The sequence below is a fragment of the [Enterobacter] lignolyticus SCF1 genome (genome assembly GCF_000164865.1).
GTDB classification, from domain to species: domain Bacteria; phylum Pseudomonadota; class Gammaproteobacteria; order Enterobacterales; family Enterobacteriaceae; genus Enterobacter_B; species Enterobacter_B lignolyticus.
In genome coordinates this window covers 4,173,507-4,229,962 of the sequence record NC_014618.1, presented here as the reverse complement: position 1 = coordinate 4,229,962, position 56,456 = coordinate 4,173,507, and the positions used below count along the sequence as shown (strand labels likewise).

General features: G+C 58.9%; 56 protein-coding genes and 1 pseudogene (2 of these 57 cut by a window edge). 27 read left to right on the top strand and 30 right to left on the bottom strand.

Features of this window, described 5'->3' with window-relative positions; translation table 11 throughout:
• Positions 1-972 carry the 5' portion of a class 1 fructose-bisphosphatase gene (gene fbp, locus ENTCL_RS19625; RefSeq protein WP_013367892.1) on the bottom strand. It extends 27 nt beyond the left edge of the window, so only the first 972 of its 999 coding nucleotides appear in the window; the start codon lies at positions 970-972; the stop codon falls past the left edge of the window.
• Positions 973-1,148: 176 nt separating this feature from the next.
• On the opposite strand from fbp, the gene mpl reads away from it, so the two are divergent.
• Positions 1,149-2,522 carry a UDP-N-acetylmuramate:L-alanyl-gamma-D-glutamyl-meso-diaminopimelate ligase gene (mpl, locus tag ENTCL_RS19620; RefSeq protein ID WP_013367891.1) on the top strand — a complete coding sequence of 458 codons (1,374 nt, stop codon included), beginning with the start codon at positions 1,149-1,151 and terminating at the stop codon, positions 2,520-2,522.
• 95 nt (positions 2,523-2,617) lie between these two features.
• Here the strand turns inward: mpl and yjgA are convergent, their stop codons facing one another.
• Positions 2,618-3,169, bottom strand: a complete 552-nt coding sequence (gene yjgA, locus ENTCL_RS19615; RefSeq protein ID WP_013367890.1) for a ribosome biogenesis factor YjgA — start codon at positions 3,167-3,169, stop codon at positions 2,618-2,620.
• Between the two features lie 94 nt (positions 3,170-3,263).
• On the opposite strand from yjgA, the gene pmbA reads away from it, so the two are divergent.
• The 12 genes from pmbA (at position 3,264) to ENTCL_RS19555 (ending at position 14,041) form a co-directional block, all read left to right on the top strand.
• On the top strand, positions 3,264-4,616 hold the full coding sequence (pmbA, locus tag ENTCL_RS19610) for a metalloprotease PmbA (protein ID WP_013367889.1): 1,353 nt from the start codon (positions 3,264-3,266) through the stop codon (positions 4,614-4,616).
• Positions 4,617-4,670: 54 nt separating this feature from the next.
• Positions 4,671-5,060: a cytochrome b562 gene (gene cybC / locus ENTCL_RS19605; RefSeq protein WP_013367888.1), complete on the top strand. Its 390-nt coding sequence runs from the start codon at positions 4,671-4,673 to the stop codon at positions 5,058-5,060.
• Between the two features lie 305 nt (positions 5,061-5,365).
• Positions 5,366-5,695: a glycine dehydrogenase gene (locus tag ENTCL_RS19600; protein WP_013367887.1), complete on the top strand. Its 330-nt coding sequence runs from the start codon at positions 5,366-5,368 to the stop codon at positions 5,693-5,695.
• A gap of 10 nt (positions 5,696-5,705) precedes the next feature.
• The gene (locus ENTCL_RS19595; protein ID WP_008786042.1) at positions 5,706-6,068 is read left to right on the top strand and encodes an SFCGS family glycine-rich protein; all 363 of its coding nucleotides are present in this window, start codon (positions 5,706-5,708) and stop codon (positions 6,066-6,068) included.
• Positions 6,069-6,070: 2 nt separating this feature from the next.
• The gene (locus ENTCL_RS19590; RefSeq protein WP_013367886.1) at positions 6,071-6,370 is read left to right on the top strand and encodes a DUF4312 family protein; all 300 of its coding nucleotides are present in this window, start codon (positions 6,071-6,073) and stop codon (positions 6,368-6,370) included.
• Positions 6,371-6,431: 61 nt separating this feature from the next.
• The gene (locus ENTCL_RS19585; protein WP_013367885.1) at positions 6,432-7,208 is read left to right on the top strand and encodes a DUF4311 domain-containing protein; all 777 of its coding nucleotides are present in this window, start codon (positions 6,432-6,434) and stop codon (positions 7,206-7,208) included.
• Positions 7,209-7,219: 11 nt separating this feature from the next.
• Positions 7,220-7,864 carry a DUF4310 family protein gene (locus ENTCL_RS19580; protein ID WP_013367884.1) on the top strand — a complete coding sequence of 215 codons (645 nt, stop codon included), beginning with the start codon at positions 7,220-7,222 and terminating at the stop codon, positions 7,862-7,864.
• 19 nt (positions 7,865-7,883) lie between these two features.
• Complete coding sequence (locus ENTCL_RS19575) at positions 7,884-9,017, top strand: amidohydrolase/deacetylase family metallohydrolase (RefSeq protein ID WP_013367883.1); 1,134 nt, start codon at positions 7,884-7,886, stop codon at positions 9,015-9,017.
• Positions 9,001-10,119 (top strand): DgaE family pyridoxal phosphate-dependent ammonia lyase, encoded by a 1,119-nt coding sequence (locus ENTCL_RS19570; RefSeq protein WP_013367882.1) that lies wholly within the window; start codon positions 9,001-9,003, stop codon positions 10,117-10,119. Before ENTCL_RS19575 ends, ENTCL_RS19570 begins: the two co-directional genes overlap by 17 nt.
• Entirely contained in the window at positions 10,116-10,856 is a 741-nt protein-coding gene (gene dagF / locus ENTCL_RS19565; RefSeq protein ID WP_013367881.1) for a 2-dehydro-3-deoxy-phosphogluconate aldolase, read from the top strand. The genes ENTCL_RS19570 and dagF overlap by 4 nt, the downstream gene beginning before the upstream one ends.
• A 72-nt stretch (positions 10,857-10,928) precedes the next feature.
• Positions 10,929-12,080, top strand: a complete 1,152-nt coding sequence (locus ENTCL_RS19560) for a lactonase family protein (RefSeq protein ID WP_013367880.1) — start codon at positions 10,929-10,931, stop codon at positions 12,078-12,080.
• A gap of 50 nt (positions 12,081-12,130) precedes the next feature.
• Complete coding sequence (locus tag ENTCL_RS19555) at positions 12,131-14,041, top strand: BglG family transcription antiterminator (protein ID WP_013367879.1); 1,911 nt, start codon at positions 12,131-12,133, stop codon at positions 14,039-14,041.
• 1 nt (position 14,042) lies between these two features.
• Here ENTCL_RS19555 and nrdG read toward each other — a convergent pair whose 3' ends face one another.
• Positions 14,043-14,507, bottom strand: a complete 465-nt coding sequence (nrdG, locus tag ENTCL_RS19550; protein ID WP_013367878.1) for an anaerobic ribonucleoside-triphosphate reductase-activating protein — start codon at positions 14,505-14,507, stop codon at positions 14,043-14,045.
• Positions 14,508-14,613: 106 nt separating this feature from the next.
• Complete coding sequence (gene nrdD / locus ENTCL_RS19545) at positions 14,614-16,749, bottom strand: anaerobic ribonucleoside-triphosphate reductase (protein WP_013367877.1); 2,136 nt, start codon at positions 16,747-16,749, stop codon at positions 14,614-14,616.
• Positions 16,750-17,702: 953 nt separating this feature from the next.
• Here nrdD and ENTCL_RS19540 point away from each other — a divergent pair.
• Together ENTCL_RS19540 and ENTCL_RS19535 are read left to right on the top strand one after the other, a co-directional pair.
• On the top strand, positions 17,703-18,251 hold the full coding sequence (locus ENTCL_RS19540; protein ID WP_013367876.1) for a carbapenem self-resistance protein CarG family protein: 549 nt from the start codon (positions 17,703-17,705) through the stop codon (positions 18,249-18,251).
• Positions 18,248-18,790, top strand: a complete 543-nt coding sequence (locus tag ENTCL_RS19535) for a hypothetical protein (RefSeq protein WP_013367875.1) — start codon at positions 18,248-18,250, stop codon at positions 18,788-18,790. The genes ENTCL_RS19540 and ENTCL_RS19535 overlap by 4 nt, the downstream gene beginning before the upstream one ends.
• 50 nt (positions 18,791-18,840) lie before the next feature.
• Here ENTCL_RS19535 and treC read toward each other — a convergent pair whose 3' ends face one another.
• From treC to treR, 3 genes are all read right to left on the bottom strand, one after another.
• Positions 18,841-20,481, bottom strand: a complete 1,641-nt coding sequence (gene treC, locus ENTCL_RS19530; RefSeq protein ID WP_013367874.1) for an alpha,alpha-phosphotrehalase — start codon at positions 20,479-20,481, stop codon at positions 18,841-18,843.
• 50 nt (positions 20,482-20,531) lie between these two features.
• Entirely contained in the window at positions 20,532-21,950 is a 1,419-nt protein-coding gene (gene treB / locus ENTCL_RS19525; protein ID WP_013367873.1) for a PTS trehalose transporter subunit IIBC, read from the bottom strand.
• A 130-nt stretch (positions 21,951-22,080) separates the two neighbouring features.
• Complete coding sequence (treR, locus tag ENTCL_RS19520; RefSeq protein ID WP_013367872.1) at positions 22,081-23,028, bottom strand: trehalose operon repressor TreR; 948 nt, start codon at positions 23,026-23,028, stop codon at positions 22,081-22,083.
• A gap of 40 nt (positions 23,029-23,068) precedes the next feature.
• Here treR and mgtL point away from each other — a divergent pair, with 40 nt between their 5' ends.
• From mgtL to ENTCL_RS19510, 3 genes are all read left to right on the top strand, one after another.
• Positions 23,069-23,269, top strand: a complete 201-nt coding sequence (mgtL, locus tag ENTCL_RS24195; protein ID WP_013367871.1) for a mgtA regulatory leader peptide MgtL — start codon at positions 23,069-23,071, stop codon at positions 23,267-23,269.
• 150 nt (positions 23,270-23,419) lie between these two features.
• Positions 23,420-26,128 (top strand): magnesium-translocating P-type ATPase, encoded by a 2,709-nt coding sequence (gene mgtA, locus ENTCL_RS19515; protein WP_013367870.1) that lies wholly within the window; start codon positions 23,420-23,422, stop codon positions 26,126-26,128.
• 151 nt (positions 26,129-26,279) lie between these two features.
• Positions 26,280-28,670, top strand: a complete 2,391-nt coding sequence (locus ENTCL_RS19510) for a beta-N-acetylhexosaminidase (protein ID WP_013367869.1) — start codon at positions 26,280-26,282, stop codon at positions 28,668-28,670.
• Positions 28,671-28,720: 50 nt separating this feature from the next.
• Here ENTCL_RS19510 and ridA read toward each other — a convergent pair whose 3' ends face one another.
• The 4 genes from ridA to pyrL all read right to left on the bottom strand — a co-directional run bounded on the left by ridA (position 28,721) and on the right by pyrL (position 30,857).
• Positions 28,721-29,107, bottom strand: a complete 387-nt coding sequence (gene ridA, locus ENTCL_RS19505) for a 2-iminobutanoate/2-iminopropanoate deaminase (protein WP_013367868.1) — start codon at positions 29,105-29,107, stop codon at positions 28,721-28,723.
• A 200-nt stretch (positions 29,108-29,307) separates the two neighbouring features.
• Positions 29,308-29,769, bottom strand: a complete 462-nt coding sequence (gene pyrI / locus ENTCL_RS19500) for an aspartate carbamoyltransferase regulatory subunit (RefSeq protein WP_013367867.1) — start codon at positions 29,767-29,769, stop codon at positions 29,308-29,310.
• Positions 29,770-29,781: 12 nt separating this feature from the next.
• Positions 29,782-30,717: an aspartate carbamoyltransferase gene (pyrB, locus tag ENTCL_RS19495; protein ID WP_013367866.1), complete on the bottom strand. Its 936-nt coding sequence runs from the start codon at positions 30,715-30,717 to the stop codon at positions 29,782-29,784.
• A gap of 2 nt (positions 30,718-30,719) precedes the next feature.
• Entirely contained in the window at positions 30,720-30,857 is a 138-nt protein-coding gene (gene pyrL, locus ENTCL_RS23255) for a pyr operon leader peptide (RefSeq protein ID WP_071841424.1), read from the bottom strand.
• Here pyrL and ENTCL_RS23985 point away from each other — a divergent pair.
• Complete coding sequence (locus tag ENTCL_RS23985) at positions 30,837-30,974, top strand: hypothetical protein (protein ID WP_237325100.1); 138 nt, start codon at positions 30,837-30,839, stop codon at positions 30,972-30,974. The two genes, pyrL and ENTCL_RS23985, sit on opposite strands and share 21 nt — an antisense overlap.
• Here the strand turns inward: ENTCL_RS23985 and ENTCL_RS19490 are convergent.
• The 5 genes from ENTCL_RS19490 to arcA form a co-directional block, all read right to left on the bottom strand.
• Positions 30,957-31,436, bottom strand: a complete 480-nt coding sequence (locus ENTCL_RS19490) for an arginine repressor (protein WP_125452069.1) — start codon at positions 31,434-31,436, stop codon at positions 30,957-30,959. The two genes, ENTCL_RS23985 and ENTCL_RS19490, sit on opposite strands and share 18 nt — an antisense overlap.
• A gap of 114 nt (positions 31,437-31,550) precedes the next feature.
• Positions 31,551-33,020 (bottom strand): arginine-ornithine antiporter, encoded by a 1,470-nt coding sequence (gene arcD / locus ENTCL_RS19485; RefSeq protein WP_013367863.1) that lies wholly within the window; start codon positions 33,018-33,020, stop codon positions 31,551-31,553.
• A 65-nt stretch (positions 33,021-33,085) separates the two neighbouring features.
• Complete coding sequence (gene argF, locus ENTCL_RS19480) at positions 33,086-34,090, bottom strand: ornithine carbamoyltransferase (protein WP_013367862.1); 1,005 nt, start codon at positions 34,088-34,090, stop codon at positions 33,086-33,088.
• Between the two features lie 33 nt (positions 34,091-34,123).
• The gene (arcC, locus tag ENTCL_RS19475; protein ID WP_013367861.1) at positions 34,124-35,032 is read right to left on the bottom strand and encodes a carbamate kinase; all 909 of its coding nucleotides are present in this window, start codon (positions 35,030-35,032) and stop codon (positions 34,124-34,126) included.
• An 11-nt stretch (positions 35,033-35,043) separates the two neighbouring features.
• Positions 35,044-36,264: an arginine deiminase gene (gene arcA / locus ENTCL_RS19470; protein ID WP_013367860.1), complete on the bottom strand. Its 1,221-nt coding sequence runs from the start codon at positions 36,262-36,264 to the stop codon at positions 35,044-35,046.
• A gap of 667 nt (positions 36,265-36,931) precedes the next feature.
• On the opposite strand from arcA, the gene ENTCL_RS19465 reads away from it, so the two are divergent.
• Complete coding sequence (locus ENTCL_RS19465) at positions 36,932-37,384, top strand: YhcH/YjgK/YiaL family protein (protein ID WP_013367859.1); 453 nt, start codon at positions 36,932-36,934, stop codon at positions 37,382-37,384.
• Positions 37,385-37,430: 46 nt separating this feature from the next.
• On the opposite strand, the gene argF (ENTCL_RS19460) is transcribed toward ENTCL_RS19465, so the two are convergent.
• Positions 37,431-38,435: an ornithine carbamoyltransferase gene (gene argF, locus ENTCL_RS19460; protein ID WP_013367858.1), complete on the bottom strand. Its 1,005-nt coding sequence runs from the start codon at positions 38,433-38,435 to the stop codon at positions 37,431-37,433.
• Complete coding sequence (argL, locus tag ENTCL_RS24190; RefSeq protein ID WP_418112714.1) at positions 38,405-38,500, bottom strand: putative translational regulatory protein ArgL; 96 nt, start codon at positions 38,498-38,500, stop codon at positions 38,405-38,407. The genes argF (ENTCL_RS19460) and argL overlap by 31 nt, the downstream gene beginning before the upstream one ends.
• Positions 38,501-38,598: 98 nt before the next feature.
• Here argL and rraB point away from each other — a divergent pair, with 98 nt between their 5' ends.
• The 3 genes from rraB (at position 38,599) to ENTCL_RS19445 (ending at position 40,831) form a co-directional block, all read left to right on the top strand.
• Complete coding sequence (gene rraB, locus ENTCL_RS19455; protein WP_013367857.1) at positions 38,599-39,021, top strand: ribonuclease E inhibitor RraB; 423 nt, start codon at positions 38,599-38,601, stop codon at positions 39,019-39,021.
• Positions 39,022-39,031: 10 nt separating this feature from the next.
• Positions 39,032-39,835 carry a tRNA isopentenyl-2-thiomethyl-A-37 hydroxylase MiaE gene (gene miaE / locus ENTCL_RS19450; RefSeq protein WP_238981770.1) on the top strand — a complete coding sequence of 268 codons (804 nt, stop codon included), beginning with the start codon at positions 39,032-39,034 and terminating at the stop codon, positions 39,833-39,835.
• 165 nt (positions 39,836-40,000) lie between these two features.
• Positions 40,001-40,831, top strand: coding sequence for a hypothetical protein (locus ENTCL_RS19445; protein ID WP_013367855.1), 831 nt, complete (start codon positions 40,001-40,003; stop codon positions 40,829-40,831).
• A 26-nt stretch (positions 40,832-40,857) separates the two neighbouring features.
• Here ENTCL_RS19445 and ENTCL_RS19440 read toward each other — a convergent pair whose 3' ends face one another.
• From ENTCL_RS19440 to pepA, 4 genes are all read right to left on the bottom strand, one after another.
• The gene (locus tag ENTCL_RS19440) at positions 40,858-41,361 is read right to left on the bottom strand and encodes a GNAT family N-acetyltransferase (RefSeq protein ID WP_013367854.1); all 504 of its coding nucleotides are present in this window, start codon (positions 41,359-41,361) and stop codon (positions 40,858-40,860) included.
• Positions 41,362-41,580: 219 nt separating this feature from the next.
• Positions 41,581-44,436, bottom strand: coding sequence for a valine--tRNA ligase (locus ENTCL_RS19435; protein WP_013367853.1), 2,856 nt, complete (start codon positions 44,434-44,436; stop codon positions 41,581-41,583).
• A complete protein-coding gene (holC, locus tag ENTCL_RS19430; RefSeq protein WP_013367852.1) occupies positions 44,436-44,879 on the bottom strand; it encodes a DNA polymerase III subunit chi in 444 nt (147 codons plus the stop codon). The genes ENTCL_RS19435 and holC overlap by 1 nt, the downstream gene beginning before the upstream one ends.
• A gap of 125 nt (positions 44,880-45,004) precedes the next feature.
• Positions 45,005-46,516, bottom strand: coding sequence for a leucyl aminopeptidase (gene pepA, locus ENTCL_RS19425; RefSeq protein ID WP_013367851.1), 1,512 nt, complete (start codon positions 46,514-46,516; stop codon positions 45,005-45,007).
• Positions 46,517-46,669: 153 nt separating this feature from the next.
• On the opposite strand from pepA, the gene ENTCL_RS23980 reads away from it, so the two are divergent.
• From ENTCL_RS23980 to ENTCL_RS19410, 4 genes are all read left to right on the top strand, one after another.
• Positions 46,670-46,720, top strand: coding sequence for a hypothetical protein (locus ENTCL_RS23980; protein ID WP_217448718.1), 51 nt, complete (start codon positions 46,670-46,672; stop codon positions 46,718-46,720).
• Between the two features lie 62 nt (positions 46,721-46,782).
• Positions 46,783-47,883 carry an LPS export ABC transporter permease LptF gene (gene lptF / locus ENTCL_RS19420; protein WP_013367850.1) on the top strand — a complete coding sequence of 367 codons (1,101 nt, stop codon included), beginning with the start codon at positions 46,783-46,785 and terminating at the stop codon, positions 47,881-47,883.
• A complete protein-coding gene (lptG, locus tag ENTCL_RS19415; RefSeq protein WP_013367849.1) occupies positions 47,883-48,965 on the top strand; it encodes an LPS export ABC transporter permease LptG in 1,083 nt (360 codons plus the stop codon). Before lptF ends, lptG begins: the two co-directional genes overlap by 1 nt.
• Before the next feature lie 121 nt (positions 48,966-49,086).
• Positions 49,087-50,421, top strand: a complete 1,335-nt coding sequence (locus ENTCL_RS19410; RefSeq protein ID WP_013364229.1) for an IS4 family transposase — start codon at positions 49,087-49,089, stop codon at positions 50,419-50,421.
• A 43-nt stretch (positions 50,422-50,464) separates the two neighbouring features.
• On the opposite strand, the pseudogene ENTCL_RS23815 reads toward ENTCL_RS19410, so the two are convergent.
• The 8 genes and pseudogenes from ENTCL_RS23815 to ahr form a co-directional block, all read right to left on the bottom strand.
• A pseudogene (locus ENTCL_RS23815) lies at positions 50,465-50,548 on the bottom strand (hypothetical protein); the annotation flags it as partial.
• Between the two features lie 136 nt (positions 50,549-50,684).
• Positions 50,685-50,894 (bottom strand): GDCCVxC domain-containing (seleno)protein, encoded by a 210-nt coding sequence (locus ENTCL_RS24045; RefSeq protein WP_275249009.1) that lies wholly within the window; start codon positions 50,892-50,894, stop codon positions 50,685-50,687.
• A gap of 157 nt (positions 50,895-51,051) precedes the next feature.
• Positions 51,052-52,374, bottom strand: coding sequence for an ABC transporter substrate-binding protein (locus ENTCL_RS19405; protein ID WP_013367847.1), 1,323 nt, complete (start codon positions 52,372-52,374; stop codon positions 51,052-51,054).
• Positions 52,375-52,376: 2 nt separating this feature from the next.
• Positions 52,377-53,444: an ABC transporter ATP-binding protein gene (locus ENTCL_RS19400; protein WP_013367846.1), complete on the bottom strand. Its 1,068-nt coding sequence runs from the start codon at positions 53,442-53,444 to the stop codon at positions 52,377-52,379.
• Positions 53,438-54,274, bottom strand: coding sequence for a phosphodiesterase (locus ENTCL_RS19395; RefSeq protein WP_013367845.1), 837 nt, complete (start codon positions 54,272-54,274; stop codon positions 53,438-53,440). Before ENTCL_RS19395 ends, ENTCL_RS19400 begins: the two co-directional genes overlap by 7 nt.
• Before the next feature lie 11 nt (positions 54,275-54,285).
• Positions 54,286-55,173: a carbohydrate ABC transporter permease gene (locus ENTCL_RS19390; protein ID WP_013367844.1), complete on the bottom strand. Its 888-nt coding sequence runs from the start codon at positions 55,171-55,173 to the stop codon at positions 54,286-54,288.
• Positions 55,163-56,038 (bottom strand): carbohydrate ABC transporter permease, encoded by an 876-nt coding sequence (locus tag ENTCL_RS19385; RefSeq protein ID WP_013367843.1) that lies wholly within the window; start codon positions 56,036-56,038, stop codon positions 55,163-55,165. Before ENTCL_RS19385 ends, ENTCL_RS19390 begins: the two co-directional genes overlap by 11 nt.
• 143 nt (positions 56,039-56,181) lie before the next feature.
• Positions 56,182-56,456, bottom strand: partial view of an NADPH-dependent aldehyde reductase Ahr gene (gene ahr, locus ENTCL_RS19380; RefSeq protein ID WP_013367842.1) — the final stretch only. 745 nt of this gene lie beyond the right edge of the window; the window shows 275 of its 1,020 coding nt (coding positions 746-1,020); the start codon falls outside the window, past its right edge; the stop codon is at positions 56,182-56,184.

The window sequence follows — 56,456 nt, the reverse complement described above, 5'->3', positions numbered from 1 at the left end:
GCGTTCGACGTCGTCGACCATATGCTCAGTGCCGACGAAGAACGGGCGGCGCTGGTGCAGGCTTGACGGCAGGATATCCAGAATGCGTTCTTTACCGTCACTGGCCTTACCGCCCGCCTGTTCGGCGAGGAACGCCATCGGGTTGCATTCGTACAGCAGGCGCAGTTTGCCTTCAGGATGGCTGGCGGTGCTTGGGTAGAGGTAAATCCCGCCTTTCAGCAGGTTACGGTGGAAATCCGCAACCAGGGAACCGATATAGCGCGAGGTGTAAGGACGCTGAGTGGCTTTGTCCTCTTCCTGGCAGAACTTAATGTACTTTTTCACACCCGCCGGGAATTTGATGTAGTTGCCTTCGTTAATGGAGTACATGTTGCCTTTTACCGGGAAGCGCATGCGTTCCTGGCTCAGGCAGAAAACGCCCAGCGACGGGTCGTAGGTAAAGGCATGAACGCCGCAGCCGGTGGTATACACCAGCATGGTGGAGGAGCCATACACCACATAACCGGCCGCCACCTGCTTGTTACCAGGCTGCAGGAAGTCTTCTTCCGTTACCGGCGTACCGACCGGAGTAACGCGGCGATAGATGGAGAAAATGGTGCCGACAGAGACGTTAACGTCGATGTTGGAGGAGCCATCAAGCGGGTCCATCAGCACAACGTATTTGGCGTGTTCACAGCCTTCGAAAACGACGATCTCATCTTCTTCTTCCGACGCGATACCGGCCACGATATCGCGCGCCCGCAGCGCAGCTTTCAGCTTTTCATTGGCGAACAGGTCGAGCTTTTGTTGCACCTCGCCCTGTACGTTTTCAGCACCGCTGGCACCCAGGATATCGACCAGACCGGCCTTATTGATATCGCGGTGGATGATCTTGGCGCCGAGCTTTATCGCCGACAGCAAAGCAGTGAGTTCACCCGTGGCATGCGAAAACTCGTGCTGCTTTTCGACAATAAATTCACCTAACGTTTTCATAACACTTTCCCTGCAATTTATATGGAGTAAAGCGACCGCAACAATCTTAACAAATATTTCATCCGTCGCGCTCAGGTGAATCGCGCCAGCTAAATACGGATTTACCCGAAATGCGTTTCTCAGCCGTCTCACATGTGGGTAAAATGTGCGCCAGCTAAAAGAAAGGATAATGACGTATGCGCATTCATATTTTGGGGATCTGTGGCACCTTCATGGGCGGTCTGGCAATGCTGGCGCGCTCTCTGGGCCACGAAGTAACGGGTTCGGACGCCAATGTGTATCCGCCGATGAGCACGCTGCTGGAGCAGCAGGGTATTGATTTAATTCAGGGTTATGATGCCAGCCAGCTCGATTCGCAGCCGGATCTGGTGATCATCGGCAATGCGATGACCCGCGGTAATCCGTGCGTCGAAGCGGTGCTGGAAAAGAACATTCCGTACATGTCCGGCCCGCAGTGGCTGCACGATTTCGTGCTGCGCGATCGCTGGGTGCTGGCGGTAGCCGGTACCCACGGTAAAACCACCACCGCCGGGATGGCGACCTGGATCCTCGAAGCCTGCGGCTACAAGCCCGGCTTTGTCATCGGCGGCGTACCGGGGAACTTCGACGTCTCCGCGCGGCTGGGCGACAGCCCGTTCTTTGTTATCGAAGCGGACGAATACGACTGCGCCTTCTTCGACAAGCGTTCCAAATTCGTCCACTACTGCCCGCGCACGCTCATCCTCAACAACCTTGAGTTTGACCATGCGGACATTTTTGACGACCTGAAAGCCATTCAGAAACAGTTCCATCACCTGGTGCGCATCGTGCCGGGGCAGGGACGGATTATCTGGCCGGAAAGCGACATCAATCTGAAGCAGACGCTGGCGCTGGGCTGCTGGAGCGAGCAGGAGCTGGTCGGCGAGCAGGGCCACTGGCAGGCGAAAAAAATCAGCACCGACGCGTCCGAATGGGAAGTATGGCTGGACGGTGAAAAGGTCGGCGAGGTGAAGTGGGGCCTCGTCGGCGAGCACAATATGAACAACGGCCTGATGGCGATTGCCGCCGCGCGTCACGTTGGCGTGCAGCCGGGCGATGCGGCCCAGGCGCTGGGTTCGTTCATCAACGCCCGCCGCCGTCTTGAGCTGCGCGGCGAAGCCAACGGCGTTGCGGTGTATGACGATTTCGCCCATCACCCGACGGCGATCCTCGCCACGCTGCAGGCGCTGCGCGGCAAAGTCGGCGGTACGGCGCGGATTATCGCCGTGCTGGAGCCGCGCTCCAACACCATGAAAATGGGCGTGTGCAAAGACGATCTCGCGCCGTCGCTCGGACGCGCCGATGAGGTGTTCCTGCTGCAGCCGCAGCATATTCCGTGGCAGGTAGCGGAAGTGGCGGACGCCTGCGTCCAGCCTGCGCACTGGAGTGCTGACGTGGATACGCTGGCGGACATGATTGTCAAAACCGCGCAGCCGGGCGATCACATTCTGGTGATGAGCAACGGCGGGTTTGGCGGTATCCACCAGAAGCTGCTGGCTGGCCTTGCGAAAAAAGCCGAAGCCGCAGAGTAAAAAAAAGCCCGGTGCTTAACCGGGCCTGTATTTTGCGTGATTCTGTAGGCCGGATAAGGCGTTTACGCCGCCGTCCGGCACAAAATCGCAGCGGCTTACTCGCCGTTTTCCGCCAGTTCGCGCAGATACTGGAAAATCAGGCGCGCGGACTTCGGCGGCTTGTTCCCGTCCCGCTCTTTCTGTGCATTGCGGATAAGCGAACGCAGCTGCTGGCGATCGGCCTCCGGCCACAGGTTCAGCACTTCCGCTACCGCATCATCGCCGTCGACAATCAGGCGATCGCGCAGATGCTCCAGCTTATGGAACAGGGCGACCTGCTGGTTATGGCGGTTTTTCAGCTTATCCAGCGCCTGGCGAATCGGCTCGACGTCGCGTTGACGCAGCATTTTGCCAATCAGCTGCAGCTGGCGGCGGCGGCCCTCTTTCTTGATGCGCTGCGCCAGCTCAATCGCGGCGCGCAGATCGTCATCCAGCGGGATTTTATCCAGCGCGTTTTTACCCAGCTCAACCATTTCTGCGCCGAGCTGTTTTAACTCTTCGGCGTCGCGTTTAATTTCGCTTTTGCTGACCCAGATAATCTCATCATCTTCATCGTCGATGTCGTCACCGGGCACGTCGTCGAGCCAGTCTTTGGGCTGCTTTGTCATCTCAGGCTCCTTAAAAAAGAGGCTCATGTTACCAGTTAAGGTGCGCACTGAAAAACGGTTCTCTGTTAGACTTCACTAAACTTACCTCTACATTATGGCATTAGCGATGAAAGTCATCACTCAGGTAGCAGAACAGCGTAAAGCGCTGGAAAAGGCCGTCTCCACCGCGCTGGAGCTGGCGGCAGGCAAATCTGATGGCGCAGAAGTATCGGTCACCAAATCGACCGGGATCAGCGTCAGCACGCGCTACGGCGAAGTGGAAAACGTTGAATTCAACAGCGACGGGGCGCTTGGCATTACGGTTTACCATCAGAACCGTAAAGGCAGCGCATCGTCGACGGACTTAAGCCCGGACGCCATTGCCCGCACCGTGCAGGCGGCGCTGGATATCGCGCGCTACACCTCGCCGGATCCGTTCGCGGGCGTCGCGGAAAAAGAGCTGCTGGCGTTTGACGCGCCGGATCTCGACCTCTTCCACCCGGCGGAGGTGACCCCGGATCAGGCCATTGAGCTGGCGGCGCGCGCCGAGCAGTCGGCGCTCGACGTCGACAAGCGCATCACCAATACCGAAGGCGGCAGCTTTAACAGCCATTACGGCATCAAGGTGTTCGGCAACAGCCACGGCATGCTGCAAAGCTACTGCTCCACGCGCCATTCGCTTTCAAGCTGCGTGATTGCCGAAGAAAACGGCGAGATGGAGCGTGACTACGCCTATACCATCGGCCGCGCCATGGGAGATCTGCAAAATCCGGAGTGGGTCGGCGCCGAGTGCGCCCGCCGCACGCTGTCTCGTCTGTCGCCGCGCAAGCTTGCCACCATGCAGGCGCCGGTGATTTTCGCCAACGAGGTCGCGACCGGCCTGTTCGGCCATCTGGTGGGCGCGATTGCCGGCGGCGCCGTATACCGTAAATCGACCTTCCTGCTGGACTCCATGGGTAAACAGATCCTGCCGGACTGGCTGACCATCGAAGAGCATCCGCATTTGCGAAAAGGGCTGGCGTCCACGCCGTTTGACAGCGAAGGCGTGCGCACCGAGCGTCGCGACATCATCAAAGACGGCGTGCTGACCCAATGGCTGCTGACCAACTACTCCGCGCGCAAGCTGGGGCTGAAGAGCACTGGGCACGCGGGCGGCATCCATAACTGGCGCATTGCGGGCCGCGGCCTGAGTTTTGCAAAGTTGCTTAAAGAGATGGGAACCGGCCTTGTGGTGACGGAGCTGATGGGCCAGGGTGTAAGCGGCATTACCGGCGACTATTCCCGCGGCGCGTCAGGCTTCTGGGTGGAAAACGGCGAGATCCAGTATCCCGTCAGTGAAATCACCATTGCCGGAAATCTGCAGGATATGTGGCGTAATATCGTCACCATCGCTGATGATATTGAGACTCGTAGCAATATCCAGTGTGGTAGTGTACTGCTGCCGGAGATGAAAATCGCCGGGCAATAAATGCATATACCGGCGCGACCTGCTGCGCCTTTAAAAACAAAAAGGAAGTGAGCAATGCGTAAACAACTTTTGGCTATTCTGGCGGTATCAACGCTTGCGATGGGGGCTGCGGCTCCGGCGTTTGCGGATATCGGCGACGATATGGAAGTCCTGGCGACAAACCTGAAAGTGGTGCAGAAAAGCGACAACGCGGGCGAGCTCAAAACCGCGCTGACCAAAATGCGCACCGCCGCGCAGGACGCCCAGAAGCAGACGCCGTCGAAGCTGGAAGGTAAAGCCGCCGACAGCGCGGAAATGAAAGATTACCGCCACGGCTTTGACACGCTGATCGGGCAGATCGACAGCGCGCTGAAGCTCGTTGATGAAGGCAAGCTGAAGGAAGCCCAGGCGGTGGCGGCCGATATCGCGGCCACCCGCAACACCTACCATCAGAAGTACCGCTAAATCCTTCTCGCCCCGTGCAGCGCAACGGGGCGTTTTCTTCGCGTTTCCTGCTTTTCCTTCATAAGAGACGCTTATTTCCTGCGATCCAGCGCACGCTTTTTCATTTTATTTTCCCGACGCAATTCAGCATCTTCACGTGATGTTCATCACAGTAATTTAGCGAAAAGTACGTATTCAGCCGAATTATGTGGAACAGATCACTCTTGCTGCCCGCCTTTCCACTTCGAAGTGGAAAACAACTCGCTACAAACCGACATCCCCCAGGGCTACGTTGTATATCAGACGCAATTAATGGGGTCAGATGAGTGAACAACGCAGTAGTGAATAACGACGTCGGGAATCGGACAGAAGAGCTTGCCACACGCATGCTGGGCGAGGTGTACAGCCTGCTCAAACGTCACGACATCATCCCGAACGCGGTCCAGGAGCAAATGCTGACATCGCATGTCCGCGCCATGGCGCACCGGTCGATTACCGGTGAGCCGCTGCCGGAAGTCGAAGCCAGCCTGTTCGAAGAAATTTCACCCGATTCAATGACGCTTGCCCGCGAAGTGGTCGCCGCATTCGGCAATCTTCCGGATGAAGAGGCCTGGCTGCTGTCAGTGCACTTCGAAGTGGCGAAAGAAAACCTGTAAGGAGCAAAACATGGAACAAATTACCGTAGTGATTGGCGATCGTCTGGGCAAAGGTCAGAAAGTCGCCGCAGGCGTTGAGAAAGCGGGCGGCCGCGCCGTTGTAGTGCCAGGCGTTGCCGCAGATATGAAGCTTGGCGACGTAATGAAAGCGGAAAACGCGACCTTCGGCATCTCGTTTTGCGGCAGCGGCGGCGCAGGCGCTATCACCGCGCAGACCAAATACGGCTACAAGGCGAAGTACGGCATGCGCTCTGTGGATGAGGGCGTAACGGCGATTAACGAAGGCTGCAACGTGCTGGGCTTCGGCTTCATGGATAAAGAAGAGCTGGGCGAGCGTCTGGTGCAGGCCTGGCAGAAAAAATACGGCGCTTAAGTATGAAAGAACAATTCACCACAACGGTGAGGGTCAAGGGCAAAGGCGAGGCCAAAGCACGCGCCTTTGCGGATGCCCTGAGCCATGTTCAGGCCGCGGTGATGAAAGCATCGCCGCATATCTTACTGCGTATTGAACCCCAGGATGTGGAGGTGATTCATGCGCGGGAAGCGGTGCGAAAAGAGGCGTTCTTGTTCTTCTTTCTGCGCCGGGAACGACGCACGTTCAGCGTCGAACTGGATGTAACCGTCAGCGTGACTGCGCTAAACCTCGACAAGGTGGAGTTCGTCACGTCTCAATAACTCATACCCGACGCGCTGGCGGCTCTGGCGACAGATAGCAGGGTAGGAAAAGGGCAGACACATGTTCTTAATTATATTAATAAAATCGCTCATTATCGGCGGCCTGGTAGGCGTCGGCGTGGGCGCAGGCGCTGCGCGCATGTTTCATGCACCCACCACGCAAGGGATGGGGGCATTTCGTACTTTGGGCGAACTCAACTCCTGCGAGGGCGACCCGGCTTCACACTTCTCTTTTGGTCTCGGCTTCTTCTTTAACGCCTGGGCATCGTCGGTCGCCGCAGGCGCCTTCACCCAGGACGTTGACCACCGCATTATCCCGAACTGGGGCGCGGCGGCGCTGATGATGAAAAACCGCAACGTCGCGCAAACGCTGCACGACCCGAAAAAAATGGCTATCGCCTGCGGCATCATCGGCATGATTGTGGTGGCGTTCCTTAACTCCACCGCCTCCGCCGTTCCGGCGGCGCTGCAGGTCACGGCGGTCAAAGTGCTGGTACCGGCGGCCAACCTGCTGGTCAACACCGTGATGCCGGTTATCTTCTGGCTGGCGGCGATTGACGCGGGTAAAAAATCCGGCTTCTGGGCCACCATTTTCGGCGGCGCCGCGCAGCTCATTATGGGCAACGCCGTCCCGGGCCTGGTGCTGGGCATCCTGATTGGTAAAGGCGTTGAAGAGAGCGGCTGGCATCGCGTCACCAAAGTGATGATGTCCGCGATCGTCGCCCTGTTCGTGCTGAGCGCCTTCTTCCGCGGCTTCGACATGAAGATGATCGAATCCTTCCACCTGACCGTGCCGAACTGGCTGGATCTGATTCACAACGCGCTGAGCGGCAAATAAGGGGATAACGCATGGAACAGAATAAAGGTTTTTGGTACGCCGACTGGTCGTTCCCGATTTTTGTCGGTCTGCTCTCCTCCGGCGTGTTTGCCGGGACGCACATGTACTACCTCTACGGTATCGGCGCGTTTAACGAAGTCGCCTTCGTGGCGATGCTCAAAGCCGGTATCGACACGGGCGCCTACGGCGCGGTCGCGGCGTTCGGCGCGAGCTTCCTCTTCGCGCGCATCATCGAAGGCTCGCTGGTCGGGATCCTCGATATCGGCGGCGCGATCCAGACCGGTGTCGGCCTCGGCGTTCCGGCGCTGCTGCTGGGCGCCGGGATCGTCTTCCCGGTAGCGAACTTCGGCGCGTCGCTGGTCACCGGTCTGGCGATTGGCCTGGCGATCGGCTACGTCATCATCCTGGCGCGTAAGTTCACCATTAACCAGAGCGACTCCACCTACGGCGCGGACGTCATGATGGGCGCGGGCAACGCCTCCGGCCGCTTCCTTGGGCCGTTGATTATCCTCAGCGCCATGACCGCGTCGATTCCTATTGGTATCGGCTCTCTGGCCGGCGCGCTGTTGTTCTATATCTGGCAGAAGCCGATCACCGGCGGCGCCATTCTCGGCGCGATGATCCTCGGTTCCATCTTCCCGGTGGCGATCGGCTAAGGTCTGCAAGGAGTAAGAGATGTTTGATTTAGTGCTTAAACGCGCGCGCCTGGTGGACGATACGGTAACGGATATCGCCATTCAGGGCGGCAAAATTGCGGCAATGGGCGATATCGACGAGGCGGCGACGAAGGTCGTCGACCTCAACGGCGAGCAGTACGTCAGCGCCGGGTGGATCGATCTTCACGTCCACTGCTACCCGCAGTCGCCGATTTATCACGACGAGCCGGACAGCGTGGGGATCGCCACCGGCGTCACCACGGTTATCGATGCGGGCAGCACCGGCGCGGATGATGTGGATACCTTCTACGCGCTGACCCGCCAGGCGGTCACCGACGTTTATGCGTTGCTCAACATCTCCCGGGTGGGGCTGATTGCGCAAAACGAGCTGGCGAATATGGAGAACATTGACGCCGATGCCGCCGCCGCGGCGATTAAGCGCCACCCTGATTTTATCGTCGGCCTGAAGGCGCGGATGAGCAGCAGCGTGGTGGGCGAGAACGGCATTACGCCGCTTGAGCGCGCCAAGGCGATTCAGCAGGCCAACGGCTCTCTGCCGCTGATGGTGCACATCGGCAACAATCCGCCAAACCTGGATGAGATAGCCGCGCTGCTGACCTCCGGCGACATTATCACCCACTGCTATAACGGCAAACCGAACCGTATCCTGACGCCCGCAGGCGAGCTGCGCGCTTCGGTGTCCGGCGCGCTCCGGCGCGGCGTCAGGCTTGACGTCGGCCACGGGACGGCGAGCCTGAGCTTCGAGGTGGCGAGAAAAGCCATCGCGATGGGCATTCTGCCGCACACCATCAGCTCCGATATTTACTGCCGCAACCGCATCAGCGGGCCGGTGCATTCGCTCTCAAGGGTGATGGCGAAATTCCTCGCCCTCGGCATGTCGCTGCCGCAGGTGATTGCCTGCGTCACCACGCACGCCGCCGACGCGGTACGGCTGAAAAACAAAGGGCATCTGGCGCCGGGCTATGACGCCGATCTCACCATTTTCACCTTAAAACGCCAGCCTATCACGCTGGTGGATGCAGAAAACGACGCCCTGCAGGCGGACCAGGATCTGGTGCCGCTGGCCGCGATCCGCGCGGGTAAAGGGTATATGACCGAACAGGGGAGTGCAGAACATGCCTTCGATTTATGAGAAGTACCAGTTAAAACAAGTCATTAATACCTCCGGCCGTATGACGGCGCTGGGCGTTTCAACGCCGCGTCCGGAAGTGGTCGAGGCGGTGATGAACGGCATGAACCACTACTTCGAAATGAAAGATCTGGTCAACAAGACCGGAGAGTACATCGCGCGCCTGCTGGACGTTGAGGGCGCGACCGTGGTGTCCTGCGCCTCCGCCGGGATTGCCCAGTCGGTGGCCGCCGTCCTGGTGAAGGACAGCGACTGGCTGCTGGAGAACCTGCACAGCACGGTGATTGAAAACAACGAAATCGTGCTGCCGCGCGGCCACAACGTCAACTTTGGCGCCCCGGTCGGCACCATGGTGGCGCTGGGCGGCGGTAAGGTGGTCGAAGCCGGTTACGCCAACGAGTGCTCCGCCGATCAGCTGGCGGCGGCCATTTCTCCGCGTACGGCCGCCATTTTGTACATCAAATCGCACCACTGCGTGCAGAAGAGCATGCTCAGCGTCGAGCAGGCGGTGGTCGTAGCGCGTAAGCACAACGTACCGCTGATCGTCGATGCGGCGGCGGAAGAAGATCTGCAGTGCTACTACCGCTCCGGCGCGGATCTGGTTATCTACAGCGGCGCGAAGGCCATTGAAGGGCCGACCAGCGGTCTGGTCGTCGGCAAAACCCAGTACGTCGAGTGGGTAAAACGCCAGACGGCGGGCATCGGCCGCGCGATGAAGGTGGGTAAAGAGGGCATCCTCGGCCTGACCTGCGCCATCGAGCACTATCTGACGGCGGAAAAAGAGAGCGGCGCGCAGATGGTGGAAAAAATGACGCCGTTCATCGCCGCGCTGAACGCCATCGACGGCGTCTCAGCTCGCGTGGTCTGGGACAGCGCCGGGCGCGACATCGCCCGCAGCGAAATCAAATTTAACGAAGCCGTCACCGGCATCGCCACGGGCGAGCTGGTCAACGCGCTCAAGCAGGGCGAATACGCCATTTACTTCCGCGGCTACAAGGCCAACGAAGGCATTATTGAAGCCGATGTACGCAGCGTAAACGCGCAGCAGCTGGACATTGTGGCGCGCCGTATTGCGGACGTGCTGAACAAGGAGAAAAACGCATGAAGCTGACCCCGAATTTTTACCGGGACCGTGTTTGCCTGAACGTGCTGGCGGGGTCTAAAGCCAATGCGAGCGCCATTTACGAAGCCGCCGAAGGCCACGTGCTGGTCGGCGTGCTGTCGAAGAACTACCCGGACGTCGCCACGGCGGTCGCCGACATGCGCGAGTACGCGGCGCTTATCGATAACGCGCTGTCGGTGGGTCTTGGCGCAGGCGATCCGAACCAGTCGCAGATGGTGAGCGACATCGCCCGCGAGGTGCAGCCGCAGCACGTCAACCAGGTGTTCACCGGCGTGGCGACCAGCCGCGCGCTGCTCGGTCAGAACGAGACGGTGGTCAACGGTCTGGTGTCGCCGACCGGCACGCCGGGCATGGTGAAAATTTCCACCGGCCCGCTGAGCAGCAGGGCGCAGGACGGCATTGTCCCCATCGAGACGGCGATCGCGCTGCTGAAAGACATGGGGTGCAGCTCGGTGAAATATTTCCCGATGGGCGGCCTGAAGAGCCGTGACGAATATCAGGCCGTGGCTGAAGCCTGCGCCCGTCACGATTTCTGGCTGGAGCCGACCGGCGGGATCGATCTGGAAAACTACGGCGAGATCCTGAAAATCGCCCTCGACGCGGGCGTCAGCAGGATCATTCCGCATATCTACAGCTCGATCATTGATAAAGACAGCGGCGATACGCGCCCTGAGGACGTGCGCCGTCTGCTGGATATCACCAAAACGCTGGTGAAGTAGCGTCGATTGCCCCTCCCTCCTCTCCTCTGCGGGGGAGAGGGGAAAACACACCGCCACCGTCAAGGAGTCACCATGCTTTCTGCACGTCATCTGCTTGTCGCTTCATTTTCTCTGCTCGCCACCGCCGCCTCGGCGCAAACGCAGTTTGCCTGGGTCGGCACCTATAATCCCAACGGCGAGGGGCTGTACCGTTTTACCGTCGATCCCGGCACCGGCGATTTACGCGATAAAACGCTGGTAAGCCAGCTGCCGAACGCCGCACAGCTCACCGTTTCCCATGACGGTAAGACGCTGTACGCCGCCAGCGAAGTGGAAAAGGGCGTCGTGCAGGCGTGGCGGATTGCGCCCAACGGTGAGCTGACCGCGCTGAACCAGGTTTCGTCGGGCGGCGCCGGGCCGGTCTATCTGTCGCTGACGCCGGGCGGCCGCCACCTGCTGGTGGCGAACTACGTCAGCGGCACCATTGCCGTGCTGCCGGTGAAAGAAGATGGTAGCCTGGGAGAGGCCAGCGACACGCGGCAGGACAGCGGTCCGGCGGGCGCCGGGAAGCCGGAGGCGGCGGTGGAGGGCAGCTTTGCCATCAGCGATCATAACGGACCGCATGCGCATATGATCGCCGCCGATCCGCAGGGGAAATTCGTGTTTTCGACGGATCTGGGGCTGGATCGGATCTATCAGTATCGTCTGGATGAGGCGACCGGCAGGCTGACGCCGAACGATCCGCCGTTTATCGCGGCGTCGTCAAAAGGCGCCGGGCCGCGTCATTTTGTCTTCACCCCGAAGGGCGATGGTCTATGGTTAATCAACGAAGAGGCGTCAACGCTGACCCACTACCGGCTTGATGTCGCGAAGGGTACGCTGACTGAGGGCAAAACCGTCTCTTCGCTGCCCAAAGAGTACAAAGGGACCAGCTTTGCCGCAGGACTGGCGCTGAGCCCGGATGGCAAACAGCTGTATGTCGCCAACCGTTTGCATAACAGCATTGCACACTTTACGGTATCTGCTGACGGGCAGCTGGTGCGTCAGGATGACGTCTGGACCCGCGGCGACTACCCGCGCACCCTGACGCTCGACAGCAAAGGCGGCTGGCTGTACGCCATGAACCAGCGCAGCGACAACATCACCCGTTTTCGGGTGGCGCCGCACACCGGCAAGCTGACCTTTGAGCCGGGCTATACGGCGGTAGGCAGTCCGTCACAAATGGTGATTTCACCGACCCCATAAGCTGTACGGCGGGCGCGCAGGCGCCCGTTCTGAAAGAGAGGAAAACGGTAGTGCGATTCCCGAATCAACGCCTGGCGCAATTGTTTGATATGTTGCAAAACGAAACCCTGCCGCAGGACGAGCTGGCGCAGCGGCTTTCCGTTTCCACGCGTACCGTTCGGGCCGATATTACGGCGCTTAATGCCCTGCTGGCGCAGCACGGCGCGCAGTTTATTCTCAGCCGCGGCAGCGGCTATCAGCTCCATATCGACGACCCTGCGCGCTATCAGTCGCTGCAGGATTCTCGCCCGCGTGCGCTGCGGGTGCCGCGTACCGCCAGCGAGCGGGTGCAGTATCTGATGGTGCGCTTTCTCACCTCCGCATTTTCCCTCAAGCTTGAAGATCTTGCCGACGAGTGGTTCGTCAGCCGCGCGACGCTGCAGGGCGATATGGCCGAAGTGCGCGAATGGCTGGCGCGCTATCAGCTGACGCTGGAAACCCGCCCGCGCCACGGCGTGAAGCTGTTCGGCAGCGAAATGTCGATTCGCGCCTGCCTGACGGATCTGCTCTGGCAGCTGGCGCAGCAGGACAGCCAGCATCCGCTGCTGACGCAGGAGGCGCTGAACGCCGGGGTGCCGGAAGAGCTGGAGCGCGCGCTGCAGGAGACGTTCAGCCGCTGGCATATCCGCCTGACCGACGAGGGCGAGCTGTTTGTCCGGCTGTACTGCGCGGTGGCGGTGCGGCGCATCAGCGAAGGCTATCCGCTGCCGGAATTTTCCGCCGATGACGTCGATGAGAGCGTGCTGCAGGCGGCGCGGGAGATTGCCGGCGTTATCCAGCAGCTGGCCGGGAAAACTCTGGCCGCCTCGGAAGAGAGCTGGCTGCGGGTGCATATTGCCGCCCGCCAGGTGCAGGATATCGCGCCAAGCCAGATCAACGCCGACGATGACGAAGCGCTGGTGAACTACATCCTGCAGTACATCAACAGCCACTATAACTACAACCTGCTTAGCGATGCGCAGCTGCATGCCGACCTGCTGACGCATATCAAAACCATGATCACCCGGGTGCGCTATCAGATAATGATCCCCAACCCGCTGCTCGAAAACATCAAACAGCACTACCCGATGGCCTGGGATATGACCCTCGCGGCAGTCTCCGGCTGGAGTAAGTACACCCCGTGGACCATCAGCGAAAACGAAATCGGCTTTCTGGTGCTGCACATCGGCGTTGGGCTGGAGCGGCACTACAACATCGGCTACCAGCGCCAGCCGCGGGTGCTGCTGGTGTGCGACGCCGGCAACGCCATGGCGCGGATGATTGAAGCGGTGCTGCAGCGCAAATATCCGCAGCTGGAGATGACCGGCGCCATTTCGCTGCGCGACTATGAGCAGCGTGAGACCATCAGCGAAGATTTTGTGGTTTCCACCGCGCGGGCGGCGGAAAAAGATAAGCCGGTAGTGGTGGTGTCGCCGTTTCCTACGGACTACCAGCTTGAGCAGATAGGCAAGCTGGTGCTGGTCGACAGAACCCGCCCGTGGATGCTGGAAAAGTACTTCGACGCCCGCCATTTCCGTATTATTGATACACCGATCGACCAGCACACGCTGTTCCGCGAGCTGTGCCAGCAGCTGCGCGAAGAGGGGTTTGTCGACGGCGATTTTGTCGATTCGGTGGTGGAGCGTGAGGCTATCGTCAGCACCATGCTGGGCGACGGCATCGCGCTGCCCCACGCCCTGGGGCTGCTGGCAAAGAAAACGGTGGTCTATACCGTGCTGGCCCCGCAGGGGATCGCCTGGGGCGATGAAACCGCCCACGTTATTTTCCTGCTGGCGATCAGCAAGAGCGAATATGAAGAGGCGATGGCCATCTACGATATCTTCGTCACCTTCCTGCGTGAGCGGGCGATGGCGCGGCTGTGCGCCTGCGGCGATTTTACCGAATTTAAAACGCTGGCAATGGAGTGCGTGAGCCGCTTCTGACTCAGCGCAGGTGATGGACGACCTGGTTGCTGCTGCCGCGCCAGATAAGCGCCGGGTCCTTAAGATCCTGCATGAACTTGCCGTCGACCAGCACGTTGATCAGGTTGACGACCGCCATCTGCGCATCGTTAAGCTCTTCAAGCCTGTAGCCGGTCCATACCCAGATGTCTTTCCCCGGGCACTCCGCGCGTACGCGCTGCGCCAGACGCAGAATGTCCGCCACGTTCTGCGGATGCAGCGGGTCGCCGCCGGACAGCGAAATTCCCTGGCGCTTAATGCGGGTGTCGTTCAGATCGGCGATGATGCGATCCTCCATCTCCTGGGTGAACGGCATACCGGAGTTCAGCCGCCAGGTGCTCTTGTTGTAGCAGCCGGGGCACTCGTGAACGCACCCGGAAACAAACAGGGTGCAGCGCGTGCCGGGGCCGTTGACAATATCAACCGGGTAGTACTGGTGGTAATTCATAACGTATAACCATGCCGGGTGGCGCTGCGCTTACCCGGCCTACAATAAGAGTGCGGTTGGTAGGCCCGGTAAGCGCAGCGCTACCCGGCATTAAAGCGGCAGAGGATTAATCGATCTGCCCGTTCCCCAGATGCTTCACGCGGCGCTTCACTTCTTCCTGCTTACCGGCGTTAAACGGACGCGCATCCGGGCTGCCCAGATACCCGCAAACGCGGCGGGTCACCGACACGCGGGAGGCGTCGTGGTTGCCGCATTTCGGACAGGTGAACCCCTTGCTGGTGCACTCGAATTCGCCGGTAAAGCCGCACTCATAGCACTCGTCGATAGGCGTATTGGTGCCGTAGTACGGCACGTGCTGGTAGCTGTAATCCCAGACGTCTTCCAGCGCTTTCAGGTTGTGCTGGATGTTCGGGTATTCGCCGTAGCAAATGAACCCGCCGTTCGCCAGCGGCGGATAAGGCGCTTCGAAGTCGATTTTATCGTACGGGTTCACCTTCTTCTCCACGTCGAGGTGGAAGCTGTTGGTGTAGTAGCCCTTATCCGTCACGCCGTCCACCAGGCCGAACTGCGCCGTATCGAGGCGGCAGAAGCGGTCGCACAGGTTTTCGCTCGGCGTGCTGTAGAGGCTAAAGCCATAGCCGGTTTCCGCTTTCCACTCGTCGACCGCGTCGCGCAGGCGCTGCACGATGGCGATGCCTTTCTCACGCAGCGCAGCGGTGTCGTAGACGTGCTGGTTGCCGAACAGCGCATTGATGGTTTCGTGGATGCCGATATAGCCCAGCGAAATCGACGCGCGGCCGTTTTTAAAGATTTCAGAGACGTCGTCGTCGGCCTTCAGCCGCACGCCGCAGGCGCCTTCCATATACAGGATCGGCGCGACGCGGGCCTTCACCCCTTCCAGACGGGCAATACGGGTCATCAGCGCCTTACGGGCAAGCTGCAGGCGTTCGTCCAGCAGCTTCCAGAAGGCCGCTTCGTTGCCGTGGGCCTCCAGCGCAATGCGCGGCAGGTTGAGGCTAATCACGCCGAGGTTGTTGCGGCCGTCGTGGATCTGCTCGCCGTTCTCTTCATACACGCCGAGGAAGCTGCGGCAGCCCATTGGGGTTTTAAACGAGCCGGTAACCTTAACCACCTGATCGTAGTTGAGAATATCCGGATACATGCGCTTGCTCGCGCACTCCAGCGCCAGCTGTTTGATGTCGTAGTTCGGATCGCCGAACTTGTGGTTCAGGCCGTCGCGAATGGCGAATACCAGCTTCGGGAAGACCGCCGTTTTGCGGTTTTTACCCAGCCCGGCGATGCGGTTGCGCAGAATCGACTGCTGGATCAAACGCGACTGCCAGCTGGTGCCGAGGCCAAAGCCGAAGGTGACGAACGGCGTCTGGCCGTTGGCGGTATGCAGGGTGTTTACCTCATACTCCAGCGACTGGAACGCGTCATAGCACTCTTTTTCCGTACGCGAGTGGGCGTAGCCTTCGGCATCCGGAATGCGCCACTCGTCGGCCACTCTGCGGTGCTTTTCAAAGCTGGCGGTCACGAACGGCGCCAGCACTTCGTCGATACGGTTAATGGTGGTGCCGCCATAAATGTGGCTTGCCACCTGGGCGATGATCTGCGCGGTGACGGCGGTGGCGGTAGAGATGGATTTCGGCGGTTCAATCTCCGCGTTGCCCATCTTAAAGCCCTGGGTCAGCATGCCCTTAAGGTCAATCAGCATGCAGTTGAACATCGGGAAGAAGGGCGAGTAGTCGAGATCGTGGTAGTGAATCTCTCCGCGCTCGTGGGCCTGCACCACGTCGTACGGCAGCAGGTGCTGGCGGGCGTAGTGTTTGGCGACGATACCGGCCAGCAGGTCGCGCTGGGTCGGGATCACTTTACTGTCTTTATTGGCGTTTTCGTTGAGCAGCGCCGAGTTGGTTTGCTCCACCAGGCCGCGAATTTCCTGGTTCAGGCGGCCGCGCTTTTCACGCTGAACATCGCGGTCGTGGCGATACTCGATATAGGCGCGGGCCAGCTGCTTGTACGGTCCGGACATCAGCTGGTTTTCGACGGCGGTCTGAATTTCGCTGATGTCGACCTGCTCGCGGCCCTGCATTTGTTGGCTAACGACTTCTGCGACGGTGGCGCAATAGTCTGCGTCATCGACTCCCGCTGCGCTTGCGGCTCGCAGGATAGCTTCCTGGATGCGCGCTGAGGTGAACGGCACTTTACAGCCATCGCGTTTCATCACATGCGGTGTCATGATCACTCCATATTAAAAGAACAGGTTATCCACAGAGGCGGGAGACGCGTCGCAGGCATGATTCAGCTTACCTGCCAGACACTTCCCCGATTCCGGCCCTTTTTATCCACATTCTCGCCCTGGCTTTTTTAGTCAGGTTCAGGTGAGAGAATAGACGATTAATACAAGATGTAGGGCCGGGATGCATTCTAAGTTCTATATATAGTGATTTGCATCAAAGATGTTTGCGATTTTTTTGATTCAGGACAAAGTAAAAACTGGACAGTACAGAGGACGGGCGATGTAGCCCAAAGAAAAATTCTATGCTCAAAAAGTGAGTGAAAAATCAACAAAATCAGCGCTCACTGTGCGGTTTTGGGGGGCTGAGTGAAGATAGTTGGCCCTTCATGCACGCCTGCAATGTGAGCTTTGCGGAATGTTGGCCCGCGCCAGTGAATCAGATGCGTTATTGTAAATGCAATACAGGGTGATGCTGGGCCCTGCACTTCAAATACTCTGCTCACCAGAGGTGTTTCACCCAGGGGATGTTTAAATTCAAATGTCTTAACCTGATCTTTAGGTAGTGCACTCATCTCGTGCTATTTACAATAGTTACTATCCGCGCAATAAGCCGACGGGATTTTCGACTGTCAACCATCTCAATACGACATAACTTAGTAATTCTGGAAATATCAGTTGAAAATAGGAAAAAATGCAAAAAAATTACTCAGTAAAATTATTTCATAGAGAAAATAATATACAGAAACGTAGTTTAGATGTGATGAATATCACTGTTTATTTAATGATTTATTTGTTTTTCATTGATCATGATTGGTGTTTTTGTTAATTTTTTGCGCCGAAGTAAAACGTTACCTCCCATCTTTTCCAGGTGACGACATTAGCCGCCTGTGATAATCATAGCGCCGGATTTATTATGCCGGATATCGGCTTCAGATTGGTCAGGAGCGTACACATTGAATCGTAATCTGTTCATCATCGCTATGCTTATGTTGATATCTCCCGGTGCGTTTTCTGCTGAGTATAGTAAGGTTATGCTTAAGAAAGGTGTTAATATGCTTGATGTGAATGGCGATGGATTAAAAGACATCGTTATTGATGCCATATTTGATAACAACACCTCGCATCCCAACCATACCATGACGATTTTCATTAAAAATAAGAATGGAGAATATAATATCATCCCCGTTCCCAATGATACGGGGTTCACCTGGTCTGATTTCAGCCTGTCTGCTTCAACGATCAAGATAACTAACTACCAGCTGTATAAAAAAAACAATGGTTATTTTGTCGTCAGCGCATACAAATTAGCGAGTAAGCAAAATGGTGATGATGTTACGGATGCGCTGCCGGTAAAATTTAGTCGTTATGATATAAAAATCAATGATCAAGATCCTGGCGTCTCCTTGTTCTATTGGGAACTCACCAGAGCATATGTGACTAAAGAACGATATAGCGACACGGATGAAGCTTTTAATCATATTAGTATCAGGACGCTGGAATGAAGCCCTGTTTTCTCGTCTGTTGCCTGCTGTTATCTTTCCTTAGCCACGGCGCTGACCGCGATAGTTATATAAAGTTGATTCAGCAAGCACTGGATCGACAACCATCGTTATGCCTGGGAGAAATTTTGTGGCCCGTTTCGATTACACAGAATGAGTCGGTGTGGGTTAATGCAAAAATGTGGGCATTGGTTGATGCAGGTTTGGTGAAAGTGACCCCTGATAAGAGAAGCTGGTCGCTTACTCGTGCAGGTCAGGAAGAATTTAAAAAGCATGGTGACTTCTGCTATGGCCGTATTCGCGTGAAAAAAATTGACAATATCGCTAACCATGGTCATGGCAATACGTCAGTAATTTTCTACTATGACATAGAAAATTTACCCTCCTGGGCAAAAGATAAATCGATCAGGGGGGCGTACACCGACCTGGATAATAGGGTCATGGGGATCGGGAATGCCAGGTATCAGGCGGATATTTTAACCAATGCAGACGGTTCAATGACAATCACTGGAGAGCCCTATCAGCTAGATCTGTTCTACTGAATGCGCGGGCCGTCGCCCCGGCAGATGTACCGCCGGGGGAACGCGCCTGATCAGTCCTGCAGCCACCATACCGCTTCAAACGGGCGCAGCGTCATCGCGCCCGGTTTGTCGGCGGCTTCCGGGTAGTTGCTTATTACCCTCTGCCAGTCGCCGTCGGCCTGCTCCGGCGTCCACGCCTGCTCCTCGCGGCTGAGGTTTGCCGCCACCAGCAGAGTTTGCCCCTGCCAGCGGCGGCGGTAGCACCACAGGGAAGGGTGCTGCGGCAGAAGATCCTGATAGTCTCCCCACGTCAGCACCGGCAGCGTTTTGCGCAGCCGAATCAGAGACTGATAGGTGTAGAACACCGAATCGGGGGAGCCGAGCGCCGCCTCGGCGTTGATCTGGCGGTAGTTATCGCAAAGGGCGATCCACGGCGTGCCGGTGGTAAAGCCGCCGTGCGCCGCATCGCTCCACTGCATCGGCGTGCGGCCGTTGTCGCGGGACTTGCTGGCGAGGATCGCCAGCAGCTCGTTGACATCGCATCCCTGGGCCACGCGCTCGGCGAACATATTGTGGCTCTCCACATCGCGGTAGTCGGTAATCTGGCGGAAGTGCGGGTTGGTCATACCGAGCTCTTCGCCCTGATAGATGTACGGCGTTCCCTGCATGCCGTGCAGCACCATCCCCAGCATTTTGGCGGCGACGACGCGGTATTCGCCCTCATCGCCGAAGCGCGACACGATGCGCGGCTGGTCGTGGTTACACCAGAACAGCGCGTTCCAGGCCACATTGTGCATACCCTGCTGCCAGTGGCTGAACAGCGCCTTCAGCGCGACGTAGTCCGGTTTGGCCCGCGTCCATTTCTCGCCGTTCGGGTAGTCCACCTTCAGGTGGTGAAAGTTAAAGGTCATCGACAGCTCACGGCCGTCGAGCGCGGCGTATTGCTGACAGTGCTCAAGCGTGGTGGAGGACATCTCGCCCACGGTCATCAGCTGGCGCGGCGTAAAGACGTCGCGGCTCATCTCCTGAAGAAACTCATGCACCCGCGGGCCGTCGGTATAAAAGCGGCGGCCGTCGCCCTCAAGATCGAACGGAAACGCCTGGTCCTTGGAAATCAGGTTCACCACGTCGAGGCGCAGCCCGTCCACGCCGCGATCGGCCCAAAACTCGCACACCTGCTTGAGCTCGGCGCGCACCGCCGGGTTTTCCCAGTTGAGATCGGCCTGCTCGGGGGCGAACAGGTGCAGGTAGTGCTGTTCGCTGTCGGCATGCCACTGCCAGGCGTTGCCGCCGAACTTGGCGCGCCAGTTATTCGGGTCATCGCGCCAGATATAGAACGCGCGGTGCGGGCTGTCCGGACGCTGCGCGTCGATAAACCACGGGTGCAGGGTCGACGTATGGTTAAACACCATGTCGAGCACGATGCGGATCCCGCGCGCTTTCGCCTGCGCCACCAGCTCGTCGAAATCCGCCAGCGTGCCGTAGGCCGGGTCGATGGCGGTGTAGTCGGCGACATCGTAGCCGTTGTCCACCTGCGGCGAGACGTAAAACGGCGTGAGCCAGATGGCATCAATGCCCAGGGTTTGCAGATAGTCGAGACGGGCGGTGACGCCGCGCAGGTCGCCGGTACCGCTGCCGGTCGTGTCCTGGAAACTCTTCGGGTAGATCTGGTAGATAACGCCGTTTTGCCACCAGTGGGGAAGGTTATTCATACGTTTTTCCTGATTTACAACAGAGGGGGCGCCGACGCGCCCCGACAACATTACACCATCTGCAGGGTGCCCTGGCGGAGCTTGCGCTGGTACACCAGCGCCGTCAGCACAATCGGCACCACTACGGCGATAACCATCGCCAGCGCATAGACCTGCCAGTAAGTCGGCTGGATAGAGAGGATGCCCGGCAGCCCGCCGACGCCGATGCCGTTGGCCATCACCCCGTTGAGGCCGCACAGCAGGCCCGCCAGCCCGGAGCCGACCATTGCGCACAGCATCGGGAAGCGGTATTTGAGGTTGATGCCGTACATCGCCGGTTCGGTCACGCCGAGGTAGGCGGAGATGGCCGCCGGAACGGAAATCTCGCGTTCGTTGTGCCTGCGGCTGCAGATAATAATGCCGACCACCGCGGACGCCTGGGCGATGTTGGACAGCGCAATCAGCGGCCACACCGGCGTTCCGCCCATGCTCTGGATCATCTGCATGTCGATGGCAAGCGTGGTCTGATGCACGCCGGTGATCACCAGCGGCGCATACAGGAAGCCGAATAGCGCGGCGCCAATCGGGGCGAAGCTGCCGGTCATCAGGTGGCGCACCGCGAACGCTACGCCGTCGCCGATCAGGCGGCCGAACGGGCCGATAAAGGCGTGGGCGAGGAACACGGCGAGGATCAGCGAGCAGACCGGCACCACCACCAGATAGAGATAGTCCGGCACGATACGCTTCAGGCGCGTTTCAATCACGCCGAGCGCCAGCCCCGCCAGCAGCGCCGGGATCACCTGCGCCTGATAGCCCACCTTCGCAATGCTGAACAGGCCGAAGTTCCACACTTCCGGCGCCTGCTGACCCAGCAGATAGGCGTTCATCAGCTGCGGCGACACCAGCGTCACCCCCAGCACGATGCCGAGGATCGGCGTGCCGCCCATTTTCTTCACCGCCGACCAGCAGATCCCGACTGGCAGGTAGAAGAAGATGGCTTCGCCGATAAGCCACAGAAAGTCATAGACGGTTTTCAGCGCCGGGTGCATCTGCGCCAGCGTCTGGCCGTTGCTCATCGGCAGGTCGCCGATAACGTTGCGAAAACCGAGGATTAAACCGCCGCTTATCAGCGCGGGCAGCAGCGGGAAGAAGATCTCGGCAAAGTGGGAAATCAGCCGCTCGTGCCATTTCATGTTCTGCCGCGCCGCGAGTTTGGCCTGCTCTTTGTCGGCGGAGGCCTGCCCGGTGGTGGCCAGCAGCGCTTTGTAGTAATCGTCGACCTCGGTGCCGATGACCACCTGGAACTGCCCGGCGTTGGTAAAGCAGCCCTTGACCATCGGCAGCGCTTCGATGGCTTTCGGGTTAGCGCTTGCCGGGTTATTCAGCACAAAGCGCAGGCGGGTGATGCAGTGGCTGACGGTGGCGATATTGTCGCGCCCGCCGACCAGTTCGATCAGTTTATCGATGTCCTGTTGTTTTACTTTGCTCATGATGAGGTCTCGTAGCAGAGGAGGTTATGACCTGCACAAAGGCTATCCTTTTCGCTTAAATTCGAAAATGGGAACGTTCCCGAAAATCGGCGGCGATCACAAATATTCGTCAATTTGCGATCGGTTCGGGTCAGGCGAGGGTCGCGGGGATCACTATCTGCTGCAGGTCGGATCGGCCGTTGATCTGGGCCACCAGCTGCTGCGCGGCCTGCTGCCCGGCCTTACCGTAGCCGGGATCGACGGTGATTATCTCCGGGTGCAGAAACTTCATCAGCGGGGTGCTGCCGACGCTCGCCAGCTGCAGGGCGTCGAGCCGCTGCTCCTGCAAATATTTGCTGGCGCCGAGGGCGAGGGTATCGGTGGCGCACACCAGCGCGGTGGTGTCGGGGCCGGTCACGGTGGCGACGGCGTCATAGCCCTGCTTCATCGCCAGGCCCGGCAGCGCGGCGACGGGGGTCAGCCGGTGCGTTTTGCAAAACGCCAGATAGGCTTCGTGACGGCGCTTGCCGGTGGTGACGTCGCTGTGCGGCACGCCAAGGAAGCTGATATGCCGGTGTCCCTGGTCATACAGGCGCTGCATCAGCATCTGGATAGCTCCTTCATCGTCATAGCATACCGAGGCGAAACCAGCGGCGTCGCGCGCCAGCATCACCAGCGTGGACTGCCACGGCGCCAGCAGCGTTTCGTTGACGCCGGTAAAGCCGAACAGCACCACCCCGTCGACGTTGCGGCGACGCAGCATACCGAGATGCTCTGCGACTTTCTCCGGCGAAAACTGGCTTTCCATCATGATGGGGTCATAGCCCTGCTCGTAGAACACCGGCAGCATGGTCTGTACCGCAAGATTTTCCGACAGCGAATCCAGGCGGGTGACGATAATCGCCACGACTTTATCGCTCTGGCCGCGCATGGCGCGGGCGGAGCGGGAAGGGGCGAAGCCGTGCTGGTTCATCACCGCCTCCACGCGCTCGCGGGTGCGGGCGCTGACGCCGCTTTCGTTATTCAGCACGCGGGAGACGGTGGATTTTCCTACGCCGCTTAAACGCGCAATGTCTTTAATGGTCAACCGGTTCTGCATCCTGGTATCCGTCATCCGCATGAAATGATCTTCGAGCCTAATGCTACTCAACGAAGACGCAATGGGCAAAATCTTGTATACGCACCGTTTAATTGCGTGGGCGCATAATACCGCCATAATTGCTTGTTTACCGTGCGGTTATCTGCATATATACTGCGCGGCGTTTATTTCTCTTACCGGAGGCTTCATGGATCCCGATCCCACTCCCCATCATCGATGGAGCATAACTTTTTCCCGGTAAGCCAGTCTTTATCACTGCCTTACCGGTTTTGCGTGAGGCAGTGACGTCGTTGATGTCCCTGCACAAAATACAATAATGACCTGACAGGTAGCGCGTAAGCCGTCTGTCGGGAAGTCTGTGCTTGTTTTCGCGAGCACGGAGGGATGTCCTATGCTGAAAAATATGACCCGGCAGCTGCTTGACCAGCTGAGCCGCCACCTGCCACGCCGCCTTGTCCAGCGCGACCCGATGCCGGACAGAAAAGTGCTTGCCGGCACGCCGATACCTGACACGCTCAGCAAGCAGTGTCTTGACGCTGCGGCGATGGATGAAAACGAAATCTGGCGCGCCTTCAACAGCCATCCTGAAGGGCTGAACGCGGCGGATGTCGAGGAAAACCGCACCCGTCACGGCGAAAACGTCATTCCGGCGCAGAAGCCGTCGCCGTGGTGGATCCACCTCTGGAGCTGCTATCGCAACCCGTTCAACCTGCTGCTGACGGTGCTGGGGATCATTTCCTATTCCACGGAAGACCTGTTCGCCGCGGGCGTGATTGCGCTGATGGTGGGCATTTCCACGCTGCTGAACTTTATTCAGGAGGCGCGCTCGACGAAAGCGGCGGACGCCCTGAAGGCGATGGTCAGCAACACCGCGACGGTGCTGCGCGTCATCAACGAGCAGGGGGAGAGCCGCTGGCTGGAGATCCCTATCGATCGGCTGGTGCAGGGCGATATCGTTAAGCTCTCCGCAGGCGACATGATCCCGGCGGATCTGCGCGTCTTCCAGGCCCGCGATCTGTTCGTCGCGCAGGCGTCGCTGACCGGCGAATCCCTGCCGGTGGAAAAAGTGGCCCGCAGCCGCGACCCGCAGCAGAGCAACCCGCTGGAAAGCGATACCCTGTGCTTTATGGGCACCAACGTGGTGAGCGGCTCGGCGCAGGCGATTGTCTTCGCCACCGGCGGCAACACCTGGTTTGGTCAGCTCGCTGGGCGCGTCAGCGAGCAGGAAAGCGAGCCCAACGCCTTCCAGAAAGGCATCAGCCGCGTCAGCATGCTGCTTATCCGCTTTATGCTGGTAATGGCGCCGGTCGTGCTGCTGATCAACGGCTACACCAAGGGCGACTGGTGGGAAGCGGCGCTGTTCGCGCTCTCCGTCGCCGTGGGCCTGACCCCGGAAATGCTGCCGATGATCGTCACCTCCACGCTGGCGCGCGGGGCGGTAAAACTGTCAAAACAAAAGGTTATCGTTAAACACCTCGACGCCATCCAGAACTTCGGCGCCATGGATATCCTGTGCACCGACAAAACCGGCACCCTGACGCAGGACAAAATCGTGCTGGAGAACCACACCGATGTCTCCGGGCGCACCAGCGATCGCGTGCTGCACAGCGCCTGGCTGAACAGCCACTACCAGACCGGGCTGAAAAACCTGCTGGATACCGCGGTGCTGGAAGGGGTCGATGAAGAGTCCGCCCGCGCGCTGTCCGAGCGCTGGCTGAAAATCGACGAGATCCCGTTTGACTTCGAACGCCGCCGGATGTCGGTGGTGGTGGCCGAGCAGGGCGACGTGCACCAGCTGATCTGCAAGGGCGCGCTGCAGGAGATCCTCAACGTATCGACGCAGGTGCGCTTCAACGGCGATATCGTGCCGCTGGATGACACCATGCTGCGCCGCATCCGCCGCGTCACCGATAACCTGAACCGTCAGGGGCTGCGCGTGGTGGCGGTGGCCACCCGGTACCTGCCGGGGCGCGAAGGGGACTATCAGCGCGCGGATGAATCTGACCTGATTCTCGAAGGTTATATCGCGTTCCTCGATCCGCCGAAAGAGACCACCGCGCCGGCGCTGAAAGCGCTGAAGGCCAGCGGCATCACCGTGAAAATCCTGACCGGCGACAGCGAGCTGGTGGCGGCGAAAGTGTGCCATGAAGTGGGCCTTGATGCCGGTGAGGTGGTGGTAGGCAGCAGCATCGACGCCCTCAGCGACGACGAGCTGGCGACGCTGGCGAAACGCACCACCCTGTTTGCGCGCCTTACGCCGATGCATAAGGAGCGCATCGTCACGCTGCTCAAACGCGAAGGGCACGTGGTCGGCTTTATGGGCGACGGCATTAACGACGCCCCGGCGCTGCGCGCCGCCGATATCGGCATCTCCGTGGACGGCGCGGTCGATATCGCCCGCGAAGCCGCCGATATCATTCTGCTGGAAAAAAGCCTGATGGTGCTGGAGGAAGGGGTTATCGAAGGCCGCCGGACCTTCGCCAACATGCTGAAGTACATCAAGATGACCGCCAGTTCGAACTTCGGCAACGTCTTCAGCGTGCTGGTGGCGAGCGCCTTTCTGCCGTTCCTGCCGATGCTGCCGTTGCACCTGTTGATTCAGAACCTGCTGTACGATGTATCCCAGGTGGCGATTCCGTTCGACAACGTCGATGACGAGCAGATCCAGAAGCCGCAGCGCTGGAACCCGACGGACCTCGGGCGCTTTATGGTGTTCTTCGGCCCGATTAGCTCGATTTTCGACATCCTGACTTTTTGCCTGATGTGGTGGGTGTTCCACGCCAACACCCCGGAAGTGCAGACGCTGTTCCAGTCCGGCTGGTTTATCGAAGGGCTGCTGTCGCAGACGCTGATTGTACATATGATCCGCACGCGGCGTATTCCGTTCCTGCAAAGCCGTGCCGCCTGGCCGCTGTTCGCCATGACCTTTGTGGTGATGGTGGTGGGGATCGCGCTGCCGTTCTCGCCGCTGGCGAGCTATCTGTCGCTGCAGGCGCTGCCGCTGAGCTATTTCCCGTGGCTGGTGCTGATTCTGGCGGGCTATATGATCCTGACCCAAACGGTAAAAGGCTTCTACAGCCGCCGCTACGGCTGGCAGTGACGTTTTGACCTCCCTCTCCGCTTCCGGAGAGGGAAATATCCCCATTTTCAGCAGGTTGTGACCCAGGTCGCCGCCCCGCGCTTGACGCTTTTCCTTGTGGCATGATACCTCAATGGTTTCGCCTTTTTTGGCCCGTCATCAAGGAAAACCCATGCTCAAAACAGTGCGTTACAGTTTACTGACGACCGGACTTTTGCTCAGTGGCTACACCCTCGCGTCTCCCGCCGGCGATCTGCCGCTGATGCCCTGGCCCGCGCAGGTGGAACGACCGGCGCAGGGCGCGCTGGCGATTGACAACCGGCTGACCATTCGCGTGACGGGCGATGATCTAGGCCCGGCCGTCGGCCGCTGGCGCGAGCGCATCGCCCGCCAGACGGGCTGGGTGCTGATGCCGCAGGCCGCAGGGGTAACATCGCCCACCATTGACATCGCCATTGCCCGCAGCGTGGCGGCCATCCCCCGTCCCGACAGCGATGAAAGCTATCGGCTGACGGTGAGCGCCAGCGGCGTGAAGCTCACCGCCAATACCCGCTTCGGCGCCCTGCGCGGCATGGAGACGCTGCTGCAGCTTATCCAGAACGGGCCGGAAAATACCGCCATCCCTTACGTCAGCATTACCGACGCGCCGCGCTTCCCGTGGCGCGGGCTGCTGCTCGACTCGGCGCGCCACTTTATGCCGCTGGAGGACATTAAGCGCCAGCTTGACGGCATGGCGGCGGCCAAGCTTAACGTCTTCCACTGGCATTTAACCGACGATCAGGGCTGGCGCTTTGCCTCAAACCGCTATCCCAAACTGCAGCAGCTGGCCAGCGACGGTCAGTTTTACACCCAGGCGCAGATGAAAGAGGTGGTGCGCTACGCGGCGGAGCGGGGCATTCGCGTGGTGCCGGAAATCGACATGCCGGGGCATGCGTCGGCCATTGCGGTGGCGTATCCGGAGCTGATGAGCGCGCCCGGGCCGTATGAGATGGAGCGTCACTGGGGCGTGCTCAAGCCGGTGCTCGACCCGACAAAAGAGGCGACCTATGCCTTTGCTGACGCCATTGTCGGCGAACTGGCGGCGATTTTTCCCGATGCTTATCTGCATATCGGCGGCGATGAGGTAGACGACACCCAGTGGAAGAATAACCCGGCAATCCAGCGCTTTATGCAGCAGAACGCGCTGGCGGACAGCCACGCCCTGCAGGCGTACTTCAACCGCCGGCTGGAGCGGATTCTGGAAAAATATCACCGCCAGATGGTCGGCTGGGATGAGATTTACCATCCCGACCTGCCGAAGAGCATTTTGATCCAGTCCTGGCAGGGGCAGGACGCGCTCGGCGAAGTGGCGAAAAACGGCTACAAAGGCATCCTGTCCACCGGTTTCTACCTCGACCAGCCGCAGTACGCCGCCTATCACTACCGCAATGACATCGTGCCGCAGGGGCTGAACGGCGTCGACACCCTCAGCGATGCCGACAGCGCGCAGAGCTGGTCGTTTAGTATGCCGCGGCTGAAAGGCAGCCCGGTTGAAGGCAGCTTCACCTTGGTAAAGGGCGAAGACGGCTGGCGCGGATTCATCGATTTTAAAGGCAAGTCCCGCCGCGCGGTGCAGAACATTGAGTGGCTGAGCGACGACCAGATGACCTTCAGCGTCGACACCTGGATGGGGGAAACCCGCCCGCTGCTGACGGTCAGCAATGACAGCATCAGCGGCTACTTCCTGATCGGCAACACCCGCTACCCGGCGAGCGGCAAGCGTCTTGAGGCGGTGCCCGCGGGGACGCCGCCGGTGGTGCCGGACGCCGAACAGCAGAAAAACCTGCTCGGCGGCGAAGCGGCGCTGTGGGCGGAAAATATCGTTGCTCCGGTGCTGGACATCCGGCTGTGGCCGCGCGCCTTTGCCGTGGCGGAGCGGCTGTGGTCGGCGCAGGATGTGCAAGATACCGACAATATGTACCAGCGGCTGCAGGCGGTTGACGGCTGGTCGACGGTATCGGTGGGGCTGCAGCAGCACACCCAGCAGCTGCAGCAGTTCGCCCGGCTTGCCAGCGGCAGCAGCACGCTGGCGCTGCAAATCCTCGCTCAGGCCGTGGAGCCTGCGCACTATTACACCCGTCAGCATCTCAAGTTCCAGGCGGGGAACTATCACCAGTTTGAGCCGCTGAACCGCTTTGCCGACGCGCTGCCGGCGGAGAGCATGACCGTACACAGTCTTAACCGCTGGGCGGAGCGCCTGGTCAGCGACGCCGAAGATACGGAAAGCGCGGACGCGCTGCGCCATGTGTTCACCCGCTGGCAGAGCAATACGCCGGACGCTCTGGCATTGGCCGGGGCGAACTATCAGCTGGCGGCGATAAAGCCGGTGGTGGCGCAGGTGGATAAGCTGGCGGCGCTGGGGCTGCGCTTAACCGATCTGGTGGCGCGTCAGGGGACGCTCGATGATAAAGAGTATGCGTCGATTCAGGCGCAGCTCGACGAGGCGGCCAAAACCCAGGATGAGGTGGTGATTGCGGCGGTGTATCCGCTGGAAACGCTGCTGCGGGCGACGCGAATTGAGTAACGCAGGGGCGCTATTTTTCCCCTCTCCTTCGCCGGAGAGGGGAGCGTAAATCAGCGACGAACCGCGATCGCTTCAATCTCAATCTTCACATCTTTCGGCAGACGCGCCACTTCCACGCAGGAGCGCGCCGGGAAGGTGGCCTTGTGCTCTGCGAAGAACGCTTCGTAGGTGGCGTTAACGGTCGCGAAGTCGTTCAGATCTTTCACGAAAACGGTCGTTTTTACGATATCGCCCACTTTCAGACCCGCGGATTCCACGATCGCTTTCACGTTTTCCAGCGACTGACGCGCCTGAGCGGCAACGTCTTCCGGCACGACGCCGGTCTGCGGGTTTACCGGGATCTGACCGGAAGTAATGACCATACTGCCAAGATCAACGCCCTGAACGTATGGGCCGATAGCTGCTGGTGCATTTTCCGTCGCGAGTACTTTAGACATGTTTTCTCCTGAAGTTCAGCAAATAAGAATGTTCCCGGCCATTATACACGTCATCCTTCACACTGCCTCTTCGTTGGCTGCATCCTCTTACCCCGGTCACATAGTTTTCTATGCTCCCGGGGATAATCGGATTTGCCGCCTCAATGCAGCGTGAATGATTTAGTGTCGTCAGGGAGCCGGGAATTCATTACCAACCTCAATTAGTTGGCCAGCACCACATAATGAGAAAACTCTTTCTCGCAGTATTTGCATTTGAGTGCGATGTCATTCTCGCGTTTTTTCACTGCAAAACTGGAAGATACCGGTTCAGCATGGCTGATGCAGTTGCTGTTCGGGCACACCAGCACGCTGTCGATATACGCAGGCAGGTTCGGACGCGATTTACCCACCACCTCATAGTTGTCGATACGGTTGACCGTCGCCTGCGGCGCGTACAGCGCCAGCTGGTTGACCTGCTCGTCGGTCAGGAAGGTATTCTCGATTTTAATCAGGTCTTTACGGCCCATCTCGCCGGACGGCAGGTTGAGGCCGATGGTGATGCGCTGGTCAGTTTCGGTCAGTTTGAACAGCGTCAGCAGCTTAAAGCCGACCTGCGCCGGAATGTGGTCGATGACGGTGCCGCGTTTGATGGCTTCTACCTGAAGTTTGTTATCGTGTGTCATTGTCTTTTCCCCTTACAGTGCCATGTCGCTGTTCAAAACCAGTGCCAGTAACGCCTGGCGGGCGAAGATGCCGTTACCGGCCTGCTGGAAGTACCAGGCGTGCGGCGTTTTATCGACATCGGGCGTAATTTCATCAATGCGCGGCAGCGGATGCAGCACCTTCATGTTGGCGCGGGCGCCCTCGAGGTCAGCCGCGCGCAGGACGAACTGGGCTTTGACGTTGGCGTACTCCGACGGGTCGAGACGCTCTTTCTGTACGCGGGTCATGTACAGAATGTCCACCTCTTCCATCACCTCCTCAATGGCGCCGTGCAGGCTCCACGCAATGCCTTTTTCATCCAGCATATCGAGGATGTACTGCGGCATCGCCAGCGCGTCCGGGGCGATAAAGTAGAAGCGGTTGCCGTTGAACTTGGCCAGCGCCTGGGTCAGGGAGTGGACGGTGCGGCCATACTTCAGGTCGCCGACCATCGCCACGCTCAGGTTTTCCAGACGTCCCTGGGTTTCCTGAATGGTGAACAGATCCAGCAGCGTCTGCGTGGGGTGCTGGTTCGCGCCGTCCCCGGCGTTCAGAACCGGAATACCGCCGGAGAACTCGGTCGCCAGGCGTGCCGCCCCTTCCTGCGGGTGGCGCATTACGATGGCATCGACATAGGTGCTGATGACCGAAATGGTGTCCGCCAGCGTTTCGCCTTTTTTGCCCAGCGAGGTGTTGGCACTGTCGGAGAAGCCCACTACGCTCGCGCCGAGGCGGTGCATGGAGGTTTCAAACGACAGGCGGGTGCGGGTAGAGGCTTCAAAGAAGCAGCTGGCAATGACCTTATGCTTGAGCAGCTCCGGCTGCGGGTGGGCTTTCAGCTTAGCCGCTGTCGCCAGCACCAGTTCAAGGTCTTCGCGGCTGAGATCGTTTATGGAAATGATATGTTTTTGATAAAGCGGATTAGCCATGTCTATCTCCTGACGCCTGGGCAAAAAAAAAGCCCCTTAAAAAGGGGCTTTGAGAATGGGTTTAGCAACGGAAAGAAAAACGGCTGGCCGGCGTCTTTTTTCAGACGCGGTAAGACAGAATGTCGTACACACTGGACCATGCTTCCTCCCGGCAAATTGTCGGGCATTATACGCAGCTCAATTTTCGGATCAAGCGATTAATGCACACTTTAGCAATAGCAAACGGTCATATCTGCATATTAATGCATCATAAGTAAATAATTAATTTGCTTGTGAATGAGGGCGGTGCGCTTCACGTCGCGCGGCGCGACCCAGACGATACTGCTGGCCGCCACCACGCCGAGAATTTCCGGCAGAGCGTGATAGTCCAGAATGCGCGCGACCGCGCGCCCGTATCCCGCCGCGGTGTGGATAAGGATAAATTCGTCGTTATGCTCAACGCTGACCACCATTTCTGCAATCGATCGCGCGGCGCTGGGAGCAGGGCGCAGCTGAGGATTCACGGAATAAATTTTTTGTCCTTTGGCATTTCTAATTTTTATGACGCCGAGCAGCTTCAGCAGCCTGGAGACGGTGGACTGGCTAATGCTGTCAAAACCGTGACGCCGGAGATCGTGACGGAGCTCCTCTTGTGACAGGTAGCTGCGCTCGTTAACCAGTCGCTGGCAAACCGCGAGCTGGAGCTGTTCTTTTTCCGAAGTGGAAAGGTCGATTTTCATCATGTCGTTCCTGATTGATAAACAGTGTGTCAGACTATCAATCATCTTACTGACTGATTTTATTAGTAATTAAGGAAACAGCAGCAAAACGCCTCCGCAGAGGCGCGTTGCGCGTCAGGTCAGCGAAATCGCCCCTTGCGAAAGCAGGATCGCCGTGTAGAGGGCGACCGCCGCGAGGGCAACCAGCACCACCCACTCGATACGGTTAAAGCAGCGCTGCCGGTTGATCCGTTTTTTGGCGATGTAAATCACCGCGCCGGGAACGAACAGCAGCGAGCTCAGCAGCATCGAACTGCCCGCGGCATAGCACAGCCAGAAGCCATACACCGTGGCGATAAGCGCAACGATGAGGTCTTTGCTGCGGCTTTCGCCGTCCTGATAGCGCTCTTTGGTCCACACCAGCTTCAGGCCGTAGGCGGCGCTGAACAGGTAGGGCGGCAGAATGGCGGCGGTGGCGATGGAGAACAGCGCCTGGTAGCCCGCGGAGTAAAACAGCGTCAGCAGTAAAAAGATCTGCACCAGCCCGTTGGTTATCCACAGCGCCACCGACGGCGAGTTGCGCGCATTCTCCCGGGCGAAGATTTCCGGGAAAACGCCGTCCTGGGCGGCGACTTTCGGCAGCTCGGCGGCGAACAGCGTCCAGGCGAGCAGCGCCCCGGCCACCGACAGTACCACGCCGCCAGCGACGAACTTCGCGCCCCACGGGCCGACCACGCTTTCCAGTACGCCCGCCATCGACGGGTTTTTCAGCCCGGCCAGCGAGGCCTGGTCGAGAATGCCCATCGACAGCACGCTGACCAGCACGTAGATAGCCAGTGCCCCCAGCAGCCCGGTGACCGTGGCTTTACCGATATCGCTGCGCTTCGCCGCGCGCGCTGACACCACGGTCGCGCCCTCAATGCCGATGAACACCCAGGTGGTGACCAGCATGGTGTTCTTCACCTGGTTGAACAGGTCCGGATGGCTGCCGTCCACCTGCATCATCCGTCCCCAGAAGTCGGCGCTTAGCACGCCAAGACGAAAGGCGATCAGCACCGCGATGATGAAGATAATCAGCACCAGCACCTTGATGATGGTCAGAATGGTGTTGATCCACGCCGCTTCACGCACGCCGCGCAGCACTAGGGTATGCACCAGCCACAGCACCACCGAAGCGCCGATAATTGACGCCAGGTTGTTGCCGTCGCCGAACACCGGCATGAAAAAGCTGATGGCGCTGAACAGCAGCACCGCATACGAAACGTTGCCAAGCCACGCGGAGAACCAGTACCCCCACGCGGACTGAAAACCGATAAAGTCGCCGAACCCGGCGCGGGCGTAGCTGTAGATCCCGCCATCCAGCTCCGGGCAGCGGGCGCTGAGGTTTTGATAGATAAAGGCCAGACACAGCATGCCGATGCCGGTAATGACCCAGCCGACGATCAGCGCGCCGGGCGAGGCCACTGAGGCAAAGTTTTGCGGCAGGCTGAACACCCCGCCGCCGATCATCGAGCCGACCACCAGCGCCACCAGCGCGCTAAGCCCAAGTTTTTTTTCACTGCTTTCGGCTGCGGCATCCGCATCGCCGTGAGTTACATCCGCCATGATTATTCTCCTGTCCTCATTGGGTCAGAAGGAGGGCGCAGCCGACGCCGCGCCCAGCTCCGGGGTTAGTCGCCGAGGGTCGCCACCATGACCGCCTTAATGGTGTGCATACGGTTTTCCGCCTCGTCGAAGACGATGGCGTGCGCCGACTCGAACACCTCTTCGGTAACTTCCAGCCCTTGCAGGCCGTACGCCGCTTCGATTTCACGCCCGACGGCGGTGTCCGCGTTATGGAAGGCCGGGAGGCAGTGCATGAACTTGACGTTCGGATTGCCGGTGGCGTCGATCGTGCGCTGGTTTATCTGATACGGGGTCATCAGGCTGACGCGTTCGGCCCAGGCCTCCTTCGGCTCGCCCATCGAGACCCAGACGTCGGTGTAGAGGAAATCCACGCCGTGCACGCCCTCTTCAACGCTGTCGGTCAGCAGGATGCGCGCGCCGGTCTCTTCGCCGATGGCAAGGCACTGTTTCACCAGCGCGTCATCCGGCCAGAACGATTTTGGCGCGACCAGACGGATGTCCATCCCCATCTTGGCGGCGCCGACCATCAGCGAGTTGCCCATGTTGTTGCGCGCATCGCCGAGGTAGGCAAAGCTGAGCTGCGGCAGGGTTTTGCCCGGTGCGTGCTCCAGCATGGTCATCAGGTCGGCCAGGATTTGCGTCGGGTGGAATTCGTCGGTCAGCCCGTTCCACACCGGTACGCCCGCGTATTTGCCCAGCTCCTCGACAATCTGCTGGCCGTAGCCGCGATACTCGATGCCGTCATACATGCGGCCGAGCACGCGAGCGGTGTCCTTCATTGACTCCTTATGCCCTATCTGCGAGCCGCTTGGGCCGAGATAGGTCACCTGCGCGCCCTGATCGAAGGCGCCGACCTCGAAGGCGCAGCGGGTGCGGGTGGAGGTTTTTTCGAAGATCAGGGCGATGTTTTTGCCCTTCATGGTCTGTTTTTCCCGCCCGGCCCGCTTGGCGGCCTTCAGCTCCATCGCCAGATCGATCAGGTACTGGATTTCCGCCGGGGTATAGTCGAGCAGCTTCAAAAAGCTGCGGTTTTTCAGGTTAATGGTCATGGGTAAATCCTTTTTAAAATGAGGGGGAGAAAATTACTGGCGAATCAGGGTTCCTTTGTCGCCCGCCAGAATGGCGGCGCCATCGGCCAGCGCGCCGATGCCGGCGATGCCGTTGCAGCGTTCGACGAAGCGGCTGCAGGCGGCGACTTTCGGCCCCATCGACCCCGCGTCAAACCGCATGCCGTTGAGCTGCTCCGGGCTTATCTGCGCCAGCGGGCGCTGCGACGGCGTGCCCCAGTCGAGGTACACGGCGTCGGCGTCGGTGAGGATCAGCAGCGCATCGGCCTCGATCTGCTGGGCCAGCAGCGCCGCGGAGAGGTCCTTATCGATCACCGCCTCAATGCCGTGGTAGCCGTCGGCCTTCTCGACGACCGGCACGCCGCCGCCGCCGTTGCAGATAACCAGGTGATCGCGGGCGATAAGCGCGCTTATCGCGTCGCGCTCGACGATGCGCTGGGGCTGCGGCGAAGGCACCACGCGGCGGAACCACAGGCCGTCGGCTTTAAAGGTCCAGCCTTTCTCCGCGCTCAGCGCCTCGGCCTGCGCCTGCTCGTAGACCGGGCCGATGTACTTGGTCGGGTGCCGGAAGGCCGGGTCCGACGGGCAGACCTCGACCTGGGTCAGCAGCACGCTGACCTCGCGCTGCGGCAGGTGGTTTTTCAGCGCCTGCTGCAGCATGTAGCCGATCATTCCCTGGCTTTCGGCGCCGAGGATGTCGAGCGGGTAGGGCGTCACCTTGTCGTAGGCGCTGTTTTGTAGCGCCAGCAGGCCGACCTGCGGCCCGTTGCCGTGCACCAGCACCACGCGCCACTGTTCGGTGAGCCCGGCGATGGTTTTGGCCGCCAGTTCGATGTTTTTGCGCTGGATCTCCGCTTCCAGCGGTTCGCCGCGTTTGAGCAGCGCGTTGCCGCCGAGGGCGACGACCAGAGTGGGTTTAGTCATGGTCATCCTCCTTAAATTCCGTCGCGTTCCAGCGGGCAGCTCATGCAGCGCGCGCCGCCGCGCCCGCGTCCCAGCTCGTCGCCCGGAATGGGCAGCACGGTGATCCCGGCTTTGTCGTACTTCTCGTTGGTCCAGATGTTGCGCTCGTAGCCCACCACGACGCCCGGGCGCAGGGTCAGCACGTTGTTGGCGTCGTTCCACTGCTCGCGTTCGGCTTCAAAGGCGTCGCCGCCGGTGGTGATGAGGCGGACCTGATCGATGCCCAGCGCTTTCTCAATGGCGTGCAGCAGGGTGCTTTCCTGAGTGCGCTTGATGCCGCCGCGGCCGTCCGGAGTCAGCGTCCAGCACTGGGCGTCCTGGCGCACCACTTCCGGGTACACCGAGAAGATGTCGATATCGATGTGGGTCATCACGGTGTCGAGGTGCATGCAGGAGCGGTGTTTCGGCAGCTCAATGGCGATCACCCGTTCGGCCTGGCGGTGTTTGAATAGCGAGGCGGCGAGGAATTCCACCCCCTGCGGCGTGGTGCGTTCCGACATACCGATTAATACCGCGCCGCGGCCAATGACCAGCACGTCGCCACCTTCCAGAGTGGCGTGGTCATAATTAATATTGTCGTCGCCGAAATATTTAATAAATTCTCCATCGGCAAATTTAGGATGCCAGCGATAAATCGCCCGCAGGTTATTTGTTTCACGCTGGCGGGCCGGTTTGGCCATCGGGTTAATCGATACGCCGTTATAAATCCAGCAGGAGGTATCACGGGTAAATAAATGGTTGGGTAATGGCTTCATAATAAAGTCATTCACGTCGTGGGTATCGACAACCATATTTTGAATCGAGGCCGGGATTTCGCCATAGGTGACGCCGCCGGTTAAATGGCGCGCCAGTTCGCGGTGGGAAAGGTCGGCCAGCCAGCCGCGTACGTCAGAGGCGAAGGTCGGCCCCAGACGGTAGTCGGAGACCTGGGTATCCAGCAGCCATCCCTTGGCATCCGCAATGTCCAGCGTTTCGGTTAACAGGTCGGTCAACAGCAATACCTCAATGCCCTGCTGGCGTAACGTGTTCGCGAAAACGTCGTGTTCCTCACCGGCGCGTTCGACCGAAAGCACGTCGTCAAAGAGCAGTTCCTGGCAATTTGAAGGCGTCAGTCTTTTTAAACTTAAATTAGGGCGATGCAGCATTACGCTACGTAATTGGCCGATTTCAGAACCGACATAATGCTTATCCATAATTATTCCCTTAACGTTTTTTCAGAATAAAAAGGGTGGCTGCGAATACTTATTCGTAGTCGTGGTGAGTAATGAATTTCGGATGCAATAGTCGAGTCTTTTAGCGCTGGATAATGTGAGGGTGGTCACGGGAAATCAGGATTTAAAAATCAACTTTAATTTATATGAGCGAGGTCAGAGAATATTAATTTAATGCCTGGTGCCAAATGAATGCATAAGCATTAATGCAGGATGTTATTCCTGGTTGTTAATGCTTTGTGGCGGCCGTTAAATATTTTAAATTTACTAACATATTGATTTTTATTAAATAATATTTACTCCATGCATGGTTATGCAGAGACGTGATTTATTTATTTTAAGGGTGAGTAGATTCTGAAGATAATTATTGCATTAAAACGTGAAATCCAGCGATAGGAAAACTGTGAGGCTGCGCCGGGATTTTGCATAAGCAGTATAAAATCAGCGGGTTGTAAAGCTCGGGGTGAAGAGAGGGGAAAAGGTTATGCATAACCCCTGCATAAACTGCGGCGGAGGATTAACAGCTTTTTAACAGCGACGGCAATAAACATGCGCTGGCGCAAAAGTGCGGTAAAAAGTAGTGGTATGGCCGCCGTTATCTGGCGTATAACTCACAAAATGAAACGTTGTTTTATTTAAGGGGTTTTCCATGATTGTTGGCAACATCCACCATCTGCAGCCGTGGCTGGCGCAGGAGCTGCGTCAGGCTATCGACCACATCAAGGCGCACGTCACCGACGCCACGCCGCTCGGCAAGCACGACATCGACGGCAGCCGCGTCTTTTATCTTATTTCGGAAGATACGACCGAGCCTTTCGCCCAGCGCCGCGCGGAGTACCATGCCCGCTATCTGGATATTCAGATTGTCCTCAAAGGCCAGGAGGGGATGACCTTCAGCACGCAGCCCGCCGGGCAACCCGACACCGACTGGCTGGCGGATAAAGACATCGCTTTTTTAGCCCAGGGCGCGCAGGAGAAAACCGTGGTGCTTAACGAAGGCGACTTTGTGGTGTTTTATCCCGGTGAAGTGCATAAACCGCTGTGCGTGGTCGGCGCGCCCGCCAAAGTGCGCAAAGCCGTGGTGAAAATGCTGGTGGCTTAAGTGTGTCCCCTCTCCCTGTTCGGGAGAGGGTTAGGGGGAAGGAAAATTACTTCGCCAGCGTCGCCACCATCACCGCTTTGATGGTGTGCATGCGGTTTTCCGCCTGATCGAAGACGATGCTGGCGGCGGATTCAAACACCTCGTCGGTGACCTCCATGCCGCCGTGCAGGCCGTACTCTGCGGCCATCTGTTTGCCGAGCGTCGTCTGATCGTCATGGAAGGCGGGCAGGCAGTGCAGGAACTTCACCTGCGGGTTGCCGGTCAGCGCCATCATCTGCTTATTCACCTGATAGCCGCGCAGCAGCGCAATACGCTCGGCCCACATCGATTTCGCCTCGCCCATCGACACCCACACGTCGGTATAGATGAAGTCCGCGCCCTTCACGCCCGCGGCGATATCTTCCGTCAGGGTGATATTACCGCCGTTCTTTTGCGCCAGCGCCGTGCATTCCGCCACCAGGCTCTCCTGGGGCCAGCAGGCCCGCGGGGCGACCAGGCGTAAATCCAGCCCGGTCAGCGCGGCGGCTTCCAGCATGGAGTTGCCCATGTTGTTGCGCGCATCGCCCGCGTAGACCAGCGTCATCTCGTTGAACGCCTTGCCCGGCAGATGTTCCTGCATGGTTAGCAGGTCGGCCAGCAGCTGCGTGGGGTGGAATTCGTTGGTCAGTCCGTTCCACACCGGCACGCCCGCGAATTCGGCGAGGGTTTCGACAACCTCCTGGCCGTGGCCGCGGTACTGGATACCGTCGTACATCCGGCCCAGCACCCGGGCGGTGTCTTTAATCGATTCTTTATGGCCAATCTGGCTGCCGCTGCAGCCGAGGTAAGTGACGTGGGCGCCTTGATCGTATGCGGCAACTTCGAAAGAGCATCGTGTGCGAGTAGAGTCTTTTTCGAAGATGAGCGCGATGTTTTTACCGGTCAGTTTTGGCACCTCATTACCGCTTTTCTTATCGGCTTTGAGCGTTGCGGCGAGCGCGATCAGGTGGTTGATTTGCGCAGGGGTAAAATCCAGTAACTTCAAGAAATGCTTCTGATATAACGCAGACATGTTTCCCTCACATGGCTAAGGCCACTTGTTGAATTAAAATTCACTTTATATGGATGATTATTCATTTGCAACCCCGATTCACAATTCTTTATCGGAAAAGTGGAGGCATTGTCTGCGGTATGTGAAAATAGAGGTATCTGCCGCACATTATGAGGAACGAGCTATGGCAAACCCGGAACACCTGGAAGAGCAGCGCGAAGAAACGCGTCTGATTATTGAAGAGTTACTGGAAGATGGCAGCGATCCGGATGCGCTGTACACCATCGAGCACCACTTCTCCGCCGACGATTTCGACACGCTGGAGAAAGTGGCGGTAGAAGTCTTCAAGCTGGGCTATGAGGTGACGGAGCCGGAAGAGCTGGAAGTGGAGGAGGGCGACGTGGTTATCTGCTGCGACGCGCTCAGCGAGTGTGCGCTTAACGCTGACATTATCGATGCGCAGGTTGAGCAACTGATGAACCTGGCGGAAAAATTCGGCGTTGAATACGACGGCTGGGGCACCTACTTCGAAGATCCGAACGGCGAAGACGGTGATGACGAAGACGACGATTACATCGATGAAGATGACGACGGCGTTCGCCACTAAGTAACGACGGATGCGGCGGCTGCGGCCGTCGCATCGCAAGGAAACGGCTCCAGACATGGATTACCCGCAGATAGTATCCCCAATTCTCCACTTCCTGCACTGCCCAACCCCGCAAGCCTGGATAGACGACGCCCGCGACCCGGCCCGGCTGCCTCTGCTGTTGACCGACCACCTGGTCTGCGAGCTGAAGGCGGCGCAAACCGCCATGCTGCTGGTGCGTAAATATGTCGCCGACAGGCAGGGGGCCGATGCGCTGCTGGCGTGGCTGCAGCCCTATGAGGCTTTTGCCTTTCGCGAAGGACCGGAGCCGGATTTTGTCGCTCTGCACAAGCAGATTGGCAAAAGCGTGATGCCGCATACCGACGACCCGTGGGGGCAGCAGCTTATCGACAGCATGGTGCTGCTGATCAAAGAGGAGCTGCACCACTTCTGGCAGGTGCGCGAGATTATGCAGGCCAGAGAGATTGCGTACGTCAAAATCACCGCCAGCCGCTATGCCAAAGGCATGCTGAAAGCGGTGCGTACCCACGAGCCGCTGACGCTGATTGATAAGCTGATTTGCGGGGCGTACATCGAGGCGCGCTCCTGCGAGCGCTTTGCCGCGCTGGCGCCGTATCTGGACGCTGACCTGCAAAAGTTCTACCTGTCGCTGCTGCGTTCGGAGGCCCGGCACTATCAGGATTACCTGACGCTGGCGCAGAGCGTGTCAGCAGACGATATTGGCGAGCGGGTGCGGTACTTCGGCGCGGTGGAGGCGGAGCTGATAACGACGCCGGATACGGAGTTTCGTTTTCACAGCGGGGTGCCGGCTTAACGTCCTTCTCTGATGCGCGGCGCCAATCGCCGCGCGGTTCAACCCTTCCTGTTCCCGTTAGCAAAATCTGGTGGCTGGAAATCACTTACCGCTACCGTAATAATCAAAACATAAAAAGGGGAAATATATCCCCGTAACAGAGACTATTTGACATAAGGATGGTGAATGAACTGGGCACACGTAGTGTTGGCGGGTTATATCGGGGCGGTGATTGCTATCGTTGTTGGCATGTTTCGTAAAAAAGGCTGGCTGGGCAAGATCTCCGGCGCGGTGGTTTTTGTGATGGCGATTGTCGCGTGGAATTTGTTTGACGTGCACTATCTGATTCCGCGCGCAAGCCCGGATTATGGGCTGACGGACGCGCAGAAATTTGAAAATGCGATGCTGGCAATGCCTGTTTATCAGGTGCTTAAAGAGCAGGAGCCAGCGCTTTGGCAGAATATCCTCAACCAGTCAACGCAGCTGAAAAAGGCGGGGAAAAGCGAACAACAGATTATCGACGCTATTCAGCCGCAGATCCTGCAGGTACAAATGGCGCGTTTGCAGCAGGCACCCGATGCCAATGTGATTGAGTATATGAAAATTAACCTCGAGCAGATTGCTGCGGTGGCAATAGTTGGCGATGACGAATGTTTTCGCTTTCTGTTTCCGGCGGTGAAAGGCGGGATTAACCCGATGCATATTATTCCGCGGGAGCTCATGAATCGTCGTATGGCCAGCGATATGAGTATGATGCGCGCGGCTTATGGTCCGAACAAACATACGGTTACGGCGGAAGAGAAACAGCTGGCGTTTCAGGACCTGCAATCCATCAGCCCGGGGCTGGTACAGCGTTACGGACCGGATATCCAGATTATGACTGACCCGAGTAAAGGCGTGGGCAAAGAGAAAGTCGCCTGTGAAATTGTGCAGGATTTATGGTCACAGGTGCTGAAGCTGCCAACCGCTCGCGCGGCTGGCGTAATTCGGCTCATGCTCTCAGCTGAAATGCAGTAACGCAACCATTGCCCCTCGGCGTGAAGTCAGAGGGGCTTTAGCATCCGCACTTCACAATCTACGTGCCCGGTGCAGCCCAACGCTTCGCTGATATGCTCAAAGCCTAAATGTTCATACAGGCGGATTGCCTCGGTCAGAAACGCTGTGGTCTCCAGATAGCACTGTTTAAAACCCTGCTCGCGGGCATGTTCGAGCGCCATCAGCGCCAGGTTTTTCGCCAGTCCCTGACCGCGTACGCTCGGCAGGAAGTACATCTTTTGCAGCTCGCAAATGTCAGGTTCGCTACACCCTAACGGTGCAACGCCGCCGCCGCCCACGACTTCACCGTTTTGCTCAACCACCCAATAGGCCGCGCCCGGCTGGCTGTAAACCTGGAATAGTTCGTCCAGGTTAGGGTCTGCAACGGTATAGCCTTTATCGGCGGTAAGCCCGTATTCAGCGGAAACTTTGCGGATCACGTGGGCAATAGCGGCGTTATCATCGGCAGAAATTCGACGCAGCGTTGCCGCAACGGAGGTAATGGTACTCATAGTGAACTCATGACATAACAGTGAGACATATGCAGTTAATACCACTGTGGTGAGGGGAAGCGCAAGCGAGGATAATTCAATAAAAAGCCTCTGAGCTAGTGCGTCAGAGGCTTTTATCGTCTGTGGAGTCGGATGCGTTACGCTTATCCGACCTACGTTGACGGTGCCCGTAGGCCGGATAAGCGCAAGCGCCATCCGGCAAACGTACAGGCACGATGATTACAGCGCGGCGATAACCGCCTGCTGCTCAATCAGTTTGGCTTTCGCTTCGGCATAGCCGGCCAGCTTCTCGCGCTCTTTAGCGATAACCGCTTCCGGCGCGCGGGCGACAAACCCTTCGTTGGACAGTTTACCTTCGATACGGCCGATTTCCGCCTCGACTTTCGCCACTTCTTTCGCCAGCCTGTCCAGCTCGCTCGCTTTGTCGATCAGACCCGCCATCGGGATCAGCAGCTCGGCGCCGTCGATGATTTTGGTCACGGAGACCGGACCTTTATCACCCGCAGGCAGCACGGTGATGCTCTCCAGACGCGCCATGTTCTGCAGGAAGCTGTGGTTCTCGTTGACGCGGCGAACCACCGCCTCGCTGCAGCCGCGCAGCAGCAGCTCAAGCGGTTTACCCGGAGCGATGTTCATTTCCGCGCGGATGTTACGTACGGCGACGATCGCCTGCTTCAGCCACTCGGTATCGGACGCCGCAGCGTCATCCACCTGGCTGGCGTCGAATGCCGGGAACGGCTGCAGCATGATGGTGTCGGCGTTGATGCCGGCGATGACCTTCACGCGCTGCCAGATGGTTTCGGTAATGAACGGAATGATCGGATGCGCCAGGCGCAGCAGACCTTCCAGCACGGTAATCAGCGTGTTGCGGGTGCCGCGCAGTTCAGACTCGGAGCCCCCGTTCATCACCGGCTTGGTCAGCTCCAGATACCAGTCGCAGAACTGGTTCCAGGTGAATTCGTACAGAATGCCTGCGGCGATATCGAAGCGGAAGTTATCCAGCGCTTCGCGGTAGGCTTTGATGGTCTGGTTGAACTCGGCCAAGATCCAACGGTCCGCCAGCGACAGCGTCATTTCGCCGCCGTTGAAGCCGCAATCCTGATCTTCAGTGTTCATCAGTACGAAACGGCTGGCGTTCCACAGCTTGTTGCAGAAGTTGCGGTAGCCTTCCAGGCGCTTCATGTCCCAGTTGATGTCGCGGCCGGTAGAGGCCAGCGCCGCCAGGGTGAAGCGCAGGGCGTCGGTGCCGTGCGGCTCGATGCCGTCCGGGAACTGCTTCTCGGTGCGCTTGCGGATTTTCTCCGCCAGCTGCGGCTGCATCATGTTGCCGGTGCGTTTTTCCAGCAGTTCGGCCAGGGAGATACCGTCCACCATGTCCAGCGGGTCGATAACGTTGCCCTTCGACTTGGACATCTTCTGCCCTTCGTCGTCGCGAATCAGACCGGTCATGTACACGGTGTGGAACGGCACCTGCGGCTTGCCGTCTTCATCTTTGATGAAGTGCATGGTCATCATGATCATGCGCGCAATCCAGAAGAAGATGATGTCGAAGCCGGAGACCATCACGCTGGTCGGGTGGAACTGGCGCAGCGCGTCGGTGTTTTCCGGCCAGCCGAGGGTGGAGAAGGTCCACAGCGCGGAGGAGAACCAGGTATCGAGGACGTCTTCGTCCTGACGCAGGGCGACGTCGGCGCCGAGGTTGTTTTCCTGACGCACTTCGTCTTCGGTGCGGCCCACGTAAACGTTGCCCGCGTTGTCGTACCATGCCGGGATACGGTGACCCCACCACAGCTGACGCGAGATGCACCAGTCCTGAATATCGCGCATCCAGGAGAAGTACATGTTTTCGTACTGCTTCGGCACGAACTGGATGTCGCCGTTCTCAACCGCTTCCACTGCCGGTTTCGCCAGCACGTCGGCGCGGACGTACCACTGATCGGTCAGCATCGGTTCGATAACCACGCCGCCGCGGTCGCCGTAAGGTACGGTCAGGTCATGCGGTTTGATCTCATCGAGCAGGCCCAGCGCGTCGACGGCGGCAACCACCGCTTTACGCGCGGCGAAGCGCTCCAGCCCGCGGAACTCAGCCGGGATCTCACTGGAATAAACGTCAGACTCTTCGCCTTTGGTGTCGTACACTTCCGCGATGTCGCGGATGTCGCCGTCGAAGGTCAGAATGTTGATCATCGGCAGCTGATGACGCTTACCGACTTCGTAGTCGTTAAAGTCGTGCGCCGGGGTGATCTTCACGCAGCCGGTGCCTTTTTCCATATCGGCGTGTTCGTCGCCGACGATCGGAATGCGGCGGTTAACCAGCGGCAGGACCACGAATTTACCAATCAGGTCCTTATAGCGCGGGTCTTCCGGGTTGACGGCCACGCCGGTATCGCCCAGCACGGTTTCCGGACGGGTGGTGGCGACCACCAGGTAATCTTTACCGTCAGCGGTTTTCGCGCCGTCGGCCAGCGGATAGCGGATGTGCCACATCGAGCCTTTGGACTCGCGGTTTTCCACTTCCAGATCGGAGATCGCGGTGCGCAGTTTCGGGTCCCAGTTGACCAGGCGCTTGCCGCGGTAGATCAGATCTTCTTTGTACAGGCGGACGAAGACTTCTTTCACGGCATTGGAAAGACCTTCGTCCATGGTGAAGCGCTCGCGCTCCCAGTCCACGGAGTTGCCGAGACGGCGCATCTGACGGGTAATGGTGCCGCCGGATTCCGCCTTCCACTGCCAGATTTTGTCGATAAAGGCGTCGCGGCCGTAGTCGTGACGGGTTTTACCTTCTTCAGCGGCAATCTTACGCTCAACCACCATCTGGGTCGCGATGCCCGCGTGGTCGGTACCGGCCTGCCACAGGGTGTTTTTGCCCTGCATGCGCTGGTAGCGGATCATGGTATCCATGATGGTCTGCTGGAAGGCATGACCCATATGCAAACTGCCGGTGACGTTCGGCGGCGGGATCATGATGCAGAAGGACTCTTTGCTTTCATCGCCGTTCGGCTTGAAGTAGCCCTGCTGTTCCCAGTGCTCGTAAAGCGGCTGTTCGATATCTTGCGGGTTGTATGTCTTTTCCATTATTTCCAGGTTGCCGTGTTCAGGTTAAAACCAGCCAGGCGATACGCTTTGTAGCGTTCGCGCGCCAGTTGTTTCAAAGAATCTTCGTGAGGTACGAAGTCTATCACTTCTGTGAAAGCGGTGGCAAAATCTGCAAAGCCTGTACGCAGGCTAATCAGCACATCGCGCGGGCTGCTGTTGCGCTTTTGCGGCCAGGCCAGCTCGACCGGGGCGCCGCCCCGCGGGCCTTCTCCCGCCAGATTATGCGGCACAAAGCTTTCCGGCGGCCGCGTCCACAGCGCTTCATCCAGCCGAATCGCCTGCTGCTCATCTTCACAGGCAACCAGAACGCGTTTGCCTGCGCGCCAACGTTCTGCGGCAATTTCACACACCAGCTGTTCAACGGTACTGAGGCCGTCAACGGTGTTGTCATTGTCCAGAAGGTAGAACGTTGCATTCTTCATATATGGGGCTTCTTGTGCTCACTTTAAATGCTTAAGCCGGGTGGCGGCTTCGCCTTACCCGGCCTACAAAGGGTACCTTTCCTGTAGGCCCGGTAAGCGTAGCGCCACCGGGCAACAGACGGTAATCACTCTTCGCCGTTAAAACCGGCGCGATTGAGCAGGAACTGCGACAGCAGGGCGACCGGACGGCCGGTAGCGCCTTTGGCTTTCCCGGAGCGCCACGCGGTGCCGGCGATATCCAGGTGCGCCCAGTTGTACTTACGGGTAAAGCGCGACAGGAAGCAGCCCGCGGTGATAGCGCCACCAGGACGACCGCCAATGTTGGCCATATCCGCAAAGTTGGACTCCAGCTGCTCCTGATACTCATCGCCCAGCGGCAGGCGCCAGGCGCGGTCGCCCGCCTGCTCGGAGGCGCCGATCAGCTCATGCGCCAGCGGGTTGTGGTTCGACATCAGGCCGGTGATGTGGTGGCCGAGCGCAATCACGCAGGCACCGGTCAGCGTCGCCACGTCGATCACCGCTTCCGGTTCGAAGCGCTCAACGTAGGTCAGCACGTCGCACAGCACCAGACGGCCTTCGGCGTCGGTGTTCAGCACCTCCACCGTCTGACCGGACATGGTGGTCAGCACGTCGCCCGGACGATAGGCGCGTCCGCCAGGCATGTTTTCACAGCCCGCCAGCACGCCGATGATGTTCAGCGGCAGCTGCAGTTCGGCCGCCATGCGCATCACGCCGTACACCGCCGCAGCGCCGCACATGTCGTACTTCATCTCGTCCATACCGTCGGCCGGTTTGATAGAGATGCCGCCGGAGTCAAAGGTTAACCCTTTGCCGACCAGCACGATCGGACGCGCGTCCTCCGCCGGGTTGCCTTTATATTCAATCACCGACATCAGCGACTCGTTCTGCGAGCCGTTGCCGACCGCCAGATACGAGTGCATGCCGAGCTCGCGCATCTGCTGTTCGCCGATCACGCGGGTGATGATGTTTTTACCGTACTGATCCGCCAGCTGGCGCGCCTGGGAGGCGAGGTAGGCGGCGTTACAGATGTTCGGCGGCATGTTGCCGAGATCTTTCGCCGCTTTGATGCCGGAGGCGATCGCCAGACCGTGCTGAATCGCGCGTTCGCCGCTGGTCAGCTCGCGGCGGGTCGGCACGTTGAACACCATTTTACGCAGCGGGCGACGCGGCTCGCTTTTGTTGGTTTTCAGCTGATCGAAGCTGTACAGCGTCTCTTTTGCCGTCTCAACCGCCTGGCGTACTTTCCAGTAGTTGTTGCGGCCCTTGACGTGCAGTTCGGTCAGGAAGCAGACGGCTTCCATAGACCCTGTGTCGTTCAGGGTGTTGATGGTTTTCTGGATAACCTGCTTGTACTGGCGCTCGTCGAGCTCGCGCTCTTTGCCGCAGCCAATCAGCAGAATGCGTTCGGACAGCACGTTCGGCACGTGGTGCAGCAGCAGAGTCTGGCCGGGTTTACCCTCCAGTTCACCGCGGCGCAGCAGGGCGCTGATGTAACCGTCGCTGATTTTATCGAGTTGTTCGGCGATCGGGGAGAGACGGCGCGGCTCAAAGACGCCCACAACGATGCAGGCACTGCGCTGTTTCTCCGGGCTACCGCTTTTTACACTGAACTCCATGCACTACGCTCCTGAATCTTAAAGACAACGGCGGTGGCTACGGATAGAATTGCAAGCTTTCGTAACTCATGTCCGCTGTTGCGGTGACTTCGTGTTAATCTTAACGTTATTACGATGTTGGCTTGTCAGAACGTGTTCTGAATCGTGAAGCCGCTGAGTCATATAATCTTAGCGATGTTTTCGACGACTCAAGAGAATAAATGACGTTGAAGCCATGAAACAAGCTAAATTCCTGCAACAATACGGGTTTTACGGGCGTATTTATAGTGATAATCATAAGATATCTTGTACGGGAAACGCTCAAAAGCCAACTGGCGATCCTCTTCATCCTGCTTTTGATCTTCTTTTGTCAAAAATTGGTCAGGATCCTTGGCGCGGCGGTAGACGGCGAAATCCCGACAAACCTGGTGCTCTCGCTGCTGGGTCTCGGCGTTCCGGAAATGGCGCAGCTTATCCTGCCGCTCAGCCTGTTCCTCGGCCTGCTGATGACGCTGGGCAAACTTTATACCGAAAGTGAAATTACGGTAATGCACGCCTGCGGCCTGAGTAAGGCCGTACTGGTGAAAGCTGCGATGATCCTTGCGCTGTTCACCGGCATTGTCGCCGCGCTGAACGTCATGTGGGCCGGTCCCTGGTCTTCCCGCCATCAGGATGAGGTGCTGGCCGAGGCGAAAGCGAACCCCGGCATGGCGGCGCTGGCGCAGGGGCAGTTCCAGCAGGCCAGCGACGGCAACTCGGTGCTGTTTATCGAAAGCGTCGACGGCAAAAAATTCCGCGACGTCTTCCTGGCGCAGATCCGCACCAAAGGCAACGCGCGTCCGTCGGTTGTGGTGGCGGACTCCGGCAATATCACCCAGCAGAAAGACGGCTCGCAGGTGGTGCACCTCAATGAGGGAACCCGCTTTGAAGGCACCGCCATGCTGCGCGATTTCCGCGTAACCGATTTTAAAAACTACCAGGCCATCATCGGGCATCAGACCGTGTCGCTGGACCCCAGCGATACCGAGCAGATGAACATGCTGACCCTGTGGAATACCGACACCAACGGCGCCCGCGCCGAGCTGCACTGGCGCTTAACGCTGGTGGCGACGGTCTTTATTATGGCGCTGATGGTGGTGCCGCTCAGCGTGGTCAACCCGCGCCAGGGCCGCGTGTTGTCGATGCTGCCGGCGATGCTGCTCTATCTGGTGTTCTTCCTGCTGCAGACATCTATCCGCTCTAACGGCGAAAAGGGCAAGCTCGATCCGATGGTGTGGATGTGGGTGGTCAACCTGCTCTACTTCGCGCTGGCGGTGGCCCTCAACCTGTGGGACACGGTGCCGATGCGCCGCGTACGCGCCCGTATCAGCGGTAAAGGAGCGGTATAATGCAGGCATTTGGCGTTCTTGACCGCTATATCGGCAAAACCATTCTCACCACGATTCTGATGACGCTGTTCATGCTGGTGTCGCTCTCCGGCATCATCAAGTTCGTCGACCAGCTGAAAAAAGCCGGGCAGGGGAGCTACGACGCGCTGGGCGCGGGCATGTATACCCTGCTCAGCGTGCCGAAAGACATCCAGATCTTCTTCCCGATGGCGGCGCTGCTTGGCGCGCTGCTCGGCCTGGGGATGCTGGCTCAGCGCAGCGAGCTGGTGGTGATGCAGGCATCGGGCTTCACCCGTATGCAGGTCGCCATTTCGGTGATGAAAACGGCGATCCCGCTGGTGCTGCTGACCATGGCCATCGGCGAATGGATGGCGCCGCAGGGCGAGCAGATGGCGCGCAACCTGCGCGCCCAGGCGATGTACGGCAGCTCGCTGCTGTCGACCCAGCAGGGGATGTGGGCGAAAGACGGCCACAACTATATCTACATCGAGCGCATCAAAGGCGCCGACGAGCTTGGCGGCATCAGCATTTATTCCTTCAACGATAAGCGCCGTCTGCAGTCGGTGCGCTATGCCGCCTCGGCGAAGTTCGACGCCGATAAAAAGGTCTGGCGGCTGTCGCAGGTCGATGAGTCCAACCTGACCAACCCGCTGCAGATAACCGGCTCGCAGACCGTCAGCAGCACCTGGAAAACCAACCTCACGCCGGACAAGCTCGGCGTGGTGGCGCTGGACCCGGACGCACTGTCCATTAGTGGGCTGTACAACTATGTGAAATACCTGAAGTCCAGCGGCCAGGACCCGGGACGTTACCAGCTCAACATGTGGAGCAAGGTGTTCCAGCCGCTGTCGGTGGCGGTGATGATGCTGATGGCGCTGTCGTTTATCTTCGGCCCGCTGCGTAGCGTACCGATGGGCGTGCGGGTGATTACCGGGATTAGCTTCGGCTTCGTGTTCTACGTGCTGGACCAGATCTTCGGCCCGCTGACGCTGGTGTACGGTATCCCGCCGATCGTCGGCGCGCTGCTGCCGAGCGCCACCTTCTTCCTGATAAGCCTGTGGCTGATGATTCGCCGCAGCTAGCGACAGTGGTAGTGTAAAAATGGCCGCTCCTGAGCGGTAATGCCGATCAGTTAAGGATCGGTTGACCGATCCAGTGGCTGTGTAAGAATCCGGAAATGCTCACCCGTTTCCGGATTTTTTTATGCACATTGGACAGGCTCTTGATCTTGTTTCCCGTTACGATTCTTTGCGTAACCCACTGACTTCTTTAGGGGATTATCTCGACCCTGAACTTATCTCACGTTGCCTTGCTGAGTCCGGCACAGTCACCCTGCGCAAGCGCCGCCTGCCGCTGGAAATGATGGTCTGGTGTATTGTCGGTATGGCGCTTGAGCGTAAGGAGCCTCTTCACCAGATTGTTAATCGCCTGGATATCATGCTGCCGGGCGACCGTCCTTTCGTCGCCCCCAGTGCCGTTATTCAGGCCCGCCAGCGTCTGGGGAGTGAGGCCGTTCGCCGTGTATTCACCCAAACCGCACAACTCTGGCATGGAGCCACGGCACATCCACACTGGTGCGGCCTGACGCTGCTGGCCGTGGATGGCGTGGTCTGGCGAACACAGGATACGCCGGAAAATGATACAGCCTTCCCGCGTCAGACACACGGCGGAAAACCGGGACTCTATCCGCAGGTAAAAATGGTCTGCCAGATGGAGCTGACCAGCCATCTGCTCACGGCTGCAGCCTTTGGCACAATGAAAGAGAGCGAAAATGCACTCGCAGAGCAGCTGATATCTCAGACAGGTGATAACACACTGACTTTGATGGATAAAGGTTATTACTCGCTGGGTCTGCTGAACGCCTGGAGCCTGGCGGGAGAACACCGGCACTGGATGATCCCGCTGAAAAAGGGAGCACAGTATGAAGAGGAGAGAAAGCTGGGTAAAGGCGATCACCTGGTCACGCTGAAAACCAGCCCGCAGGCACGGAAAAAATGGCCGGAGCTGGGTGAAGAAATAACAGCGCGACTGCTGACGTTCACTCGTAAAGGAAAAGTCTGCCATCTGCTGACGTCAATGACGGATGCAATGCGCTTCCCGGGCGGTGAGATGGCAGACCTGTACGGCCATCGGTGGGAAATCGAACTGGGTTACAGGGAGATAAAACAGACGATGCAACTGAGCAGACTGACGCTGAGAAGTAAAAAGCCAGAGCTTGTAGAACAGGAGCTCTGGGGAGTGTTACTGGCCTATAATCTTGTGAGATATCAGATGATTAAAATGGCGGGAAGCCTGAAGGGATACTGGCCGAATCAGCTAAGCTTCTCAGAATCATGTGGAATGGTGATGCGAATGCTGATGACTCTGCAGGGCGCTTCGCCAGGTCGTATCCCGGAGCTGATGCGTGATCTTGAAAGCATGGGACAGTTGGTGAAATTACCGATAAGAAGGGAAAGAGCCTTCCCGCGAACAGTAAAAGAAAGGCCCCAGAAATACAGTAAAACCTGGAGAAAAACAGCCAGTCAGTCGCTTAACTGACTGGCATTACCGCTCCTGAGCGGCCATTTTTTATGCCTGACGTTTAGCGCCGCCTGCCGCCCATCAGGCTGCCCAGCACCCCGCGCACAATCTGGTTAGTGACCTGCCGCGCCGCGCTTTTCGCCATGTCTGGTAGTAAAAAGAGTTGTCTATCCTGAGTGCGGGCAATCTGCAACGGTGAGCTCATGTGTCATCCTCCGTTATATCCTGCGTGCAGTATAGGCAACCCGACGGGTGGTACCGTCGTCAGAAAAATGATGGCATCACTGGCAACACCCTTTCAGTCCGTGCTGCATGGACTGCTGTACTGGCGGGCAAGGAACAGAACCGTAAGAACAAAAGACGCAGCAATCACCCGCTTTGGGTTTAAGTTGCGTATGGCAGTGTTCGCACTCATAAAACCACAGGCATGCATCCACAGGCATCTGTTCCTGTTTTTTAAAACCACATGCGGGGCAGGTAATTTCAGACATCAGAACGGTATCAGAAGTCATCGTATTTGTGCTCTCAGAGAGTGATCCTGCACACCAGACCACTATGGTTAGAAACAGGGGACAGTGTATCACCTGCACTAACCATAGAGGGAAAATCGCTAACGCCTCAGCACGAGAGGTCCTAAAAGCGGGGGCGTTATTTCACCTCGGCCAGCGCGGTTTTCTCCACGTAGGGCTTCATCAGCGTGTCCGCCTCCTGCTGGGCGGCTTTGGCGGCGGCCTCCGGGGTCACCTTCTGGTCGTTCACCACCGCGGCCAGTTGGTTTTCCATCGCCTTGCGCACCGCGACGGTTTCGTAGGTGGAGTACCACGGATGGGCGTACTTCAGCTGCTCAAGGGCGATGGCGGCGCGAGGGTCCTGCTGCAGATAGGCCTTCATGTCCGGCGTGTCATAGGCGGCTTTCAGCGGCGAGAAGTAGCCGGTGAAGCGGCTCCAGGCGCCGTTGACCTGCGGGCTGGTCAGGTACTCGAGAAACTGGTACGCCGCTTTTTTCTGCGCTTCGTTAATGCCCTTAAAGCTCACCAGGCTGGCGCCGCCGATCGGCACCGCGCGCTGGGCTTTGGCGGGCAGCATCGCCACGCCGAGCTCAAAGTCTTTGGTGTTTTCGCGCATAAAGCCCAGCGCCCCGGTGCTCAGCATCGCCATGCCGACCTTGCCGCTAAAGAAGGCGGCGCTGATCTGCTTTGAGTTAAGCACGCCGGAGGGCATGACTTTGTCGCGATAGATCATGTTCTGCCAGAAGCGCAGCGCGCCGACGGTAGTCGGGTCGTCGTAATAGACTTCGCCCGGGTAGTCTTCGTTAAAGTATTTGCCGCCGTTGGCGCGCACCAGCGCCGAGAAGATCCAGCCGCCGTAGTCGTCGTTGGTTGACGGCAGCATTATGCCCCACTGGCCTTTGCTCTCGTCGGTAAGCTTTTTGGCGTCCGCCAGCAGCTGGTCCCAGGTTTGCGGCGGCTGGGTAATACCGGCCTGGTCGAACAGGGTTTTGTTGTAGTAGAGGATCGGCGTTGAGTTATGGAACGGGATCGCATAGGTCACGCCCATCATCTGCGCATTTTTATGCATCGCGGGCCAGAAGTCGTTTTGCAGCACCTCGCCCGCCTTACGGTCGCCGAATTTGAACAGTTCGTCCATCGGCAGGATTTCATCCTTCAGCGCCAGATCGGTGGTGAAGTTCGCCGACATGATAACCAGCGCCGGCGGCTGCCCGGCCTTTTGCGCGGATTCCGCTTTAATTTTGGTGGTGTCGTAGTTGCCGGTAAAGATGCCGCGCACTTCGACGTCCTGCTGGGCATCGTTGAAGGCCTTGATCACGCGGGTCATCTCCATGGTCAGCTTGCCGTCGACCGGCGCCGGGAACATGAAGTCAATCTTCTCTTTCGCCAGCGCAGCGCCGCTGACGGCAAGGGTAAGGCTCAGGGCGAGCGCCTGCAACGACGGTCTCAGGGGCGTAAACATGGTTAACTCTCCTTGTGCAGTAAGTTGTGCTGTGTCTCAGCATGAAAAAGATGAATATCCGCCGGTGAAAAGCCGAGGGTCAGCGTATCGCCTTTCTCCGGGATCGCTCCGCGGTGGCGGCGCGTATAGCGCAGAGCGCCCGTCGGCGTGCTGACGTGGAGCAGATAGTCTGCGCCCATCAGTTCGCGTTGAATCACCGTCGCGGGCAGCGTCAGCGCCTGCGGGCCGGGGCTATCGGTAATGTGCTCCGGGCGCAGGCCAAACCAGACCTCGCGCTGCGTAGCCCAGGCGGGCGGCAGCGGGTAGGTGAGCTCGCCTACCCGCACCTGGCCTTCGGCGCAGGGCAGCCGCAGCAGGTTCATCGCCGGGGAGCCGATAAACCCGGCGACGAACAGGTTGGCCGGGCGGGCGTAGAGGTGTTCCGGCCTGCCGACCTGCTGCACGTGGCCGCCGTTGAGTACCACGATGCGGTCGGCCATCGACATCGCCTCGGTCTGGTCGTGGGTGACGTAGACAGTGCTGGTTTTCAGCTGCTGGTGCAGGGCCATAATGCTGTCGCGCACCTCGGTGCGCAGGCGGGCGTCGAGGTTTGAGAGCGGCTCGTCCATCAGAAACAGACGCGGGTTGCGCACAATGGCGCGGGCCATCGCCACCCGCTGGCGCTGGCCGCCGGAGAGCTTCGCCGGCTTGCGGTCCAGCAGGTCGTCGAGCTGCAGCATCTGTGCCACCTGCGCCAGGCGCGGCTGCCAGCTGGCCTTATCCTCTTTGCGGATCTTCATGCCGAAGGTGATGTTGTCCCGCACGGACAGGTGCGGGAACAGGGCGTAGTTCTGGAAGATCATCGCGAAGTTGCGCTCGCGCGGCGTCATCGTGGTGATGTTCTCCTCCCGTAGCCAGATCTCGCCGCCGCTGACCTCGTCAAGCCCGGCCAGCAGGCGCAGCAAGGTGCTTTTCCCACAGCCGGACGGCCCCACCAGCACCACGAACTCGCCGTCGCGGATCTCCAGCGACAGCGCGCTCAGCGCCGGTTTGCCGTCGAACTGTTTGCTGACGTTTTGCAGTCTCAGCATGGCGAACGGCGCTCGTCGGTGGGGCAGCTGATGTGCTCGTCGTACAGCCACGGCCCGGCGTAGTGCGCCAGCGAGTGCTGGTAGCTCACCCACTGTTCGCCCACCTGGCGGTGCATCAGGCAGGACGGCGGCGACATGTCGTAGTACGGGCGGGTGTCCTCATGGCAGTACGGCACCTGGTGTACCGTCGCCGGGAGGGTGGCGATCGTCGCCTGGCGGTACTGGGTCATCGTCAGGTTGTGGTTATGGCCGCAGAAGATGCGCACCAGCGACGGAAAGCGTTCCACCAGCGCCAGCAGGCGGTGGCCGTTTTCACAGGCGATAGGGTCCATCTGCGCGTTGCCGAGCGGCAGCGGCGGGTGGTGCATAAACACCGCCGTCGGCTTGTCGCCCGCGTCGGACAGCTGGGCCTCCAGCCAGGCGACGGTGTTGTCGGTGAGCCAGCCTTTAGCGTGTCCGGCGAGGCTTGAGTCGATAAACAGCAGGCGGGTAGCGAAATCGTCGATGGCGTAGCGCATGTTCTGCGGGTCGCTGCCGAGCTGCGGGCACAGCGGGCGCAGGTATTCAAGGAAACAGGCCTTGTCGTCGTGGTTGCCGGGGATCAGCAGTAGCGGGTAGCGCAGCGCGCCGAGCACCTGGCGGGCGACCTGATACTCCTCCGGGCGGCCGCAGTTGACGATATCACCGCTCACCACCACCGCGTCCGGGCGCTCGCGCAGGCCGTTCAGCTGGGAGACGACGTCGGCGTTGCCGGCGTTAACGTCGATAAAGCCGTACAGCTTGTGGTTCTGACTGCGGAAATGGGTATCCGAAATATGCGCTAACAGCATAATTACACTCCTTATTTAATGCCGGAGAAGCCGAAGCTTCTGAGGAACTGCTTCTGGAAAGCGATAAATGCGAGCATCAGCGGCAGGCAGACCATCAGCGTACCGGCGCTGATAACGCCCCACTGGCCGCCGGACTCCGCGCCCATGGCGAACGACACCAGTCCTACGGTCAGCACCTGTTTATCCGGGTCGTTGAGCATCATCAGCGGCCACAGGTACTCGTTCCAGTGATAGGTAATACTTACTGTGGCGAAGGCCAGCACCGACGGCCACGACATCGGCAGCAGCACGCGGTACAGCACCTGCCACCAGCGGCAGCCCTCCATCAGCGCCGCCTCTTCCAGCTCTTTCGGGATGGTGAGAAAGGCCTGGCGCATCAGGAACACGCCGAACGCCGAGGTGAAATAGGGCATCATCACCCCGGTCAGGGTATTGAGCAGGCCGAAGGTTTTCAGGGTCATCATGTTCGGCACCATCATCACCACCGGCATGATCATCAGCTGCACCAGGAACAGCAGGAACAGAGTCTGTTTGCCGCGAAACTCGTGGCAGGCGAAAACATACCCCGCGGTGGTGATGGTCAGCAGCTGCACCGCGAAGGTGCCGAAGGCGAAGATCAGCGTGTTGGCGTACAGGCTCAGCCAGTCGGCGCTGCGCCAGGCGTCGATAAAGTTATCCAGGGTCAGCGGCAGGCGAGGGAGCACGGAGGCCATGCCTTCGCCGAAGGTGCTGGCGCTGAAGGCCGAGGAGAGCATCCACAGGAACGGGCTTAGCCACAGCAGCGCCAGGCAGCACATCAGCACCCCGAGGGTGACGGATTTGGATTGGCGCAGGCGCAGCCACAGCGGGCGCGGCAGGCTTTGCGGGCGGGGAATCGCCGGGGAGATCTCAACGCTCATGGTGTGCGCCTCGTTCCAGTAGTTTCAGGTTCACAATGGAGAAGACAAACAGCCCGGCCAGCGTCAGAAAGGTCGCGGCGGAGGCTTTGCCGAGGTCGTGGGTGTCCCACGCCAGGTTCTGGATGTAGTAGAGCAGCACGCTGGTGGCGTTATCCGGCCCGCCGTGGGTCATCACCGCCACGTGGTCAATCTGGGTAATCGAGTAGATAAGCGCGGTGGTCACCACGAAGCTCAGCGTCGGGCGCAGCAGCGGCAGCGTCACCTTAAAGAACACCTGGGTCGGCGTGGCGCCCTCCATCAGCGCCGCCTCCCGCGCCGACGCCGGGAGGCTCTGCAGCCCGGCGAGAAAGAACAGCATGTAGTAACCGGCGAACTTCCACACGCCGATCAGCGCCAGCGCGTACAGGGCGCTGCTGCTGCGCCCGAGCCAGTTGTTGTTCATCGGCCCGAACAGCTTCGCGAGGTAGTAGTCCAGCATGCCCATCCCCGGCATAAAGATAAACAGCCACAGCGCGGCGGCGCTGACCATCGGGATAATCATCGGGAAGAAGAACGCGGTGCGCAGCCAGCGGTTGACGCGGTGGTTCTCCCACAGCGCCACGGCGAGCAGCAGCGCCAGCGTCACGCCGGGGATCACCGTCAGCAGGATATAGACGAGGTTGTTGATCAGCGACTGCCAGAACACCCCGTCGGCAAACAGGCGGCTGAAGTTGCCCGCCCCGACGAACGGCGCGCTGTCGCCCGCCATACGAGTATCGAACAGGCTGTCATACACCGACCGCACCAGCGGGAAGTATGTAAAAAGCAGCAAAAACAGCAGGGAAGGCGAGAGGATTAGCCAGGGTAACCAGGTTTTTTTCGTCATCGTCTGCGGGCTCATAAAGGCGTTTCAGAAGCCAGACAGTGTGGGAAGGGATTACTGCAACAGCATGGCGAGGGGGTGACGGTTTTATGAACAGCCGGGAATGGGGTTCCCTCTCCCACCGGAAGAGGGAACCGGACGACGGATTAAAAATCCGCTTTCAGCACTACGCGGTAGCGGGCTTTCCCCTCGCGAACGTGCTTTAACGCCGCGTTGATTTGCGACATCGGGAACTCCTGCGTCGTCGGCGCAACCTTCGCGCGACCGGCGAACTTCATCAGCGTGCGCAGCTCAGCCGGGTTGCCGGTCGCTGAGCCGGAGACGCTGCGGTCGCCGCCAATCAGGGTGAAGGCCGGTACCGCCAGCGGCTTCATCACCGCGCCGACGGTGTGGAAGTTGCCGCCATACGCCAGCGCTTCAA

Coding starts and splice junctions, on each gene's coding strand:
- mpl (WP_013367891.1), top strand. CDS start 1,149: ATGCGCATTCATATTTTGGGGATCTGTGGCACCTTCATGGGCGGTCTG.
- yjgA (WP_013367890.1), bottom strand. CDS start 3,169: ATGACAAAGCAGCCCAAAGACTGGCTCGACGACGTGCCCGGTGACGAC.
- pmbA (WP_013367889.1), top strand. CDS start 3,264: ATGGCATTAGCGATGAAAGTCATCACTCAGGTAGCAGAACAGCGTAAA.
- cybC (WP_013367888.1), top strand. CDS start 4,671: ATGCGTAAACAACTTTTGGCTATTCTGGCGGTATCAACGCTTGCGATG.
- ENTCL_RS19595 (WP_008786042.1), top strand. CDS start 5,706: ATGGAACAAATTACCGTAGTGATTGGCGATCGTCTGGGCAAAGGTCAG.
- ENTCL_RS19590 (WP_013367886.1), top strand. CDS start 6,071: ATGAAAGAACAATTCACCACAACGGTGAGGGTCAAGGGCAAAGGCGAG.
- ENTCL_RS19585 (WP_013367885.1), top strand. CDS start 6,432: ATGTTCTTAATTATATTAATAAAATCGCTCATTATCGGCGGCCTGGTA.
- ENTCL_RS19580 (WP_013367884.1), top strand. CDS start 7,220: ATGGAACAGAATAAAGGTTTTTGGTACGCCGACTGGTCGTTCCCGATT.
- ENTCL_RS19575 (WP_013367883.1), top strand. CDS start 7,884: ATGTTTGATTTAGTGCTTAAACGCGCGCGCCTGGTGGACGATACGGTA.
- ENTCL_RS19570 (WP_013367882.1), top strand. CDS start 9,001: ATGCCTTCGATTTATGAGAAGTACCAGTTAAAACAAGTCATTAATACC.
- dagF (WP_013367881.1), top strand. CDS start 10,116: ATGAAGCTGACCCCGAATTTTTACCGGGACCGTGTTTGCCTGAACGTG.
- ENTCL_RS19560 (WP_013367880.1), top strand. CDS start 10,929: ATGCTTTCTGCACGTCATCTGCTTGTCGCTTCATTTTCTCTGCTCGCC.
- nrdG (WP_013367878.1), bottom strand. CDS start 14,507: ATGAATTACCACCAGTACTACCCGGTTGATATTGTCAACGGCCCCGGC.
- nrdD (WP_013367877.1), bottom strand. CDS start 16,749: ATGACACCGCATGTGATGAAACGCGATGGCTGTAAAGTGCCGTTCACC.
- ENTCL_RS19535 (WP_013367875.1), top strand. CDS start 18,248: ATGAAGCCCTGTTTTCTCGTCTGTTGCCTGCTGTTATCTTTCCTTAGC.
- treC (WP_013367874.1), bottom strand. CDS start 20,481: ATGAATAACCTTCCCCACTGGTGGCAAAACGGCGTTATCTACCAGATC.
- treB (WP_013367873.1), bottom strand. CDS start 21,950: ATGAGCAAAGTAAAACAACAGGACATCGATAAACTGATCGAACTGGTC.
- treR (WP_013367872.1), bottom strand. CDS start 23,028: ATGCAGAACCGGTTGACCATTAAAGACATTGCGCGTTTAAGCGGCGTA.
- mgtL (WP_013367871.1), top strand. CDS start 23,069: ATGCTACTCAACGAAGACGCAATGGGCAAAATCTTGTATACGCACCGT.
- mgtA (WP_013367870.1), top strand. CDS start 23,420: ATGCTGAAAAATATGACCCGGCAGCTGCTTGACCAGCTGAGCCGCCAC.
- ENTCL_RS19510 (WP_013367869.1), top strand. CDS start 26,280: ATGCTCAAAACAGTGCGTTACAGTTTACTGACGACCGGACTTTTGCTC.
- ridA (WP_013367868.1), bottom strand. CDS start 29,107: ATGTCTAAAGTACTCGCGACGGAAAATGCACCAGCAGCTATCGGCCCA.
- pyrI (WP_013367867.1), bottom strand. CDS start 29,769: ATGACACACGATAACAAACTTCAGGTAGAAGCCATCAAACGCGGCACC.
- pyrB (WP_013367866.1), bottom strand. CDS start 30,717: ATGGCTAATCCGCTTTATCAAAAACATATCATTTCCATAAACGATCTC.
- ENTCL_RS23985 (WP_237325100.1), top strand. CDS start 30,837: ATGTCGTACACACTGGACCATGCTTCCTCCCGGCAAATTGTCGGGCAT.
- pyrL (WP_071841424.1), bottom strand. CDS start 30,857: ATGGTCCAGTGTGTACGACATTCTGTCTTACCGCGTCTGAAAAAAGAC.
- ENTCL_RS19490 (WP_125452069.1), bottom strand. CDS start 31,436: ATGAAAATCGACCTTTCCACTTCGGAAAAAGAACAGCTCCAGCTCGCG.
- arcD (WP_013367863.1), bottom strand. CDS start 33,020: ATGGCGGATGTAACTCACGGCGATGCGGATGCCGCAGCCGAAAGCAGT.
- argF (WP_013367862.1), bottom strand. CDS start 34,090: ATGACCATTAACCTGAAAAACCGCAGCTTTTTGAAGCTGCTCGACTAT.
- arcC (WP_013367861.1), bottom strand. CDS start 35,032: ATGACTAAACCCACTCTGGTCGTCGCCCTCGGCGGCAACGCGCTGCTC.
- arcA (WP_013367860.1), bottom strand. CDS start 36,264: ATGGATAAGCATTATGTCGGTTCTGAAATCGGCCAATTACGTAGCGTA.
- ENTCL_RS19465 (WP_013367859.1), top strand. CDS start 36,932: ATGATTGTTGGCAACATCCACCATCTGCAGCCGTGGCTGGCGCAGGAG.
- argF (WP_013367858.1), bottom strand. CDS start 38,435: ATGTCTGCGTTATATCAGAAGCATTTCTTGAAGTTACTGGATTTTACC.
- argL (WP_418112714.1), bottom strand. CDS start 38,500: ATGAATAATCATCCATATAAAGTGAATTTTAATTCAACAAGTGGCCTT.
- rraB (WP_013367857.1), top strand. CDS start 38,599: ATGGCAAACCCGGAACACCTGGAAGAGCAGCGCGAAGAAACGCGTCTG.
- miaE (WP_238981770.1), top strand. CDS start 39,032: ATGCGGCGGCTGCGGCCGTCGCATCGCAAGGAAACGGCTCCAGACATG.
- ENTCL_RS19445 (WP_013367855.1), top strand. CDS start 40,001: ATGAACTGGGCACACGTAGTGTTGGCGGGTTATATCGGGGCGGTGATT.
- ENTCL_RS19440 (WP_013367854.1), bottom strand. CDS start 41,361: ATGAGTACCATTACCTCCGTTGCGGCAACGCTGCGTCGAATTTCTGCC.
- ENTCL_RS19435 (WP_013367853.1), bottom strand. CDS start 44,436: ATGGAAAAGACATACAACCCGCAAGATATCGAACAGCCGCTTTACGAG.
- holC (WP_013367852.1), bottom strand. CDS start 44,879: ATGAAGAATGCAACGTTCTACCTTCTGGACAATGACAACACCGTTGAC.
- pepA (WP_013367851.1), bottom strand. CDS start 46,516: ATGGAGTTCAGTGTAAAAAGCGGTAGCCCGGAGAAACAGCGCAGTGCC.
- lptG (WP_013367849.1), top strand. CDS start 47,883: ATGCAGGCATTTGGCGTTCTTGACCGCTATATCGGCAAAACCATTCTC.
- ENTCL_RS19410 (WP_013364229.1), top strand. CDS start 49,087: ATGCACATTGGACAGGCTCTTGATCTTGTTTCCCGTTACGATTCTTTG.
- ENTCL_RS24045 (WP_275249009.1), bottom strand. CDS start 50,894: ATGTCTGAAATTACCTGCCCCGCATGTGGTTTTAAAAAACAGGAACAG.
- ENTCL_RS19405 (WP_013367847.1), bottom strand. CDS start 52,374: ATGTTTACGCCCCTGAGACCGTCGTTGCAGGCGCTCGCCCTGAGCCTT.
- ENTCL_RS19400 (WP_013367846.1), bottom strand. CDS start 53,444: ATGCTGAGACTGCAAAACGTCAGCAAACAGTTCGACGGCAAACCGGCG.
- ENTCL_RS19395 (WP_013367845.1), bottom strand. CDS start 54,274: ATGCTGTTAGCGCATATTTCGGATACCCATTTCCGCAGTCAGAACCAC.
- ENTCL_RS19390 (WP_013367844.1), bottom strand. CDS start 55,173: ATGAGCGTTGAGATCTCCCCGGCGATTCCCCGCCCGCAAAGCCTGCCG.
- ENTCL_RS19385 (WP_013367843.1), bottom strand. CDS start 56,038: ATGACGAAAAAAACCTGGTTACCCTGGCTAATCCTCTCGCCTTCCCTG.